The 53,979-nt window shown below is 40.2% G+C and carries 40 protein-coding genes and 3 pseudogenes; 34 read left to right on the forward strand and 9 right to left on the reverse strand.

The annotated features are described in order from the left end of the window. Nucleotides 1-116, reverse strand: a pseudogene (locus tag GWD08_RS03990) (IS30 family transposase); the annotation flags it as partial. Between the two features lie 373 nt (nucleotides 117-489). On the opposite strand from GWD08_RS03990, the gene GWD08_RS03995 reads away from it, so the two are divergent. The 5 genes and pseudogenes from GWD08_RS03995 (at nucleotide 490) to GWD08_RS04010 (ending at nucleotide 5,898) form a co-directional block, all read left to right on the forward strand. Further along, the gene (locus tag GWD08_RS03995) at nucleotides 490-744 is read left to right on the forward strand and encodes a DUF1912 family protein (protein ID WP_159543516.1); all 255 of its coding nucleotides are present in this window, start codon (nucleotides 490-492) and stop codon (nucleotides 742-744) included. A 457-nt stretch (nucleotides 745-1,201) separates the two neighbouring features. Next, nucleotides 1,202-1,759 carry a GNAT family N-acetyltransferase gene (locus tag GWD08_RS08755; RefSeq protein WP_244295478.1) on the forward strand — a complete coding sequence of 186 codons (558 nt, stop codon included), beginning with the start codon at nucleotides 1,202-1,204 and terminating at the stop codon, nucleotides 1,757-1,759. Next, nucleotides 1,756-2,318 (forward strand): annotated as a pseudogene (locus GWD08_RS08760) (ATP-binding protein). The gene GWD08_RS08755 and the pseudogene GWD08_RS08760 overlap by 4 nt, the downstream one beginning before the upstream one ends. 1 nt (nucleotide 2,319) lies before the next feature. After that, entirely contained in the window at nucleotides 2,320-3,228 is a 909-nt protein-coding gene (locus GWD08_RS04005) for a DUF5655 domain-containing protein (protein WP_159564357.1), read from the forward strand. An 18-nt stretch (nucleotides 3,229-3,246) separates the two neighbouring features. Beyond that, complete coding sequence (locus GWD08_RS04010; RefSeq protein ID WP_159564359.1) at nucleotides 3,247-5,898, forward strand: valine--tRNA ligase; 2,652 nt, start codon at nucleotides 3,247-3,249, stop codon at nucleotides 5,896-5,898. A 190-nt stretch (nucleotides 5,899-6,088) separates the two neighbouring features. On the opposite strand, the gene GWD08_RS04015 is transcribed toward GWD08_RS04010, so the two are convergent. From GWD08_RS04015 to GWD08_RS04030, 4 genes are read right to left on the reverse strand one after another with little or no spacing between them, the layout of a single operon-like run. Further along, nucleotides 6,089-6,724, reverse strand: coding sequence for a bifunctional 4-hydroxy-2-oxoglutarate aldolase/2-dehydro-3-deoxy-phosphogluconate aldolase (locus GWD08_RS04015; protein ID WP_159564362.1), 636 nt, complete (start codon nucleotides 6,722-6,724; stop codon nucleotides 6,089-6,091). Nucleotides 6,725-6,742: 18 nt separating this feature from the next. Continuing rightward, nucleotides 6,743-7,750 (reverse strand): sugar kinase, encoded by a 1,008-nt coding sequence (locus GWD08_RS04020; protein WP_159543527.1) that lies wholly within the window; start codon nucleotides 7,748-7,750, stop codon nucleotides 6,743-6,745. A 28-nt stretch (nucleotides 7,751-7,778) separates the two neighbouring features. Continuing rightward, complete coding sequence (locus tag GWD08_RS04025; RefSeq protein WP_159564364.1) at nucleotides 7,779-8,420, reverse strand: RpiB/LacA/LacB family sugar-phosphate isomerase; 642 nt, start codon at nucleotides 8,418-8,420, stop codon at nucleotides 7,779-7,781. Between the two features lie 16 nt (nucleotides 8,421-8,436). Then, nucleotides 8,437-9,249 carry a gluconate 5-dehydrogenase gene (locus GWD08_RS04030; protein ID WP_159564366.1) on the reverse strand — a complete coding sequence of 271 codons (813 nt, stop codon included), beginning with the start codon at nucleotides 9,247-9,249 and terminating at the stop codon, nucleotides 8,437-8,439. A gap of 357 nt (nucleotides 9,250-9,606) precedes the next feature. On the opposite strand from GWD08_RS04030, the gene GWD08_RS04035 reads away from it, so the two are divergent. The 7 genes from GWD08_RS04035 (at nucleotide 9,607) to GWD08_RS04065 (ending at nucleotide 16,635) form a co-directional block, all read left to right on the forward strand. Beyond that, a complete protein-coding gene (locus GWD08_RS04035; RefSeq protein ID WP_159548875.1) occupies nucleotides 9,607-10,041 on the forward strand; it encodes a PTS sugar transporter subunit IIA in 435 nt (144 codons plus the stop codon). Then, nucleotides 10,041-11,240 (forward strand): glycoside hydrolase family 88 protein, encoded by a 1,200-nt coding sequence (locus GWD08_RS04040; protein WP_159548872.1) that lies wholly within the window; start codon nucleotides 10,041-10,043, stop codon nucleotides 11,238-11,240. Before GWD08_RS04035 ends, GWD08_RS04040 begins: the two co-directional genes overlap by 1 nt. Before the next feature lie 104 nt (nucleotides 11,241-11,344). Next, nucleotides 11,345-11,839 (forward strand): PTS sugar transporter subunit IIB, encoded by a 495-nt coding sequence (locus GWD08_RS04045; protein ID WP_159543537.1) that lies wholly within the window; start codon nucleotides 11,345-11,347, stop codon nucleotides 11,837-11,839. 29 nt (nucleotides 11,840-11,868) lie between these two features. Continuing rightward, entirely contained in the window at nucleotides 11,869-12,735 is an 867-nt protein-coding gene (locus GWD08_RS04050) for a PTS mannose/fructose/sorbose/N-acetylgalactosamine transporter subunit IIC (protein ID WP_159548869.1), read from the forward strand. Beyond that, nucleotides 12,722-13,537: a PTS system mannose/fructose/sorbose family transporter subunit IID gene (locus GWD08_RS04055; RefSeq protein WP_159543541.1), complete on the forward strand. Its 816-nt coding sequence runs from the start codon at nucleotides 12,722-12,724 to the stop codon at nucleotides 13,535-13,537. The genes GWD08_RS04050 and GWD08_RS04055 overlap by 14 nt, the downstream gene beginning before the upstream one ends. A 64-nt stretch (nucleotides 13,538-13,601) precedes the next feature. Then, complete coding sequence (locus tag GWD08_RS04060) at nucleotides 13,602-15,518, forward strand: heparinase II/III family protein (protein ID WP_159564368.1); 1,917 nt, start codon at nucleotides 13,602-13,604, stop codon at nucleotides 15,516-15,518. A 115-nt stretch (nucleotides 15,519-15,633) separates the two neighbouring features. Continuing rightward, entirely contained in the window at nucleotides 15,634-16,635 is a 1,002-nt protein-coding gene (locus GWD08_RS04065) for a LacI family DNA-binding transcriptional regulator (protein ID WP_159564370.1), read from the forward strand. Between the two features lie 724 nt (nucleotides 16,636-17,359). Here the strand turns inward: GWD08_RS04065 and GWD08_RS04070 are convergent. Next, complete coding sequence (locus GWD08_RS04070; protein ID WP_159564372.1) at nucleotides 17,360-20,707, reverse strand: polysaccharide lyase 8 family protein; 3,348 nt, start codon at nucleotides 20,705-20,707, stop codon at nucleotides 17,360-17,362. A 273-nt stretch (nucleotides 20,708-20,980) separates the two neighbouring features. Between GWD08_RS04070 and GWD08_RS04075 the strand changes: the two are divergent. Beyond that, a pseudogene (locus GWD08_RS04075) lies at nucleotides 20,981-21,244 on the forward strand (PTS sugar transporter subunit IIC); the annotation flags it as partial. Nucleotides 21,245-21,441: 197 nt separating this feature from the next. Here GWD08_RS04075 and GWD08_RS04080 read toward each other — a convergent pair. Together GWD08_RS04080 and GWD08_RS04085 are read right to left on the reverse strand one after the other, a co-directional pair. Next, nucleotides 21,442-25,209 carry a pullulanase gene (locus GWD08_RS04080; RefSeq protein ID WP_159564374.1) on the reverse strand — a complete coding sequence of 1,256 codons (3,768 nt, stop codon included), beginning with the start codon at nucleotides 25,207-25,209 and terminating at the stop codon, nucleotides 21,442-21,444. Nucleotides 25,210-25,654: 445 nt separating this feature from the next. Continuing rightward, the gene (locus GWD08_RS04085; protein WP_159548857.1) at nucleotides 25,655-26,395 is read right to left on the reverse strand and encodes an IclR family transcriptional regulator; all 741 of its coding nucleotides are present in this window, start codon (nucleotides 26,393-26,395) and stop codon (nucleotides 25,655-25,657) included. Between the two features lie 835 nt (nucleotides 26,396-27,230). Here GWD08_RS04085 and GWD08_RS04090 point away from each other — a divergent pair. The 5 genes from GWD08_RS04090 (at nucleotide 27,231) to hupY (ending at nucleotide 35,210) form a co-directional block, all read left to right on the forward strand. Further along, a complete protein-coding gene (locus GWD08_RS04090; RefSeq protein ID WP_159548854.1) occupies nucleotides 27,231-28,208 on the forward strand; it encodes a C-terminal binding protein in 978 nt (325 codons plus the stop codon). A gap of 190 nt (nucleotides 28,209-28,398) precedes the next feature. Next, nucleotides 28,399-29,361, forward strand: a complete 963-nt coding sequence (locus tag GWD08_RS04095) for a Gfo/Idh/MocA family protein (RefSeq protein ID WP_159548851.1) — start codon at nucleotides 28,399-28,401, stop codon at nucleotides 29,359-29,361. 90 nt (nucleotides 29,362-29,451) lie between these two features. Further along, nucleotides 29,452-30,615, forward strand: a complete 1,164-nt coding sequence (locus GWD08_RS04100) for a permease (protein ID WP_159548848.1) — start codon at nucleotides 29,452-29,454, stop codon at nucleotides 30,613-30,615. Between the two features lie 101 nt (nucleotides 30,616-30,716). Next, nucleotides 30,717-31,634: a magnesium transporter CorA family protein gene (locus GWD08_RS04105; RefSeq protein ID WP_159548845.1), complete on the forward strand. Its 918-nt coding sequence runs from the start codon at nucleotides 30,717-30,719 to the stop codon at nucleotides 31,632-31,634. A 432-nt stretch (nucleotides 31,635-32,066) separates the two neighbouring features. After that, on the forward strand, nucleotides 32,067-35,210 hold the full coding sequence (gene hupY / locus GWD08_RS04110; protein ID WP_159548842.1) for a leucine-rich repeat adhesin HupY/LrrG: 3,144 nt from the start codon (nucleotides 32,067-32,069) through the stop codon (nucleotides 35,208-35,210). 168 nt (nucleotides 35,211-35,378) lie between these two features. Here the strand turns inward: hupY and GWD08_RS04115 are convergent, their stop codons facing one another. Next, complete coding sequence (locus GWD08_RS04115) at nucleotides 35,379-35,852, reverse strand: arginine repressor (RefSeq protein ID WP_159543563.1); 474 nt, start codon at nucleotides 35,850-35,852, stop codon at nucleotides 35,379-35,381. A gap of 144 nt (nucleotides 35,853-35,996) precedes the next feature. Here GWD08_RS04115 and GWD08_RS04120 point away from each other — a divergent pair, with 144 nt between their 5' ends. From GWD08_RS04120 to GWD08_RS04195, 16 genes are all read left to right on the forward strand, one after another. Next, nucleotides 35,997-36,680, forward strand: coding sequence for a Crp/Fnr family transcriptional regulator (locus GWD08_RS04120; protein WP_159543565.1), 684 nt, complete (start codon nucleotides 35,997-35,999; stop codon nucleotides 36,678-36,680). Between the two features lie 275 nt (nucleotides 36,681-36,955). Further along, nucleotides 36,956-38,191 (forward strand): arginine deiminase, encoded by a 1,236-nt coding sequence (gene arcA, locus GWD08_RS04125; RefSeq protein WP_159543567.1) that lies wholly within the window; start codon nucleotides 36,956-36,958, stop codon nucleotides 38,189-38,191. 530 nt (nucleotides 38,192-38,721) lie between these two features. Further along, nucleotides 38,722-39,735 (forward strand): ornithine carbamoyltransferase, encoded by a 1,014-nt coding sequence (argF, locus tag GWD08_RS04130; protein ID WP_159543569.1) that lies wholly within the window; start codon nucleotides 38,722-38,724, stop codon nucleotides 39,733-39,735. 107 nt (nucleotides 39,736-39,842) lie between these two features. Next, on the forward strand, nucleotides 39,843-41,339 hold the full coding sequence (locus GWD08_RS04135; protein ID WP_159543571.1) for a YfcC family protein: 1,497 nt from the start codon (nucleotides 39,843-39,845) through the stop codon (nucleotides 41,337-41,339). 41 nt (nucleotides 41,340-41,380) lie between these two features. Further along, entirely contained in the window at nucleotides 41,381-42,715 is a 1,335-nt protein-coding gene (locus tag GWD08_RS04140; protein ID WP_159564376.1) for a dipeptidase, read from the forward strand. Nucleotides 42,716-42,728: 13 nt separating this feature from the next. Then, nucleotides 42,729-43,679, forward strand: coding sequence for a carbamate kinase (arcC, locus tag GWD08_RS04145; RefSeq protein ID WP_159548833.1), 951 nt, complete (start codon nucleotides 42,729-42,731; stop codon nucleotides 43,677-43,679). 474 nt (nucleotides 43,680-44,153) lie between these two features. Next, on the forward strand, nucleotides 44,154-44,693 hold the full coding sequence (gene rsmD, locus GWD08_RS04150; protein ID WP_159543577.1) for a 16S rRNA (guanine(966)-N(2))-methyltransferase RsmD: 540 nt from the start codon (nucleotides 44,154-44,156) through the stop codon (nucleotides 44,691-44,693). Continuing rightward, the gene (gene coaD, locus GWD08_RS04155) at nucleotides 44,683-45,183 is read left to right on the forward strand and encodes a pantetheine-phosphate adenylyltransferase (protein WP_159548830.1); all 501 of its coding nucleotides are present in this window, start codon (nucleotides 44,683-44,685) and stop codon (nucleotides 45,181-45,183) included. The genes rsmD and coaD overlap by 11 nt, the downstream gene beginning before the upstream one ends. Then, entirely contained in the window at nucleotides 45,161-46,210 is a 1,050-nt protein-coding gene (locus tag GWD08_RS04160; protein WP_159543581.1) for a SepM family pheromone-processing serine protease, read from the forward strand. Before coaD ends, GWD08_RS04160 begins: the two co-directional genes overlap by 23 nt. Before the next feature lie 396 nt (nucleotides 46,211-46,606). Further along, nucleotides 46,607-47,602, forward strand: a complete 996-nt coding sequence (locus GWD08_RS04165) for a LacI family DNA-binding transcriptional regulator (protein WP_159543583.1) — start codon at nucleotides 46,607-46,609, stop codon at nucleotides 47,600-47,602. A 127-nt stretch (nucleotides 47,603-47,729) separates the two neighbouring features. After that, the gene (gene rbsK, locus GWD08_RS04170) at nucleotides 47,730-48,641 is read left to right on the forward strand and encodes a ribokinase (RefSeq protein WP_159548824.1); all 912 of its coding nucleotides are present in this window, start codon (nucleotides 47,730-47,732) and stop codon (nucleotides 48,639-48,641) included. Then, the gene (gene rbsD / locus GWD08_RS04175) at nucleotides 48,616-49,014 is read left to right on the forward strand and encodes a D-ribose pyranase (protein WP_159543587.1); all 399 of its coding nucleotides are present in this window, start codon (nucleotides 48,616-48,618) and stop codon (nucleotides 49,012-49,014) included. The genes rbsK and rbsD overlap by 26 nt, the downstream gene beginning before the upstream one ends. Before the next feature lie 18 nt (nucleotides 49,015-49,032). Then, entirely contained in the window at nucleotides 49,033-50,511 is a 1,479-nt protein-coding gene (locus GWD08_RS04180; RefSeq protein WP_159548821.1) for a sugar ABC transporter ATP-binding protein, read from the forward strand. Nucleotide 50,512: 1 nt separating this feature from the next. Next, complete coding sequence (locus tag GWD08_RS04185; protein ID WP_159548818.1) at nucleotides 50,513-51,454, forward strand: ABC transporter permease subunit; 942 nt, start codon at nucleotides 50,513-50,515, stop codon at nucleotides 51,452-51,454. Nucleotides 51,455-51,529: 75 nt separating this feature from the next. Beyond that, the gene (locus GWD08_RS04190; protein ID WP_159564378.1) at nucleotides 51,530-52,495 is read left to right on the forward strand and encodes a substrate-binding domain-containing protein; all 966 of its coding nucleotides are present in this window, start codon (nucleotides 51,530-51,532) and stop codon (nucleotides 52,493-52,495) included. 141 nt (nucleotides 52,496-52,636) lie between these two features. Next, nucleotides 52,637-53,788 carry a bifunctional metallophosphatase/5'-nucleotidase gene (locus GWD08_RS04195; RefSeq protein WP_159564380.1) on the forward strand — a complete coding sequence of 384 codons (1,152 nt, stop codon included), beginning with the start codon at nucleotides 52,637-52,639 and terminating at the stop codon, nucleotides 53,786-53,788. Nucleotides 53,789-53,979 lie beyond the last annotated feature (191 nt).

Below are 53,979 nucleotides of genomic sequence, written 5' to 3' on the forward strand. Positions count from 1 at the left end.
AGTCGAGCAATCTCAACGGGTTTCTTTCCCATTTTGAGATAAGCAGCAATTTCACCCCGTTCTGTGGCTGAAAGATGAGAATAGGATGATTTTCTGGTAGAATTAATGTTGGACATGTTCATCTGCTCTCCATACTGAATTGGGGAATTCTAGTATATCAGACGAACATGTCTTTTTTGTTGCACTTCATTTTACAACGCGGTTTTTTTTGTTTTGGGCTATTGCAAAAGCCCAGAGCTTGCTATTTCTAGCACCAGTTGCTTTCTTTTGCGTGTTTGCTGGGTGTGAAGCTGCGCTTTGCTGACGTGATCTGTCCAGAGAATGGAGCGGCTTAGCCTAAAATAGGCTTAAGTTTTGCGCGAGCGATTTGGCAAGGGCCTGAGCAAGGGCCTGAAAATGGGGAATAAGCCTAGGAAAGTGGTGACAGCTCAAGCGATCCTGTGCTATAATGGAGCAATGAAACTATCGGATCTGGGAGAGGAGTGTGTGATGTCTTACGAGGAAACTTTTTTGAAGGATTTTGGAGAATGGGTGGCCACACAGGTTAAGGTTAATGAAATGGCGCTTATGACCAGCCAGCAGATTGCCCAAGCAGATGGCGATGAGCGCGCAGAAGAAGCGGCCATTCGTTATGAAAGTAAGCTGGATGCTTATCGTTATTTATTAGGTAAGTTTGATAATTATAAGCAAGGTAAGGCCTTTCATGATGTGCCAGACGGTTCTTTTGGCATGCGTCACTTCTAAGATGCAGTCTGCAGCGGGATTTGCTGCTAGTCAGGGAAGCTCTGGTATTTTTATGAGTTAGCTGGGAAAATGACCTAGACTAGCCTAGCTTTTAAAAATAATGCCTAACAGCATTGCTTAAGGCGATTATTTTTGTTAGAATTAGGAGTAATCAGAAGGTGCATTGAGTTGGTCTGTTACAGAGAGCGGTGAGGTTGAGAAATCCGTACAGACGTCAAGGCTGGTAGCTGAGGTTTACAAGTGAAGAACTAAAGTCGCAGATGTTTTTAGTCATCTGAAACAGTGGTGGTACCGCGGAAATCCTAACACGATATTCGTCCCTGTCTAGTTAAGACTAGATGGGGATTTTTTATCTGGTTAAAGAAAGTGCGTCCAAGGGCGAAACCGCATTAAGAGCCGCTACTTGTGCTCTTACGTGATAAAAATGATATTATTTTGGCCCCTTGGAGGATAGCTTATGAATGAATTTGAAAAAATGACGACTGCCCGTTTAACCTTGCGTCCGGTCCGTATGTCAGATGCTGAGGCGATGTATGACTATGGTCATCGTCCAGAAGTGGCGCGCTTAGCTGGTTTTCCAGTTAATCAATCAATTGAGGAATGTCAGAATTTTATCCAGCTGGATTTGTCTAAAAAGGGACAGGCAGTTAGACAACGAATCTATGCTATTTGCCTCAAAGGGCAAGATCGTTTGATGGGGACGGTGAATTTTGCTAAGGCTATTAAGCATGATGTACTTGAAATCGGCTATGTCTTACACCCAGATTTGTGGGGTCAAGGCTTAATGCCAGAGGCTGTCTTGGCTTTGGTTGATTTTGGTTTTAAGAATTTGAAACTTCGTAAGATTGAGATTGCTGTATATGACTATAACTTCCAAAGTCAGCGTGTGGCAGAAAAACTTGGCTTTCAGCAAGAAGCAAGATTACGTCAGCGTCAAAAAATGGAGGATAGCTTATCAGATCAATTGATTTTTGGCTTGTTAAGGAGTGAGTGGGAGGAGCAAAGAAGGCAATGAATCTGATTATCATCGGGGCGCAGGCTTCTGGCAAAATGACCATTGGACAAGAAATTGCTAAGCAGACCGAGATGACCCTTTTCACAATCATGAAACCATTGATTTTGTTCTCAAATTTATGCCCTGGTCCAAAGCAGCCACGGACTTGATTACCAAGATTCGGCTGGACTTTTTTGAGACTTTTGCAAAAACAGGGCGGTCAATGATATTTACCATTGTCATCAATTTTGGCGATCCAAAGGAGGTGGCTTTTCTAGCTGCTCTTCAAAGCATTTTTGCAGCACATGACCAAGAAGTCCTCTTTGTAGAATTAGAGACTTCCTTGGAAGAACGGTTGCGTCGCAATCGTACGGAAAATCGTCTTAAGCACAAACCTTTTAAAAGAGATATTGCCTGGTCAGAGAATGATATTCTAAGCACCATGGACCATGCCACTTTTAACAGCCAGCAGGCACCAGAAAAGCTGCACCATTACCATAAAATCAATAATACCGACCTCACTGCTGCTGAAGCAGCGCAGCTGATTATCCAAAAAATGAAACCCAATAAGGAGGCCTAAGATGACCGTTTTTCAGATTAAGAATCAGCGATTAGAATATCTAGAAGAGCTTCCTCTTAAACTGGAACGCGAGCTTTCCGTTTTGTTTGAGAACAATTTGGAAAAGCTAACAGCTTTAGAGTTTATTTCATCTGAATTTGCAATCCAAAATCAGCGTATTGATACCTTAGCATTTGATTTGGAGAATCAAGCCTTTGTTATTATTGAATACAAACGTTCAACAAACTATAGTGTTTTAGATCAAGGGATTTCTTATCTTAATACCTTGTTAAAATACAAAGCTGACTTTGTTTTAGAATATCATGAAAAAACGGGGAAAATTCTATCTAAAAAACAAATTGATTGGTCACAAAGTAAGGTTGTCTTTGTTTCACCTCAATTTACTTCTTTTCAAAAGCAAGCTATTGATTTTAAAGATCTTCCGATTGAATTATGGGAAGTTAAGCGATTTAAAAATGATATTGTTGTTATTAATGACATTAAAAAATCAGTAAATGCACCTAGTATAAAAGCATCGGTTAGGGGAGATTCCTCAGAGCTTTCACTTGTTACTAAAGAGGTAAAAACTTATTCAGAAGAAGATTTATTGACTAATAAATCTGAAGAGATCCAAGAGTTATATGATTCCTATAAACAGGCTATTTTACAGTTGATAGTAGATTGTGACATTGTACCGAAAAAACATTATATTGCCTTTAAAAAAGATAATCATAATATTATTGATATTGAAGTTCAACATAAACAACTAAAGCTATTTATTAATGCTAAGATAGGTCAAATTGATGATGCTAAGGGGGTGACTAGAAATGTTTCGCAAATTGGTCATTATGGAAATGGTGACTATGAAATTAAGGTCACAGATACTAAAAATTTAGAATACATTATGAGTCTTATTAAGCAAATACTATAGAAGCTAGGAAGGACAATTATGTCAAAAGAACTATCACCAAAATACAATCCAGCCGCAGTTGAGGCTGGCCGCTATGCCAAATGGCTAGAACAAGATGTTTTCAAGCCGTCTGGCGACAAGAAAGCTAAGCCTTATTCTATCGTGATTCCACCGCCAAATGTAACGGGTAAACTGCATCTAGGCCACGCTTGGGACACCACTCTCCAAGATATTATTATTCGCCAGAAACGGATGCAGGGTTTTGATACCCTATGGTTACCTGGTATGGACCATGCGGGGATTGCAACGCAAGCAAAAGTGGAAGAGCGTCTACGTGAACAAGGGATCACCCGTTATGACCTTGGTCGCGAGAAATTCCTAGACAAGGTTTGGGAATGGAAAGACGAATATGCAACGACCATCAAAGAACAGTGGGGCAAAATGGGACTTTCTGTGGATTACAGTCGCGAGCGTTTCACTCTGGACGCGGGCCTCTCCAAAGCTGTCCGCAAGGTTTTTGTTGAGCTCTATAACAAAGGCTGGATTTACCGTGGGGAGTTCATCATCAACTGGGATCCAGTAGCGCGTACCGCTCTTTCTGACATTGAGGTTATCCATAAAGATGTGGAAGGTGCCTTTTACCATATGACTTATCTGTTGGAAGATGGCTCGCGCGCTTTAGAAGTAGCAACCACCCGGCCCGAAACCATGTTTGGTGATGTCGCTGTTGCCGTCAACCCAGAAGATCCTCGTTACAAAGACTTGATTGGTAAAAACGTTATTCTCCCAATCGTGAATAAACTTATTCCAATCGTAGGTGATGAGCATGCCGATCCTGAATTTGGAACAGGTGTTGTAAAAATCACACCTGCCCATGACCCGAACGACTTTGAGGTCGGTCAACGCCACAATCTACCACAAGTCAATGTCATGAACGATGATGGCACTATGAATGAACTGGCTGGTGAATTTGCAGGCATGGATCGCTTTGAAGCCCGAAAAGCCACTGTTGAAAAACTTAAAGCCATTGGTGCCCTTGTAAATATCGAAAAACGTGTGCATTCAGTTGGTCACTCAGAACGCTCTGGCGCTGTGGTTGAGCCACGTTTGTCAACGCAGTGGTTTGTTAAAATGGATCAGTTAGCCAAAAATGCCATGGCCAACCAAGATACAAAGGACAAAGTAGACTTCTATCCACCACGTTTCAACGATACCTTCCTTCAATGGATGGAAAATGTCCATGACTGGGTGATTTCACGCCAATTGTGGTGGGGTCATCAAATCCCTGCTTGGTACAATGAAGCAGGTGATATGTATGTTGGCGAAGAAGCTCCAGCGGGCGAGGGATGGACACAAGATCAAGATGTACTTGATACCTGGTTTAGTTCGGCCCTCTGGCCATTTTCAACCATGGGTTGGCCTGATACCGATTCAGCCGATTTCAAGCGTTATTTCCCAACGTCAACCTTGGTAACAGGTTATGATATCATCTTCTTTTGGGTGTCACGCATGATCTTCCAGTCCCTCGAGTTTACAGGGCACCAGCCATTCCAAAACGTGCTTATCCACGGTCTTATCCGTGATGAGGAAGGACGCAAGATGTCCAAATCACTGGGAAATGGAATTGACCCAATGGATGTGATTGAAAAATATGGTACAGATAGTCTTCGTTGGTTCTTATCAAACGGTTCTGCTCCGGGTCAAGATGTGCGATTCTCCTACGAGAAAATGGATGCTTCATGGAACTTCATTAACAAGATTTGGAACATTTCCCGTTACATCCTCATGAACAATGAAAGCTTGTCCCTCAAAGAAGCAAAAAGCAATGTGACTAAGGTGGTTACTGGTCAGGCTGGTAATGTGACGGATCGCTGGATCCTCCACAATCTTAACGAAACCATTGCCAAAGTCACTGAAAATTTTGATAAATTTGAGTTTGGTGTGGCGGGCCACCAATTGTACAATTTTATCTGGGAGGAATTTGCCAACTGGTATGTGGAATTGACCAAGGAAGTGCTCTATGCTGATAATGAGGCTGAAAAAGTCATTACCCGTTCGGTACTGCTTTATACCTTAGATAGTATTTTGCGCCTCTTACATCCGATTATGCCTTTTGTGACTGAAGAGATTTTCAGTCAGTATGCGCTAGGGTCCATTGTCACAGCTCCTTATCCAAGAGTAGATGAGCGCTTTGTCAATCCTACTGCCCATGCAGGCGTAGAAAGCTTGAAGGATTTGATTCGCGCGGTGCGCAATAGCCGAGCTGAGGTCAATGTCGCACCAAGTAAACCAATCACTTTACTGATTAAAACCAGTGACAAGGTTTTGGAAGACTTCTTCAATGCGAACGTTAATTACATCAATCGCTTTACCAATCCAGAAAAATTAGTCATCTCCACTGACTTGCAAGCCCCAGAGCTTGCCATGTCAAGCATCATCACAGGCGCTGAAATCTACCTGCCCCTAGCAGACCTCCTCAACGTAGAAGAGGAATTAGCCCGCCTGGACAAAGAACTGGCCAAATGGCAAAAAGAACTAGACATGGTCGGTAGAAAACTTGGCAACGAACGTTTCGTTAAAAACGCCAAACCAGAAGTGGTGCAAAAAGAACGCGACAAACAAAGCGACTACCAGGCCAAATTCAATGCGACTCAAGAGCGGATCGCAGAGATGAAAAAGTTGGTAAAGTAATCTAAACGTTCGAACCGTCCGACAAAACAAAGGCCAATTCAAAGCCAAAAAACGTTGACCAGACATAAAAATGAGCATTTAGCCCTAGAAGGTTAGATGCTCATTTGTGTTTTTGAGAAGTGAGTGGCGTTGATTATTAGGCGAGATTTGATTCAGAACGGTGTTGCTATTTTGTCTTATATTGAAGAATTTATAATTGAATCTGTTCTCGGTAGGCCTTAGCTTTTTTGGTAATCTCTTCAAAATTACCTTGGGCTGCTAGTTGGTTAAAATCACCACCAATACCGATAGCCGTAGCACCAGCAGTCAGCCAGTCATTAGCACTGTTGAGATTAATACCGCCAGTTACCATAATCTCTACTTGAGGCAGTGGGGCCTTTATAGAAGTGAGAAAATTTTTGCCAAGAGTTCCTCCAGGAAAGAGCTTCACAATCTCACAGCCATGTTCTAATGCGGTTGTAATTTCGGTTATTGTCATGCAGCCAGGTAGGTATGGGATAGTGTAACGGTTACACATTGTTGCTGTTTCTACATTGAACGCTGGTGAGACAATAAATTTTGCTCCAGCAAAAATAGCTGCGCGTGCTGTTTCACTATCTAGAACTGTACCGGCACCAATGAGAATGGTTGGTTGATTTGCATAATAAGCATTTAAGCGTTCGATTACTTGACTAGCTTTATTGTTTGTATAAGCCACTTCAATAGCTGTTATGCCCCCCTCAATACAAGCTTTAGAAGCCTTGAAAGCCTCTTCCTCAGAGTTGCCACGCACTACAACAACAATTTTTTGTTGCCGAAGTTGTAAGAGTGTTTCAGATTTGGTCATTGCTTGTTCCTTTCCTATCTATCGACAAATGTCACTAACGTGATGGAGTACTTTGTGGACATTTTCGACTGATTCGAACATATTATCTCCTTCAATCGTGCATTTTAAGGTCCCGCTGGCCACAGCAAAGTTAACAATTTCTTGTGCGTTAGCCTGGTGTAAGAGCTGATATAGTGCTCCTGCGACAAAAGCATCTCCGCTGCCCACCCGTTGGAGAACTTTAGTTTTTAATTCGGGCGAAAGGGTTAGCTGCTCATCACGCCTTAGAAGGAAGGCTTGATAAACATTTCGATCATATGAATCGGTGATGCGCTGGGTATGAAATATTGCTTGGAAATTAAAGGTGTCCATAAGAGCGGACATTCGTTTTTCGATGTCTTGTCTTGTAGCTGCTTGACGATTAAAAAAGAATGTGTCTTGTTGATTAAGCATCAAAGGTTCAATGCCAAAGCAGATATCAGCATAGGAGGCAAAATCAGAAAAGACGCGCTTGGCCTTTTCAGGTGCTAATAAAAGACTGCGAAAATTGAGGTCTAAGGAGATTGTTAGGCCTCGTTTTTGAGCCTCTTCTAATAGAGAACGACTAATATCGCGGATGTCTTGTCCTAAAGAGAGAGTGATACCACTAAAGTGGACATGTGTCACTCCTTCAAAAAGTTCATCATATGAAACGGCACTTATTTGAAAATTGTGTAGACTGCTACAATGACGATCATAGATTACCTGAGCCTGTCGACAGCCAAAGGAGTTTTCGAGAAAATAAAGCCCTATTCGCTGCCCGGTGCGTTGAATATGTTGAGTGTCAATTTGGTTAGCTTGTAGAAATTGCAAGAAACTATCACCAAGTTGGTTAGCAGGTAGGGCACATAACATTTTTGTCCTCTGACCGAAGCCCTCAAGTGCTCTAGCAATATTCACTTCTGAACCACCATAAAAGAGTTGTGTAGGGATGGCATTTTCAAAATGATTTAAGGTTTGTGGACTAATGCGAATTAATGGTTCTCCAAAAAACAGGATTTTTGTCATAGCAGCTAGCGATCCTTTCTAGATACAGCTATTTATTTAAAACATTTGTTATATAGTCAGCTATCGCTTGATCTTGACAGTGAGCAAAGAATAATTCTTGGAAATGTTTACCTGACACAGTTTCTTTTAAGAAATCTTGGTCTAGCTCTTTTAAAATTGTTAGGAAATCTTTATAAGTAGTAGCCTTAATGGTATTTAAAATACCAGCATTACGTTGCTCTGGTATGGCACGTTCTTTTGGATAACCCCCTCCTTTTTCATCTTCAAACAGACGTTCCAACATGTAATGAAGATTGAGTTCAGCACCCCATCCAAAACCTTTAGCAAAAGGTAATGATAGAGCATTGCCGCCATTAACTTGGGAAAAAAGGTAGGCATCTACAGGATCTGCAGCAAATCCACAAATAACACCAGGAAAACTGTTACAAGAAAGCATTGCGCCGATACCGGTACCACATCCAGTGATTACAAAGTCGGCAGCTTTGCTATTTAGTAAAATAGCTGTTAATAATCCGTTTTGAACATAGGTGAGTTGACTTTCACCTTCTTCACCATACATGCCATAATTGAAAGCTTGAAATCCTTTTTTATCAGCGACTGCTTGTATTTCTTTAAAAATAAGACTATTTTTACTAGCTTGGCTATTTTCATTAATTAATGCAATTTTCATCTCTATATATCTCCTCTTATTCTGGTTGTTGACCAATGTAGGCAAGAATGCCGCCATCAACATATAAAATGTGTCCATTGATAAAATTTGAAGCGTCACTGGCTAAGAAGACGGCCGGAGCCCCAAGATCCTTAGCCTCACCCCAACGCTGTGCTGGGGTTTTAGAAATAATAAATTGGTCAAAGGGATGGCGTGAACCATCAGCTTGTATTTCGCGTAGCGGGGCAGTTTGTGGAGTGGCGATATAACCAGGCCCAATACCGTTACATTGGATATTGGCTGAGCCATATTCAGAAGCAATATTTTTTGTTAGCATTTTAAGGCCGCCTTTAGCTGCGGCATAAGCAGCCACAGTTTCACGGCCTAACTCACTCATCATAGAGCATATATTAATGATTTTTCCGTGCCCTTTTTCAATCATACCAGGGAGAACTGCTTTTGAAACGATAAAGGGAGCATTTAAGTCAATGTCAATAACTTGTCGGAAGTCGGCAGCGCTCATTTCAAGCATCGGAGTACGTTTAATGATACCAGCATTATTGACCAAAATATCAATAACACCAACTTCGTCAGTGATTTGCTTAACCATAGCTTGAATACCATCTTCATCTGTCACATCACAGACATAACCATGTGCCACAATGTTAAGTTTTTTGTAAGCAGCAATTCCTTTATCCACAAGGTCTTGACGAATATCATTAAATACAATTGTTGCTCCAGCATAAGCAAAAGCTGTTGCAATGGAAAATCCGATACCATAGGATGCACCGGTGATTAAGGCAACTTTCCCTTTGAGGGAGAAGTTGTCGTTTAAAAAATGATCAGTCATTAAGCTGGCCTCCAGTTTATATTCCAGGTAGTAAACCCGTTCACATGGATAGTAACACAGTAAACCGGTTTTGTCAATGAGTGAATCATCCTTGTGTACATAGGATATTTTCAGCTTAGAAACTGGTAAAATAAGTCATACAGTTTAGATAACTAGAAAAGCGGTAAAAAGGGCTCTTTACAGCCCGTGAAGTTCTTACGATGGGATTTTTTTCTATTAAAATATGGACGTATTGAAAGTCCGATAAGTAAACAAAAAGAAAAAAGTTTAAAAAACAGTTGACACTCACTTCTGTAAGCGCTATAATCATCCTATAGAAAGTAAACCGGTAAACTCATTGTTTAAAAAGGAGAAAGCATGGTTAAAATTATTGTGATGGCTCATGGCCATTTTTCAAGTGGGATTCTAAGTTCTTTAGAGTTAATTGCAGGTCAGCAAGAAAATGTAGTGGGAATTGATTTTTTAGCAGGGATGTCATCGCACGAGGTGAAAACTGCTTTGGTGAATGAATTAAAGACTACACAGGAGGCCTTGATTCTAACGGACTTGTTGGGGGGGACACCGTTTAATGTTGCTTCAACATACTCAATGGAGCAAACAGATAAAACACTTAAGGTTCTTGCTGGTTTAAATTTAGCTATGTTGATGGAAGCAGTATTTTCTAGAGCGTTGGGGATGAATCTTGAAATGTTAAGTGAGAAAGTCATAGCTTCATCACATAATGGTATTATTGACTTTGTATCTTGTCTATCAGTTCAAAATCAAGAACTTGAATTTGAAGGAGGAATTTGATGTCTTCTAGGATTAGAAAAGTTGCGATTGAAAAGATTGAATGTCCCGAACGTTTTTTGAATAATGCTTTATTAACAAGGGAAGAAGTTGAGAAAGCTATTGAACGTGCACTAAAGCAACTTTATCTTAATATGGGCTATTTTGATAACCGATTTCCAACACCGGCAACTTTTGATAATCACTATAAGGTAATGGATAATACGGAATGGACCAATGGTTTTTGGACGGGTTGCTTATGGCTAGCTTACGAATATACAGGAAATGTAGCGATCAAAGCCATGGCGCACAAGCAAGTTCTTTCATTTTTAGAGCGTGTGAATCAAAAAATAGAATTAGATCATCATGATTTAGGATTTTTGTATAGTCCGTCGTGTATGGCTGAATATCGTATAAATGGTAATGAACAAGCTTTAGATGCTGCCTTAAAAGCGGCTGATAAATTAATGGAACGGTATCAAGTAAAAGGGAAGTTCATTCAAGCTTGGGGAGAATTGGGGCAAAAAGACCATTACCGCCTTATTATTGACTGTTTATTAAATATTCAATTATTATTTTTTGCATCTGAACAAACTGGCGAGGTGAGGTATAAAGAGGCTGCAAGCAAACATTTTTACACTTCAGCTAATACAGTAATTCGTGAGGATGTATCGGCTTATCATACTTACTATTTCGATCCAGAAACAGGAGCACCTTTAAAAGGTGTGACACGCCAAGGATATAGTGATGATTCAGCTTGGGCACGTGGCCAAGCCTGGGGAGTTTATGGCATCCCACTTAGTTATCGAAAAATGCGAGATGATGACCAAATTGCTCTGTTTAAAGGAATGACAAATTACTTTTTGAACCGCTTACCTGCTGATAATGTTTCCTATTGGGATTTAATTTTTAATGATGACTCTGCACAGTCCCGTGATTCTTCTGCAACGGCGATAGCAATTTGTGGGATGCATGAAATGTTGAAATATTTGCCAGAGGTTGATGCTGATAAGGAAACCTATAAATATGCAATGCATACAATGCTTCGTAGCTTAATAGATAAGTATGCTAATACGGAGTATCAAGCAGGCCGCCCTCTTTTATTGCACGGTGTTTATTCATGGCATTCGGGCAAAGGTGTAGATGAAGGTAATATCTGGGGCGATTACTATTATTTAGAAGCTTTAATGCGTTTTTATAAAGACTGGGACTTATACTGGTAGTTCTTTGTGATGAACTGATTTTCATCTCAAAAAGGCACGTAATGGCCTGAAGTCAGGGTTAGTAAATAGGGTTTAATAAAGGTAGAAAATGAAGGAGGTCAGTGATGGCAGCAGAACCACATATTGTGATGACACGGATTGATGAACGCTTAATTCATGGACAAGGGCAGCTTTGGGTGAAATTTCTAAGTTGTAATACTGTAATTGTTGCTAATGATGCCGTTTCGCAAGATAATATTCAACAAAGTCTGATGAAGACAGTTGTTCCTGAGTCAGTAGCTCTGCGTTTTTTTTCCATACAAAAGGTCATTGAGATTATCCACAAAGCCAATCCAGCACAAACTATCTTTATTATCGTTAAAGATTTAGCAGATGCTTATCGCCTCGTGGTGGGTGGTGTTCCTATTAAGGAAATCAACATTGGTAATATCCATAATGCTTATGGCAAGACACAAGTAACACGATCTATTTTTTTAGATCAAGCGGATAAGGATGTGATTCGTCGTCTCCATGAAAATTATGGCATTTACTTTAATACTAAAACAACACCAACGGGAAATGATGGTGCAGTAGAAGTTAATATTTTGGATTATATTTAATAAACTGGGGTAATTTAAAGGAGAGTGTTATGAGTATTACTATTATCCAAGCAGTACTTATTGGATTATGGACGGCCTTTTGTTTTAGCGGTATGCTGCTTGGTCTTTATACTAATAGGTGTATTGTTCTATCATTAGGCGTAGGGGTTATCTTGGGAGATATTCAGACAGCTTTAGCAGTTGGTGCTATCTCGGAATTGGCTTATATGGGATTTGGTGTAGGTGCTGGTGGTACGGTACCGCCCAATCCAATTGGACCTGGAATTTTTGGTACCTTGATGGCCATTACAACTGTTGCTAGTAAGGATAAGATTACACCAGAAGCAGCATTAGCCTTATCAACGCCAATTGCAGTGGGTATTCAGTTCTTACAAACAGCAACGTATACCGCATTTGCAGGAGCGCCTGAGGCCGCTAAAAAAGCGCTTAGAGTAGGGAATTTTCACAAATTTAGAATAGCAGCTAATGGGACGATTTGGGCATTTGCAGGACTTGGTTTCATTCTCGGGCTAATTGGTGCACTTTCAATGGAAACATTGACGAATTTATTTGCTTTAATTCCTCCGGTACTTTTGAACGGTTTAACGTTAGCAGGTAAGATGCTTCCGGCTATTGGTTTTGCAATGATTTTATCAGTTATGGCGAAAAAGGAACTTATTCCCTATATTTTGTTGGGTTATGTTTTAGCTGTTTACTTCGGTTTGCCGGTCTTAACACCAACATCAAATGGTGATGGCGTTTTAACCTCAGTTACAGCTAATAGTGTACTTGGCGTACCAACCATTGGTGTAGCTCTGATTGCTACCATCTTTGCTCTAATTGATATCTTTAGAAAACCAGCTGCCGCTGGAGCAAGACCACAACCTGAAGGAGACGAACAAGATGACTGGATCTAACAAACTTGTCAAAAGTGATTATACAAAGACAGCTTTACGTGCTTTTTTCTTGCAAAATGGCTTTAATTACAGTAACTATCAGGGCTTAGGCTATGCTAATGTTATTTTTCCTGCTTTGAAAAAGTATTATGGCGATGATAAAAAAGCTTTAGCTCAAGCAGTTGAAGATAATATTGAATTTTATAATACAAACCCTCATTTTCTCCCATTTATTACTAGCTTGCATTTGGCTATGATTGAAAACGAGCGGCCTGAAGAAGAGGTGCGGGGAATTAAGATGGCATTAATGGGACCATTGGCTGGAATTGGGGACTCTCTATCACAATTTTGTTTAGCGCCGCTTTTTTCCACAATTGCAGCATCCTTAGCTTCAGATGGTTTAGTTCTTGGGCCATTATTATTCTTTGTAGCGATGAATACTATATTAACAGCGATTAAACTAGTGACTGGTTATTATGGCTATAAATTGGGGACAAACTTTATTGAAAAGCTCAGTGAACAAATGACCATTATTTCACGTGCAGCTAATATTATTGGGGTAACTGTCATTTCAAGCTTAGCAGCAACTCAAGTGAAGCTTACTATTCCTTATACCTTTGCAGCAGGTAAAGTAACTAGTTCAGCTCAAAAGATTGTGACGGTTCAAGGTATGCTTGATAAAATTGCTCCTGCTTTATTGCCTGCACTTTATACCCTTTTAATGTTTTACCTCATTAAAAATAAAAAATGGACAACCTATAAATTAGTTATTCTTACGGTAATTATTGGAATTTTAGGCAGTTGGCTAGGTATATTAGCATAAAAAAAGGCGTCAAAGGGTTAGAGATTTTTCTAATCCTTTTTCGTTTAAATGGGAGAGAGTTATTATGAAGTCATCATTGTTAAGAAATCGACCACCATTCTTATTACAATTTGATCCCGATTATTGTAATAGTTATATTAAGAGACATCACAAAAGAGCTTATGAGCAACGTAAAAAAAGTGCCGATTTGCTGTTGAGTCATACGTTTATTTTTACTGATAACTGGGATATGGAACCTTGTAGTAAACCGATAAAATTAAAGTTTTTAGATTGGGAGCATTCCCCGACAACTGATCCTGAGTGGGCCTATATGCTTAATCGACAAACCTATCTTATGAATTTGCTCCTGGTAGGCATCGTTGAAAAGCAAACAAAATATCAAGAGCAAGCTCTCTTTTTTATCCGTGATTGGATTAATCAAGTTGAACGGTTAACTCCTAAAAGCCCAGCGACACGGACATTAGATACGGGTATTCGATGCTTGACATGGCTCAAATTTCTGCTTTATTTGGATCAATTTGCCAGCTTATCCTTAGCAGATGAGTCCTTAATTTTAAGTTCTGTACGCTCACAGCTGACCTACTTGCATGCTGCTTATCAGCCTAAATATAGTTTGAGTAATTGGGGTATTCCTCAGACAGTAGCCATATTGCTTTGGTCTCATTATTATGGCCAAGAGGTGGTTAGTCCTAGCTTGCGAGAATTTGCTGAAACAGAGTTGCAACAGCAGTTGAACTTACAAATTCTTGATGATGGCAGTCAATATGAGCAGTCAATAATGTATCATGTTGAAGTTTACAAAAATCTCCTGGAATTAGCCCATTTAATGCCTTCAAAGGCGGCTGAACTAACACCTGTTTTATTAAAAATGGCTAACTACATTGTTGCTATGACTGGTCCTGATCATCGACAAATTGCTCTTGGTGACAGTGATCGAACGGATACACGTGATATTCTAACCAGCTCAGCTATTTTTTTTGCATCCCCTTTCTTTAAAAGCAAGGCCTATGCACATGTGGACCTTGATTCTATTTTGTTGTTTGGTCGACCAGGAATAGAAAGATTTGAGACTTTAAAGGAGAAAGAATTAACCAATCAGCTGGCCTTTTTCCCATCTAGTGGACACGTTTGTTATAGGAATGCACGTTCTTACCTCTTTTTTAAAAGTGGGCCATTTGGTAGTTCACATAGTCATAGTGATCAAAATAGTTTTTGTCTGTATGACCAGGGACAAGCTCTCATTGTGGATCCTGGTCGTTACACGTATAAGGAAGAATCGCTGCGCTATCAGCTAAAAAGTCAAGAGTGTCATTCAACTTGCTTTTTAGTAGGAGAAGCAGCTAAGCACGTGCAAAGCTCCTGGACTTATAATTCCTATCCCAGAGCTCAACTCTTGCCACCAGTGTTAGAAGATAAGCTAGTCCTACTTGAGGGATATGTTATGGACAGCAATACGTGCAACCCTGTACTTCATCAGCGTCAAATTCTTTGCTTACCTGCAGGAAACACTGTTGTTTTTGATCGGGTTTATTGTCCTGGTAGGCACTGCTTGCAAACGCAATTTATTCTTGATAGCGAGGTTACATATCAGAAAGGGAAAATAAATAATTTACGTGTTTATAGTTTACAGCCCTTGCAGGTAGAAGAGATGCTTATTTCAAAGCGCTATAATCAACTGACACCTAGTAGTAAACTCGTTAAGCGTCAGCCATTTACTGATACCTTAACAGATGTCACGCTTTTTTTAGACCAAGATTGCCGTGTGAGAGAGCATCCCATTCTTCAAACCGGAAGTGAGTCACCACTAAAGAATGCATATGGTTTTGAACTTGAGGGCTCAAATTACCACTATTTTATAGCACTACTGGGAGCTGATATTATCCAGGGAGACAAACTCTATCATTTAGCGGCTTACAAATGTAAGGGACGAGTCGTTGTTTATGATAAAGTAAAGGGAATTTGTCATCGTTTAAAAAATTAATTGGACGGGTCTTTTTCCCCACCATCAAAGCATTCTATGGTATACTAAGAATAATCCTAACTATTTCTAAACCGATTAACTAAGAAGAAAATATACTGTAAGAAAGGAAAAGAGATTGTCCAAAAAAGTTACCATTTCTGACATTGCTCAATTATCACAGACTTCCAAGACCACGGTATCTTTTTATTTGAATCATAAATATGAGAAAATGTCAGAGGAGACACGTAGGCGCATTGAAAACGTTATCAAAGAAACAGGCTATAAACCAAGCACACTTGCTAGAAGTTTAAACTCCAAAAATACTCATTTGATCGGAGTACTAATCGGTGATATTACTAATACGTTTTCTAATCAAATCGTTAAAGGCATTGAAACGTTGACCAAAGAAAAAAATTACCAGGTCATTATTGGCAATAGTAATTATGATTCTAAAAATGAAGATCACTATATTGAAAATATGTTGAATCTTGGTGTAGATGGCTTTATTATCCAACCAACATCTAATTTTCGTAAATATTCGCGCATTATTGAAGAAAAGGAAAAGCACATGGTGTTCTTTGATAGTCAATTGTATGAGCACCGAACCAATTGGGTTAAAACAAATAATTATGATGCTGTTTATGATATGATTCAGTCTAGTATTGACAAAGGTTATACTGATTTTGTGATGATTACAGCGGATCCTAGCCTTTTGAGTACCCGTATAGAAAGGGCTTCTGGCTTTATAGATGCTCTGGAAGAGCAAAACTATACCTATGAAAAATTAATTATTGATCAAGAACAAACACAGATGGAAGAGATTGAGACTTTCTTAGATCAGCATATTAATCGTTCTCACAATACTCTAGTTTTTGTCCCCAATTGCTGGGCTTTACATATGGTATTTACAGCGATGAAAAAACTTCAATTAGCGATGCCTCAAACAGGGCTGGTTGGCTTTGACAATATTGAGTGGACTAATTTTTCTTCACCAACCGTCACCACTATTGTTCAGCCAGCTTACGAAGAAGGTAAAGAGGCGGCTGAGATTCTTATTAATGAAATTGAAGGGGCGCTCCACGAGGAAAAGCAGAAAATATTTGATTGTAAGATTGAATGGAAAGAATCAACACTATAAAAACAGTAAAGGCTCTCAATTTCCTGTAGAGGATGACTTATGTTTATAGCTTCCCCTATAGTTTATAGTTACTAAGAACTCAAGACTGCCAATAGCTGCTAGTGCTAGCAAAAATTTGCTAATGGTAAGCACTTTAATACCTTGAAGAGCCTGTCCTAGACTATTTGTGATTGTGTCTTAACTCTGAAATATTAGTTAGTCTAAAGACTAGACTTCCGTTATATTGATTTCTTTTAGTGTTTTTCATGCCTGGCTATTTCCCTTCAGCTGCTTAACTTTTTGACATAGTTGATGTTTAGCTAGAAAATTATAAGTGGTGCGTGTGATGTTAAATATGGCTATAAAGCACTTGCTTAATCGTAAGAGCTTATGATTTTCTTTTTTAAGCCATTTTTGAAAAAATGGAGCAGTTGACGCTGCACCTCAATAGTGAGACAGAAGAAAAACACTCTAAAAAACCAATTTCCTGAATTGAACAAGAGATTGGTTTTTTAAATGATATTGAATTCTAGTTTCATTATAAAATGTAATTGTTGCAATCTTTGTTATATTATTTTTGTGGTATTTTTTCTTTTGTGGGGGAAAGGTTTCAGTCTTTAGATGGAGTGAGATTCATTCGATACAGGCAATTTTGTTTCTAACGCATAAGCTTTTTGACCATAATAAAGCACTCCTGATTCTATTTTACTAGCATTTATCAGGAGTGCTTTTCTTCTGTCTCATTTTATGGATGTAACACCGTTTGCTCAGTTTTTTCTTTGGTTTGTGGTTGGTAAAAGACCAATTGATAATGATTTCCCTGACGCTGAATCTGGTACAGACCGGCTTTTTCTATCGTTAAGTTGTCTTCTACTGTTAAGGGAGCATGGTCATATTTGATGATACTCCAGAGTTTTTGCTCCTGGTCGTAGATGATTTGTTGTTGGGAGGTGTTGGTAATGATACGTATAGGCTGTTGTTTGATTGCTTCAAAAGCTGGTCGGCTTATATTGGGATAGAGTGTATAGGCATAGGTATCATCTGTCTTGGTATGCGTTTGGGTAATCGTAATATAAGTTTGCTTTTGTAGCTGCTGATTCGTATTAGTCTGATTAATTGTGGACCACTTACCGCTTTGTACAGCTTCTTGAATGGTTAGATTGGTTGGCTTATCAAATAAGTAGGCTAATTGACGTTTAGGATCGCTAGTTTCCAAAAAAATGGAGGAAACCTTATCTAGCTGATGTGGTGCTCCGTCAGATAGATTGATTACTTGACCATTAATGTAGACACGGTAAGGGCAGTTGGAATCAACTCTGCGTTGGTCAATTGTTGTCTGAGTCTGTAAATAATCTTGGTTTGTTTGAATGGCAGTGCCTAAAAAAACAATTTTATCATCTAATATAGCCCAGGCTTTTTTGGCGCTTAAACTTTGATTCCAGTTGGAGAATTGCATAGCAGCTAGGCCATTTTTAGTAGAAGAAGCAAGAGAACCAACAAAATCAGAAGGATTAACCACTTGTCCAGTTTCTTTTTGAGCATTCTGGTCCCTTTGGGTGAAACCTTTCATAATCTGAGTGGTAGCATCTTGCCGTGGTTGATTAGTTTCGGTTGTTCCGGGGAGTTTGTAGGGATTAACAGTTGGCCAAAAGTTGTCGCTATAGTGAGCGAGGTCATTATTATAGAGATAAAACATGCCATCACTGGTATACCAACCGCGAGTATTTTCGTTGTTCATAGCTTCATAATTTTGAGTTCGATCCGAGTAGAGAGATAGACCAAAACCAAAATCCTTTTCGGAGTTATAATAGACCAACTTGTCCATACTATTATAGGTTTTGAGATAGGTTTTTGACTTGACTTTGGGCAGGTTAGTATCGCCTTTTAGTTTCTCAACAGCTGCAATGTCTATGTAAGATTTAAGGTTCTTATTGGTATCGTAGTAAGTATCAGCTGCAATGATGTTTTTAATTTGGGCCTTTAGAACTTGATTACGCGTGCTTTGATCCATGTTAGCTATTCGTAATAAGGCTCTGAGAACTTCGACACTAGCAGCATGTGTTGAGCTAGCTTCACGGCTAATGGAGCGTCCTCTGGTCATATCCATTAACTGTCCTTTAATGATTATTGGCAAGAAAGACTGATCGATCCATTGGTAAATATGATTGATTTGATTGGGGGTGAAGGGGGTATCCGTTTTTTGAATGATAGGCAGTAATTGTGCTAAGCCATCAATTAAGACATTCCCATAGGCTCCAGTGTAAGCTATATGTGTATGGTCAATGTAAGAACCATCAGTATAAAAGCCATTGCCGTTAGTGACTGTTTGAAAGAGTTTTCCTAAAGATGCTGTGGTTTCTTTGACAATAGTGGCATCTTTACGAATCAAACCTGTCAATACCTTAACACGCCCCATATCCACTAGATTACCTCCTAAAGCTGGAAATGGGTTTACCAAAGTCATTCGAAAGTAGTTAGAATTAGGAACAAAGTGCTCAATAGTATCTGTTAGGGTCATCATTTCGGATTGTGAGAAATAAGAATTAAGAAGGGTTAGGCTGCCTAGCAGTGCACGTGGTACACCTATCTCATAATCCCACCAGTTAGCTCCGCCTTCAATATCTTGATTGCTATTGTAGACATTCAAATTCAACCAGGCTAGGCCTTCACGAACCACTCGAATAGCCTGTTCATTCTGGTAGTAAACAGAACCTGGCGTAGTAATCTGCTTAGCTATTTCTTCTAAACGACGGTAAGTAGCGGTTATCTGATCTGATTTAGTATAATCGCTTAAGTCTGACCACAAGGCTGTTCGCCCACTTGCTTGATTGAATGTGGTCATTGCTTTGGTTACATTAGTCTCCAATTGGTTAAACAAGCGGCGCATGTCGCGATTTTGATGATTATAGTAGTTATTGCCTAAGGTCATAGTATTCCAATCTTCAATGAGTTGTGAATACTTGTCAGAGGCGCTAGGGAGAATAGTAAGGGGAATAGTTGTTATTTGTTGTCTTTTTTGATCAGTGACAGTGACAGTTGCCTGGCCTTCTTTTAGGGGGTGAAGCATTCCTCCTTTTATTTGGGCAATACTGGTATCATCAATTTGATAATGATAGTCAGTGATAGGAAATACATACTGTTTATCTAAGGTTTCTTGCAGACTGGTTGGTAAGACAGGTGTCACTGGCTTGAAGTGTTCGAGATGTTTAGTGCCACAATCTGTCATAGAAATATTCTGGAAGATTGCTTTTCCGGTTCCTGATTCAAAGTAAAGTTCTAGGGTGACTTTCGAAACATTGTTTTTGGGTTTGTAGAGTTTGTGCAAAGAATGATGACTGCTGTTTCCCATTGTCATTGGAGAAAGCCAAATGCGTTTCTTTTTTGGGTCACTATTATTATCCTCAATGATACGAACAAAAGCCTGTCCGGTGCGATCCTTAGTGGTAATCTCAAAAGAGACATCATATTGGTGATTAGGGTTAATGTTGACTTGTTGTGTTACTGCCCCTCGTAAGCCCACGGAACTTTCAATAATCAATTCTCCATTAGCAGTTACCCTAAAAATAGGATGAGGGTCTTGACTCTGCTTGGAGTCTACATAGGCTGACCAAGCACTAGGAGCTTGTGGTTCAGACCAATGAGATTTAGGAGGTGATACATTTTTTTGAGAAAAATCTCCATTTATAAGCACATTAGAGTGTTCTGTAATTTCAGTATTATTTTTGTTATGCTCAGCTTCAAGAGTTAGAGAAATAGGAGCTTTCTCACTAAGATTCTGGTTAGTTGGTGAAGAAGGGCTCGACTTAGCTGTTTTTTCTTGATGCGACTCAGATAGCGTTTGAGGCGCTGGTATTGGCTCAGGCGTCAGGTTCACAGGAGAGGAGCTTATTTCCACTGTTAAATAATTCTTGGCCGTTGCCGCTGGAAGAGGAGACAATCTAAGCTGCTGTAAGGAGTTTTTGGCTTCTAACTGTTGTGATGCATCTGTCTCTAAGACGCTGGCATGACTCACTTGGGGTGCCCAAAGTACACTCACTACCAAAAGGAGTAAGATATACAAGAAATAAGATTTTTTTAAAGAATAAAATGACATGGCAATACCTCCATATGGTAAACCGGTTTAATAAAATTGTAGCACACCTAGACAATAATGTAAAGCGCTATCATCGTGTGCACCTTAGCTAGTTACTAACAAAGTTCTTTGAAAATTAGAAGAGCTAAATCTTAACACCAACTAGCTATCGCGAACAATTTTTTTGGCTTTGAGTTGAAAAAGTGATGAATGAAGTCACCATTAATGGGGGAGTCTGATATTGTCAAAGATCTTCACAACGACTATAGCAATATTGAATGGACCTTTACAGAAATGGTATTGAACCCCTTATTTGTGATTCCGTGGTTGATTATTCCTCCAATTTGTGCAACCATTGCTTATTTAGCAACGCAAGCTGGGATAATACCTCCTGTTTATCTGGCTGTTCCTTGGATCACACCTCCAGGACTCTATGCTTTTTTGGCAACGGGTAATAATCTAATGGCTGGCTTAGTAGCACTTTTGAATGTCTTTATTGCTTTTCTTATCTGGACACCATTTGTTATCTCAGCTAATCGGGCCACATTACTTGATTAGGTTGTACCAAAGACTAGATTTGGGGTTAAGCTAATTCTTCTCACAGCATCATAAAAACTGCAGGCATAGTCGATTAAAAAACGTGCTGTCCTGCAGTTTTGTAATTCTAGTTAGCTTTTGTAGGCTGCTAGTGAATGGTCTGAGTTATCGTCTATCAGTCAAGGCATAAGCTAAGCCTGTGCCTATTGACCTTGGGTTTATTTCTTTGGTTTATGCCACTTAGAGATCACTAGACCAGTCAAGCCTGTTAAGGCCAGTACTAGAGCTAAGAAGGTTTTGGACTTGGAGTCACCAGTTTTTGCTAGCATATTTTGCGATTCCCTACTTGTCCTTGCTTCAGGTAGGAAATGGGTTTGCGTGCCTCCTTGTTGATTGGTGCTGGTTTGAGGACTTGGTCCGTCTTCTTGCTTAGCTTTGTCTTGTTCTTGCGGCATTTGATAATCAGCTGCTGATGGTTGGTGTGCTTGAGCGAGCCTAATGACGACGGCTGTTAAGCCAGCTAGGGTTAAGCTATCTTTAGTGAAGGTTATGCCAATTGGCTGGCTGATTGGGCTTGTTCCGGCTTGTTCAGCATCCACAAGGACCTCTCCTTGTAAAAGCTGCTGATAAATTTGGGGAAGTATTAAACGTCGTGGTTCTTGGTCGGCATTGACAAAAACAGCATAGCAATCACCATTGGTCGCAATTGTTTGATAACCGATGACCAGATCTTCTTCTTTAATCCCATGGTGTCCAGCTTGGGTGATGAGGGTCACCTCTTGGTCTATCTGGCTTTTGCTTGCTTTACGAAAGGCATCGGTTGATCGCCGCAGAGCAATCAAACCGGCTGTGTAAGCCTGTGTTTTGGCGCTAATGGGATATTTGCTGGTATCTGTGGCCCTGGTCCAATCGAAATGATTGACCGCATCTGAGGAGTCGTAAGAATCATGAATGAAGTAAGGAAAGTCGCTAACAGCATCAATGACTGTTGATTTATTAGGAGCTTGTTCCTGGCTGACCCGCCCTTTGAAGTTAGGATTTAGGAGCTGTTTGGTTCGACCATATTCCTGTCCAGAATGCAAAAAGGCTGTTCCTTGTGCGGTTAGGATAAGGGTGTTACCAAGGCGAATTCGCTTATGGATTTCTTCATGGGCTAGTTGAGGGTCTTTATTGATAGATTTAGCAATAACATCGTGTAGCGTCAAGTTATCATGGGCGGCAATATATTGAACGACATCACCAGGGCTATCTGCCTTGAAGTTTGTTGGTTGGGCTTTAATATTGTTGAAAATAAGCTCTAAGTTCTTAGGACTACCTGTGATAAAGGCGGGAGTGCCTTCGTTGGGGTAGCCTGATTTTAAGGCATTGCGGATGTCGTCTGAGAAGACGCCAACTGTATCTGTTGCTGCCATCCAATCTTGATCAGCTGCTGTGACTTTTTTATTCTCATCGCCTTGGAAGGTGCGCCAGCCCTCACCAATCATGATAATATTGGGATTAAGTGTCTTGGCTGTTTGGAAAGCCTTTTCGATAGCGGCAGCATCATGGTCTCCCATCATGTCAAAGCGAAAGCCATCAACCTTAAATTCATTGATGAAATAGGTAATGGAATCCACCAAAACCCGACGACTCATGGCATGGGTTGTACCTAGCCGTCCTCCGCCAAAGCTTTCACGAGGGCTTCCGTCAGCGTTCATAAAGTGGTAGTAGTTTGGCTCAAGGTCTTCAAAAATATAGGTTCTGGCGGTGTGATTGTAAACGACATCAAGGATGACTCCCATGCCACGTTTATGGATCTCATTGACTAAGTTTTTAAATTCTGTAATCCGCAGGCTAGGATTAGTTGGATCGGTCGCGTACATCCCTGTTAAGGCAAAATAGCTTTGCGGGTCATAGCCCCAGTTGTAGTTATTGTCTGCTGAGCTGTAGTCGTTTGAGCGTGATTTATCATTTTCATTGACGAAGAAGTAGCTCATAATGGGCATTAACTGGATATGGGTGACTCCTAGATTTTTTAAGTAATCTAATTTTTCTGTGAAGGCCAAAAAGGTGCCAAATGGCTGCTTAAGCTGTCTTTCAAGGGCAAGATCTGAGGTGAAATCACGAATATTAGCTTCGTAGATAATGGCATCCTCGCGTTTTTCAAAGCCATCAATCTTTGCAAAATCAAGCTTTGGCCCTAATTGACTTGGATTAACAAAGGCGGCTTTAGCAACCTTATCTTGCTCAGTGATGTGGTTGCTATCCCAGGCCGCTAGGGATTTAGCATAAGGATCTAACACCAGTACTGTTTGATCACCGCGCGTGATGGCATAGTGGTAATAGTAGCCATCGTAGTTGCTAATAGGCAGACTTGTGTGGTCCAGGTGTGCTTGCCAGACACCTGCTTGGGCTTTGGTCATGGCCACCTGAGCTAGAACGAGGTCTTGGTTAGTCTTATCATAAACAACGACCTTCACCGCATCAGCACTTGGGGACCACAAACGCAAATCAACGGCCGTTCCTGTTTCATTAAGCTTGGCTCCAAGTTCGCCATCATAGGCATAGAGCTGATCTTTGAGTTCCCAAGCGAGATAGGTTGTGGCCTTACTTTTGCCATAGGACACTGTATAATTCGCAGACTCTGCCTTAAAATTACCAGAGAGGGTGAGGATAGCATGGAGAGGATCAAGCGAAAGCGCCGTCACTTCCACCGGTTGGCCGGCCTTATCTGTGACTTTGATTTCTTTGCGCAGCTGGATTTCATCAACCCCATCTAAGGTTGAAAAACGAGCTTTGATCGTTGTTAGACTGGTCTGCTCGGCATTTTTAACCACCACTTGATCAACATAATAAGGATTGTTATAAACTTTTGGATCGGTATCTTTAACAAAGACCTGATTATGATTGGCTAAATCTTTAAAAAGATAGTCGTTTGGTTGAATTTTCACATCATCTCCTTTTTTACTTTTATCGAGGATAAGAAAGCCGAGCTCTTTGGCATTTTCCCTGAGAGGAATATCAACGTATTTGCCATATGGGCCCTCTTTGACGAAATCGCAAGCCCCAGTTGGCCAATCTTGTGAGGGGTTGCTGACGTCTTTAAAGACCCAGGCAGCCAGATGGTCATAGTTGTCAGTAGAATGACGGTAATTAATCCGCACATATCCTTTTGGCACAGGTCGGTATGTAAAAATCTTATAGGCACTATCAACCCAGGCCTCATTCATCTGTGGATCAATGAGCGCAATGTGCCGATTCTGTGAGATATTGTCTCCCTGATGATTATTAATCAAAAAGGAGAGCTGCTGATGACTGGACTTGGACATTTTAATATCCAGATAGTAGCCAAAATCATCTTTTTGAGCCTGAGCTAAGGGCGTAGCTCCCAGTGGCCAGCCATCTGAAGCCCTCTCAACATCATCCCACAGCCATAAGCCCAAATTGTCCAGGGGCTGATCAGGCAAAGTCTGCAAATGTAAGCGAAAATACCCAGGCTCAATCTTAGGAGCTGTGACTATACCCTCAGCCGTAGCATTTGGTGCTGGCAGTGGGGCTTGCTCAGTCTCAGCTGGGACTTTGATGTTTACGTCTGGCTTATTGGGGAAATGGGCTGTGCTTTCTAGAGTGGTAGTGGTTTTAGCTTGAGCACGGTTATCAGTTATCTCCTTCTTTGCTTGCGCTTCATTAGGAGGGGTCAATGACGTGCTGGCTGGACTTGCACTAGAATCAGCAAGGGTCTGTTTGGCAGTTGCTGTGCCAACGCTTGCATAATCGCTTTGATTTGTAAAATGATCCTCAGTTAGTGCTTGGCTATTTGCTGTTAAGTCAAGTGCTACTGGCTGGTTGTCAGCCTTTGTTTCTTGTGCTAACACAGGCTTACTAATCCCAAGCCAAGCAGCTCCTATAGCGACAGAGGTAACACCAATACTTAACTTTTTAATGGCGTAACGGAAGTGCTCTTGCCGCAAGTGGCTTGCTTTACCAGGCCAAGAGTGTTTTGTCATAAAATCCTCCTAATGCTTGAAAGTTTTCAAAAATATCTTACCACATTACGCAACCGCTTGCAATTTGTAATTGATTTCTGAAAATCCCAGGAAGTTTACTACCAGTCTTTTGCTTTTTTATGCAATGCTGTGAAAGAGGTGACCTGTCAAGCAAAGAACAAAGGCTTAAGCGTTTGAAATTCAAGAGCAGCTAGATTGGAGGGGCTAAAACCTGTTACGTAGGTGCGTGTGCTCTTATTTTAGGAATCAACTTACAAAAAAGGCTGAGACAAACGTCTTCAGCCATGATTATTTCACTCTCCTAAGATTTTCATGGACCTGCCCTCTAGAGTTATTGGCTATTTTTGGTTATTGCCGGCGGATTTTTTAAATGCCTAAGTCGGCTTTATACCGATAACAAGTAACAGTCAGGTCAGTATCAGTTGGCTGCTTGCCTCTTATTTGCTTAATTTAATAACTCATTGATGCGCTGGGCAGTCTCTTTGAGCTGTTTTTCTAAAAAGTCGTACCCTTTAATCTTAAGCCGACTGGTCGGCCCTGAACATCCAATTGCAGCAATCAATTGTTTGTTTTGATAGAGTCCTGTTGCTAGGCAGGTTAAACCATATTCATATTCTTCTTGGTCATAAGCAATGCCAGTGGTAAGAATGGCTTTTTTGTCAATCTGGAAATGCGCGTAGTCTGTAATGGTGTTTAGCGTCCTAGCCTTTAAATCTTTTTTAAAATAGTCTTGGATTTCTGCGTCAGTCATGTGACTCAGAAAAATTTTCCCCATAGAGGAACAATACAGTTTGGCTGTTGGTGCAAGAGAAAACTGCAAGAGATAAGTTTCCCCTGCTTCAGTATGGATAAAGTAAACTTGCTTATCATGGTGAATGGCTAAGTTAATGGTTTCACCAGTCATTTGCGTAAAGGTTTGCATATGAGGTTTTGCCAATTTTATCAACGCTTGATTATGAACGTCAATGGGTTTGTACCGTAGCATCCCATAGCCTAAAGTATAAATGTTTTGATCAATTTGAATGACAAAGTGATGTATTTCTAAGGCTTTGAGGAGACGAAAGACGGTTGTCTTTGAAAGCTTGGTTTGTCTGGCAATCTCTGAAACACCTAAAGGACGATCATCAGCTAAACTATCCAGAATGAGCACGGCATTATCTAAGGTTTTGATATGGTAATCTGTCATATTTCCTCCTGTTATCTATCTATTATAACATGAAAAAACTTAGGCTATTAGTTAAGTAAGCACCTTAATCTTTGGGCCTTTGTGAGTCAAAAGAAGGGCTTGGTACCCTAAAAAAAGGGCTACCGCCAAAAAGTCAGATAATTATTGAAGTCAAACAGTACAAGTTTTGTTCTGATAAGCACCTGTAAATGGTCTACAAATACAAAATAGGTTTGCTTTTTGTAAAGATTACCTTGTTTAGATAAAGCTTGATTCAAACATAAACAAAGCAGATTTTAGTCATTAAGCTTGGCCATAAGGTCAAAGCAAGCCCCAAAGAAGAGTCTAGTGTGTTTTTTGAAAGCGTTTTACAAAATTCTTGACAATGGTATTACAAAGGACTATGATAAAACGGAACGCTGTTCCAAAATAAAGAAAAGAGATTTGATATGTCGCAGCTTTCGCTTCAAAATAGGCTTGCTGGCCTATTTAAGTTTGTCGTCTTGACGCTTTTTGGGATTTTCTTTATGCTAATACCCATTAGCTGTAATGGTAAAATTGATACGATACTTTCTGGATCGGACCTGGTAATGCTGCCATTATGGTCACAGAAGAATTATTCGAAAAAGGTTATTTCACTACAAAAGAAGTGGCAACGATTGGTTCATAATTTGCTACAGGTAGTGTGATGCACATTATCTATTGATCAGAGACGGCAGCATTATTAATGTCAACCAATAAAAAGATGACTTTTTTAGCTGTTGTGCCCATCTTTTTAGCAAGAACATTTCTATCCATTATCTTTATTATTTTAATCGCACAATGGTTTGTCAGCTAAAGTGAAAGGAGCGCTAAAATGAAAATTGTTAGGCTTTTTGAAGATCAGATGTTGCAGTATGAAGAAAAAGTAATTCAGGAATTAGGCTTAGATGTCTCTATTGATGTCAGAGTTTCCCAAACCGAAGCAGAGATTATTCAAAATGCACAAGACGCTGACGTGCTCATTACGGTTTATGAACCTCTAACCCAACATGTTTTGGAGAATCTTCCTAACCTAAAATTAGTCTTATACCGCTCAGTTGGTGTTAACAACATTGATTTAACGTTTGCAAATCAGCTTAAACTTCCGGTCTCTCATCTGGTACATTACTGTACTGATGAAGTTGCTAATTATGTTGTGGCGGCTATCTTGATGCACAATCGAAGAATTCATGATTTTAACCAAGTCGTTAAAGTGAGGAAGCAGTGGGATAGTGAGCACTTTCTTGATATGCATCGCCTCTTTGTCCAGACAGTTGGGTTGATTGGATTTGGTAATATTCCCAGGCTGGTGGCTAAACGGATGCAGGCCTTTGGTTGCCAAATCTTGGCCTATGATCCTTTTGTTGCTAAAGACGTTTTCAGCAAGGCTGGTGTGCAATCAGTTAGTCTTGAAGAGCTCTTTACAGACAGTGATTATATTTCCAGCCATCTTCCCCTTACTCCCCAGACTAAAGGAGTTTTAAATCAGAATCTTTTTGCTTCTACTAAAAAGGCGCCAGTTTTTATTAATGCTTCGCGTGGAGGTGTTGTTAATGAAAAAGATCTCGTTACAGCTTTGCACAATGGTCATATTTCTTATGCCATCCTAGATGTCCTAGCCAGTGAGGATCCTGACTTGGAGCAATTGCCATTTATACCTATGGAAAATGTCCTTTTGACTCCTCATATTGCGTTTTATTCACAAGAGGCTTTTTTGCAGGGCGTACGGGAAAATTTGGAAAACCTGCAGGCTTACTTACGTCAAGACTACCAACAGGCTGGCCTTGTTAATGCTAAAGAAATTGACTTATAAGGGCATCCCTAAACGGTGAGCTTCTTGTCTTTACTACCACCCCGGGCTTAGGTTGATATGTAGTCCCCCTTTTACTGGATTAATCTAGTCATAAGGACATATCCGTTTCTTTGCGGCGACCTAAGCATTAGTTTTATGCTATAATTGTAGAATAATGATCGTGAAACGATGGGGATGGGATGGCGTTTTTATGAATAAGATTAGATATGGAATTGTCTCAACAGCGCAAGTGGCACCACGGTTTATTGAAGGGGCTCGGTTAACACAAAATAGTGACGTTTTGGCTGTTTCTAGTCGCTCTTTAGAGAATGCGCAAGCTTTTGCAACCAAGTATCAGGTACCGCGAGCTTACGGTAGTCTAAAGCAAATGCTAGTTGATAAAGATATTGATGTTATTTATGTAGCAACTATTAATAAAGAGCATTATAATGTGGCCAAAGAAGCCCTATTAGCTGGAAAGCATGTTTTAGTTGAAAAACCCTTTTGCCTTGCCTATCATCAGGCGCGTGAGCTGTTTGATTTGGCTTTTCGTCAGAAGTGTTTTTTGATGGAAGCACAAAAAGCGGTGTTTATTCCGATGACTCAGAAAATAAAACAAGTACTTGCTTTAGGAGCTCTAGGGCAGATTGTTTCAGTATCTTCGACCACGGCTTATCCTCACATTGATCATGTTTCATGGTGGCGTGATCTGTCTGCTGGTGGGGGGGCCGTCTATTCGATGGCTCCTTATGCCTTGAGTTATGTTCAATATCTTTTTGATTCTCCCATTCAGCAAGCAGGCGGGATTGCTAATTTTCCCCAAGGTGAGAGTGATAGCCAATCGAAACTTATCTTGCAGCTGAGCAATGGCCTTTTGGTAGATGTCTTTCTAACGACAGAATTAAATCTTAAACATGAACTCATAATCCGAGGGACTAAGGGGACACTCCAAGTGCCACAATTTTGGAAAACAACGGTAGCAACGATAACCGATGCTGATGGTAATAAGCATCTCCTAGAAGCACCAATGGACAGTGATTTCACTGCAGAGATTGACCATGTCAGCAGTATGATTCAAGAGGGACAGTTACTCAGTCCAGTCATGACACCAGAATTGACTCTGCTAGGAGTTAAGGTTATGGAAGGCCTACACAAGTCTTGGGGAAAAGCATAATCTATCTAAAATGGAGTTGGGCTAAGGCGCAACTTCTTTTTGCACTGGAGGGACATTTACAAGCCTAGAAAAACAGCTTATAATGGGAACATGACAAAACGACAATCCTTACATTTCCCCTTACCACCAGAGACAATTGAGCACCTTCAACATATGGACCGCCTCCAGGTCACCGTTTCTTTGTCTCGGCAGGAACTCCAGATTATAGAGTCTCTTGATGAAGAAGCTTCAACCATTCCTCAAGGGATTATGATTCTCCTTAGTCTTTGTGCTAGTGGCCTGACTTATGGCTTGGCTCAATTTTGGCAAATGCAACTAGTGCCCTTGGTTGGAGATCTCTCGATTGCCAGTGCCCTGCTTGTCTTTGGTAGTCTTATTGCCACAGTGCTCTTTCATATAAATTTAATTCGAAAGCGCGAGCAATTTCTTGGCGGCTTTGACAATAAGGTCTTTTGGCGGATTCTTCCAGTTTTGGGGATTGCTTTGACCGTTGTGCAAGTTTTAATCCTCTTAGGTTTCACCTGGCTTTTAGAGCAGCTCTTTTTGGGAGCGAAATTCGATCAGCTGACCTCAAGTCTTTTAGTTGGAATTATGGTTTATATGATGGCTGTGCTTTGGGTGCAGCTGTCGGATCGGATCCGTGTCAGTTGGTTGCCAAGCCTCTTTCCTATTATTATGCTCAGCGGTTTTTTCTTGTCCATGGCGACTAACAGTACCCGACGCTGGTGGCAGTTTAACCTGAGCTTTTTAGGGACTAGTCAGGCGCGTGATAGCTGGCGCTTCAATGTGACACTTATTCTGTCAGCCTTTGTGCTTATGGCCTTAATTGACTATCTCTTCGTCGTTTTGACGCATGTGCTTGGCCATCAAAAGAAATTAATAGTGCTACGCTTGTTGTTGTCTCTAGCAGCGCTGAGTCTAGGAGCAATTGGTTATTTTCCTAATAATCAGGGCTCTCATCACATGCACATTAGAGTGGCCAATGCTCTTGTTTATTTGATGATTGTTCTTATTTTAGGAGTCAAGTGGTTGGTGCCAAAGGCTAGTCGTGATTTTCTGGTCACCTCCTATAGCATAGTAGGTGTTTTGATTGTCCTTGCGATTGGTTTTCAAGGCGTGCATTATTTGTCTTTAACAGCTTTTGAGCTAGCGGGATCCTTGTTAGCTATGACTTGGATGTTATTATTGGTTAATCACTTAGAGAGCCTTGCTCTTCCCAAACAAAAAGAGGTCATCTTGGCTATCAAACCTTAAACTTAGCTAAAGGAAATAGCAGCCTAATCGCTTGTTATTTCTTTTTGTTTACTCCATAATAGAAGGCAAGTATTTAGCTCGTGAAAGGAGCCTTATTGCTTATGTCTCGTAACCAAAATGCCCTACGCATCATTAATTTGGCAGAGCTCTCCCAAGATGAAAAAACCCAACTCATCTCAAAGCAATTGGTGACTAAAGAAATTTTGGCTTATGCCCAAGACCGCCATGAGGCTTCCTTTACTGAAAAAAATGAAGCCTTTTTGACAGTGGTTTACCAAGTCTTAGAGCAGGCTGCTGTTCCTTTTCATATTGGGGATATTCCTAAATTTCATCCCTTGACTTTTGTGCTTAATGCGGAGTGTCTCGTATTACTCACCACGCCTCTTACGCATTCTATGAGTGTATTAATGGCAGAGCAGATCGATCAGACTCAGTCGCCCAGGCACATGCTCTATCAGCTCTTAACCCTATTTACAAAGCAGTATTTTGCCTTAATGGATGATATTACACAGCATCGTGATCATCTCATTAAAGATTTACGAAAACGTCCCAATAAGCACAATCTGGCTGTACTTGCGAATTTGCAAAGCGGATCGGTCTACCTTTTAATGGGGTCGAAGCAAAATTCGGAAATGTTAAATGATTTGAAGGCGCTTAGCCAAGATGACGATGATTTGGAGGCAGAAAAAGAGCAATTAACCGATGCTCTTATTGAGGCGCGCCAGCTATCCAACATGTGTTCCTTACATACCCGGATCTTGGAGCAGCTGGCTTCATCTTATAATAATGTGCTGAGCAATCGGCTTAATGATAATGTAACGGTTTTGACCATCATATCTGTAGGGCTTGCCATTATTTCTGCTGTGACGAGTTTTTACGGCATGAATATCAAACTGCCTTTTGCCAAGATAGATGTCGTTTGGCTGCTCATTTTGCTCATTACCAGCTTATTTGCTCTCATAGCCATGGTGGCGATGCGACGTTTTGTCAATCATGACCATGATAGGTGGAATCGCTAGTGCTTTGACAGTTGATTGTCTTCATATCTGCTGAGCAGGCGTTTTTTGAGGTGGCTGACTCACAGCTTGCGCTGCATCAGTGGGCTAGCCTTGTGTAGGCAGGGATACCCTTTAGCATAAATGAACCCAAGGCAGAGCTTTCTGTCTTGTTTTTTAGAGCATTTTCTCAAGCTCAGCTGATTTTGCGTAAGCCATGTTTCAGCTGATCTCACAAGTGGTCATACCAGTTTTTTATGCTGGGCAAGCATCCTAGCGAGGTTAAAAATAGCAGAATAGTAAAATTTGATTCGCCAAAGTCAGCAAACTGTGCTATAATGCCCTTAAAAATATTCTAATAGTATAATTAGAGTAGGCTAATAAAATCAAACAATCTCACTTTTTAACTTTGGGACCTCATTGAGAAAGAGTTGATGATTGTTTAGAAAGGAAAAAATGAACAAGAAAACACCGCTCCAGGCACTGACCCTGAGTCTTATTGTGGCCACCTTGATTTGCCATGCTCAGGAAGTCCAGGGATTAGAAAACGCTCCAGCGAGCGACCAGGCCCAGCTTAATCAGAAAAAGGCTGAGACTGATGATTGGTTTGACGATGAGGATACTTCTTTAGACGTGCGGTCAAAAAGCAGTGGCTTAGACCAAGCAAGTGATCAGGACTTAGTAACTGATTTATTTAAAGAAGATGCTAAGCAAGCTTCAGCTCAGGTTGACGTTGCTGCTGACAGTAGGTCTTTAGACCAGGCAACTCCAAAACCAACTACTGACATCACTTCCACAGCGCCGCAATCACAGAAAGCTTCATCATCAGCACCCGCGCCGCAGTCACAGAAAGCCTCATCAGCATCCGCGCCTCATAGGACAGAAAACACATGGCAGGCTAGTGATTTTGTAACCAAGGATGATACTTTACTTGGTTTTTCCAAAGATGGGCTTCGCAAATTAGCTGAAACACCGGAAGTCATCTTGCCTCAAAGGGATGCTCATAACCGACCGCTGACTAAGATTGCCAGCTTTGCTTTTACCCCTTATAAATCTCAAGAAATCGCAGATTATACTGGTCGTGAAGGCGAAAATGGCGAAGTAAATCAGCTGGATGTGGATGGTCATCCCATCGCAATAGTTGGTGAAGATTTTGGACCATTTCTGATCCATAAAATAATGATTCCTGAAGGCTACCTTTATATTGGACAGGATGCGTTTAATAATAATAGTGGCATAGTTGAAGTAGACTTACCAGATAGCTTAACCACCATTTCTGATTATGCTTTTGCGCATATGGCTTTAAAAAAATTGCAGCTCCCACAGTCCATCCGTAAAATCGGTGATCAGGCCTTCTTTGACAATCAGATTACTGGCCCCTTGCACCTGCCTAAAACATTAAAAGACCTTGGAGAAAGAGCCTTTAAGTCAAATCGCCTGACCGATATTATTTTTGAAGGAGAAGAGCTGACAGAATTAAAAGAGGCAACTTTCCAAGATAATGACTTAAGACAAGTTAAACTGCCTCGCAGCATTCGGCATCTAGGACCAGACAGCTTTACAGGTAACCCAGGTGAGGCAGCATATGGCAATAGCGTGGTATTGTGGACCACAGATGGTCAAAATCCCCATCACTTACATACCGAAAACGTTCTTATTCATCCACAAGCTAGCGCTAACCAAGCGCAGGGTGAGCTTGATGCTAGTCAGTGGACCCAAGCAGATTTCACGTATCAAGGGCATATTTTGACCGGCTTTTCACAAACAGGTTTACAAAAAATCAGAAAAAACAAAGCCCTTGTCTTGCCAAGTGAGCATCAAGGTGTGAAGATTACGGAAATTGCTGATAGTGCTTTTAGAAATGTTAATTTTGCTGAGAAAACCCTGCAAAAATTTGACATTAAGAGTCTTGAACTTCCAGCAACCATCAAAAAAATAGGCGCCTTTGCTTTCCAATCCAATAATTTGGAAAGTTTTGAAGCAAGTGATGACCTAGAAGAAATTGGCCAAGGCGCTTTTATGAATAATGCTATCGAAAGCCTCACGCTAAATGAAAAACTAAAAGTAATTGGCGATGCAGCCTTTCACATCAATCGGATTTCAGCAATTGTCATTCCTGAAAATGTCGAAACAATAGGATTATCTGCATTTAGACAAAATGGTGCTAAACACCTGCTCTTTTTAGGCAATAAAATCAGTAAAATCGGCGAGATGGCTTTTCTAAGCAACGCTTTAGATGCATTAGATCTATCAGCACTGCTAGGCTTAGAAGAAATAGGTGTCCAGACCTTTGCGCATAATCACTTAAAAACCATTCAATTGCCCGCAGCACTGACAGCAATCCATGAAGAAGCTTTCAAAAATAATGCGATTGAAGAGGTTCATCTCCCTCATAAGGTTACAAAAATCGCCTTTAATGCTTTTGATGACAATAAGAGTAAAGCCGTCATCATTAGAACAGCTCATCAAAATCACTATCGATTGGCAGATGGAACCCACTTTGAAATTGACCCTGAGTTGATGACAAGTGATATGACAACAGTTGAGCAGGCATTACGCAGAATTGACCAAGTGGCCTTTGATAGCTTGCGAGCTGCGACTGCAGTACACTTTACTAACTTGAAACAAACTGGTCAGCAGCTTCTTTTAAATAAAACGGTACGCCTGGGTTACCAGTTGAAATACCTGTATGAAGTTGATTTTTTCCTATCTCGGGTAACCATTGATCAGTATCTCAAAAAAGCAGAGCAAGTCATTCAACAAACAGCTCAAACTGCTAATCTTAAGCTATTAGAGCAGCACTTGCCAAAATATCGACTTTCCTATAATAATAGTGCATTAAGCGCCACTCAGGTAAAACGCTTGGAAAACGAATTGCACCAGCTCCTCAACTTAGCACTGAATCAAGGAGAGATTTCCCAAGCAAGAATGACCCAGGGACTCTATTTGCTAAAAACTTCCTTACCGATTCCTGAGTATTACATCGGACTTAATCTTTATACTGATGAAAATGGCAAAATTCTTTTTGTCCTTGATATGAGTGATACAATAGGACAGGGCCAAAAAGATGATTATGGGAATACTATTTTAAATGTTGATGAAGATAATGAAGGTTACCATGCCCTTGCAATTGCAACCTTAGCTGACTATGAGGGACTTTTCATTGATGATATTTTGCATAAAGACCTTACCCAGCTTAACATTTCTGAAGTTAAAAAGGCCCCAGAGCACCGTCTAGGAATCTTTAAGGCCATCCAGGATGCTGCAAGAGATTACATGAAGCACAAGGCCAAACAAAGCCAACTTGCTGGTAAAAACGCTAAGCAAAGCCCTAGCCAGCACATTCCAGGAACTACTAACAATAAACTTAGCCAAGTTGTCATTGAAAATAGTCAAGAGAAAAAGGGAATGGGCAAAGCAGCAGACAGCCAACGTGTATTTGGCCAGCAAGCCTCATCAGTAAAAGCAGGCCATTCTGCTTCAGAGACTTCCTTACCACAAACAGCTGAACAACCAGCAGCTATGCCAATAAGGCTATTAGGACTCGCCCTGCTTGGTTTCTTTGGTTTCTTTAAATTACGATCATCTAAAAAAGAATAAGCATTTTAGCAAGAAAATGCTCTCTAGTAAATAAGTCAAGTAAGGAATGCAAAATTCACTTACAGCTAAAATAGCACTAAAAAATAATAAAAAACTGCATGAAATCAGCCTTTCTTAGCGAAGATTTCGTGCAGTTTTTACAAGGTAATAATTTTTTGTTCCCATACTTTATTTATTGCTAAAGAAAAAGGGCGGGGTGTAGTGGCTAAGTCGTTCAAAGCAAGCCTGAGCCTCCTGATTGGTTTCACAAATAATCAAGCAGGTATCATCGCCACACACAGTTGCCACAACTTCTGGGATTTGCATAGCATCTAAAATGGAGCCAAATGATTGGGCAAGTCCTGGTAAGGTCTTTAAGACGATTTGGTGTTGCACAACTTTTAGCATGACGAGAGCATCTTCCATATAAAAGCGCAAGCGATGTTCCCAACGCGTCTGTGAAATAGCTAAAGTTTCATAGTGGGTCTCTGTTCCATTGGACACTTTGACAAGATTTAATTCCTTCATATCTCGTGATAGGGTAGCCTGTGTGATATGAATCCCATTTTTTTCTAATTTTTTTTGGAGCTCTAGTTGGGTGTGAATGGTTGTCTCTGATATTAAAGAACGAATTAGTTGATGACGCGTTTCTTTTTTGTTCATGTATGAAAGACCCCTTTTTAAGCTTTGATTATTGTTTTGAGTATAGCAAAAAGGCCACTAGCTGTAAAGTTTTTTCTGAACCGCTTACATAAAGCTTTCTTTTGTGGTAGAATAAATAAGATGAGTGAAAATAGGAGGTAGGCCTTGCTTAAGAGGGAAGATTATCAATATCTAAGAAAATTAGATGATTTTAAGTATTTTTCTATTGAAGCTTTTGATAAGATTGCTGGTCAAATGGAGTACCGACGAGTGCCAAAAGGGCATGTTCTCTTTTTTGAAGGGGATGTTCGCGATAAACTATTTATTGTTGATAAAGGCTATTTCCGGGTGGAACAAAGCGATCAGTCAGGTTCCTTCCTCTACACAGACTTTATTCGGCATGGCACGATTTTTCCCTATGGCGGTATTTTTACAGATGCCAGGTACCATTTTTCTGTGGTGGCGATGACAGATGTTTCTTATTACTACATGCCAGCAGAGCTTTTTGAACGCTATTCCTTGACGAATCAGCAGCAAATCTTGCATCTTTTTGGAAAATTATCCAAATTATTGGAATTGCATGAGCTACGAGTACGTAACCTCATCACTTCAAGCGCTAGTTCTCGAGTTATTCAATCCCTTGCTATTTTATTAATCGAAATGGGAACAGAGACAACTAATACGCTTCCTTTTCAATTAACCTCAACTGAGATCGCTAATATGAGTGGAACGACGCGTGAGACTGTCAGCCATGTCATGAGTAGACTCAAGCGTGAGCGACGTATTGCTATTAAAGGCAAATACTTAACTTATCTGGATAAGGATTATTTTCTCCAATTTACACATTAAACAGTAAAATGTAGTATTTTTTACTGTTTTTATATTTTTTTCGAATTAATAAGTATAAACTTTTGTCGAATAATGTAAAAAACTTACAAGTAAACGCATTCAAATTAATAAGTATGCATTTCCGCGACGAAAAGTGTCAGAAATCATACAAAATAACGTGATGAATTTCCTGTTTTTGAACCGTTTACAAATTATACTAAAACTATGAGCAGGAGTAACATAATCTTGACCTGTGAATTCACAACGACTTATCTATTTAGAAAGAGGTAATTCAAATGACTGCTAAATCACCAATTCATGTTTATTCAGAAATTGGAAAACTAAAAAAAGTAATGCTTCACAGACCTGGTAAAGAAATTGAAAACTTAATGCCAGACTATCTTGAACGTTTACTTTTTGATGATATTCCTTACTTAGAAGCAGCACAAAAAGAGCACGATGCCTTTGCAGAAGCTCTTCGTAAAGAAGGTGTGGAAGTGCTTTATCTTGAAAAATTGGCTGCTGAATCTTTAATTAATGATGACATTCGTGAACAGTTTATTGATGAATACATTTCTGAAGCAAACATCAGAGGACGAGAAACGAAAAAAGCTATTCGCGAATTGCTTATGTCCATTAAAGACAATCAAGAATTGATTGATAAATCAATGGCTGGTATTCAAAAATCAGAACTTCCAGAAATCCCAGCTGACGCAAAAGGTCTAACCGATTTAGTTGAATCTGATTACCCATTTGCAATTGATCCAATGCCAAACCTCTACTTCACACGGGATCCGTTTGCAACCATTGGAGAAGGCGTTTCTCTTAACCACATGTTCTCAGAAACCCGTAACCGCGAAACGCTCTATGGTAAATATATCTTCACCTATCACCCAGTATATGGTAATGGTGCTGTGCCAATGGTCTATGACCGTAGTGAAAACACCCGGATAGAAGGTGGCGATGAGCTCATCCTTTCTAAAGACGTACTTGCTGTTGGTATTTCACAACGTACAGATGCTGCCTCAATTGAAAAATTATTGGTAAATATCTTTAAAGAAAATCTTGGTTTCAAGAAGGTTCTTGCCTTTGAATTTGCCAATAACCGTAAATTTATGCACTTAGACACTGTGTTTACAATGGTTGACTATGATAAATTTACCATTCACCCAGAAATTGAAGGCGACCTTCGCGTTTACTCAGTTACTTACGAAAATGAAAAACTCAAAATCGTTGAAGAAAAGGGCGACCTTGCTGAACTACTTGCCGCAAATCTCGGTGTTGAAAAAGTTGATTTGATTCGCTGTGGTGGTGACAATATTGTTGCTGCTGGTCGTGAACAATGGAATGACGGTTCTAACACCTTAACCATCGCACCTGGTGTTGTCGTGGTTTATAACCGTAATACCATTACCAATGCCATTCTTGAATCAAAAGGCCTTCGCTTAATTAAGGTTGAAGGAAGCGAATTAGTCCGCGGACGTGGTGGACCTCGTTGTATGTCCATGCCTTTTGAACGAGAAGATATTTAACTTTCCCTATCGAAATAAGAGCCGGTTTTGCAAAGCTATTTCACGGCATTGTCAAGCTTTATGGCTATTATCGCATTATTATTAGAAACAGTTATTGACAAAGCCACTGAATTTGATGATAATTATAGTAATAGTCTTGTATACACGCTGTCTTGTTTGCAACAACTAAAGATTTTCTCATGTGCGCTTTCAAACGAAAATCAATTGGCAATGTAGTCAAGCAGCTAACAAGTCTTGCTTTCTTGTAGAATCTAGGAGATAAATCTGCTGCATTATTGTATATTTATAATCATCCAGTAAAGCCTAGGCATGGCTTTGACCCGCTCTTATTTTATAGTGTTTTAACTGTTATCCCTTTTGATAAAGGGCCCAAGTATCCTTAGAAGGGCAAGTCACACCGTTTGATAGAGCCTGTTTTCCCCCTCTTGGTAAAAAGTTTGACGTTACTTTTAGCTGTTTAACTATTGGAGGGCGCAAAGTGATACTAACCATTAAATAAGTAATCCATTAATAACTCAAAGGAGATGTAGATGACTCAAGTATTTCAAGGACGTAGTTTCCTAGCAGAAAAAGATTTTACCCGCGCTGAATTTGAATATTTAATCGATTTAGCTGCCCATTTAAAAGACCTTAAAAAACGTGGTATTCCTCACCACTATTTAGAAGGTAAAAATATTGCCCTCTTGTTTGAAAAAACGTCTACACGGACGCGTGCAGCATTTACAACTGCGGCAATTGACTTAGGAGCACACCCTGAATATCTTGGTGCCAATGACATCCAACTTGGCAAAAAAGAATCAACAGAAGACACAGCAAAAGTTCTTGGGCGCATGTTTGATGGGATTGAATTCCGCGGCTTTAGCCAACGTATGGTTGAAGAACTTGCAGAATATTCAGGTGTTCCAGTATGGAATGGTCTAACAGACGAGTGGCATCCAACACAAATGCTTGCTGACTACTTAACAGTTAAAGAAAACTTTGGCAAACTTGAAGGTATCACGCTTGTTTACTGTGGTGATGGCCGTAACAATGTTGCTAACTCACTATTGGTAGCAGGTACATTAATGGGTGTTAATGTTCATATCTTCTCACCAAAAGAACTCTTCCCGTCAGAAGAAATTGTTAAACTTGCTGAAGGTTATGCAAAAGAGTCAGGAGCTCATGTACTTGTAACTGATAACGCAGACGAAGCTGTTAAGGGCGCAGATGTCTTCTATACAGATGTTTGGGTATCAATGGGAGAAGAAGATAAGTTTAAAGAACGTGTTGAATTGCTACAACCTTACCAAGTCAACATGGATCTCATTAAAAAAGCTAACAATGAAAACCTCATCTTTTTACACTGCCTACCAGCATTCCATGATACCAATACTGTGTACGGTAAAGACGTTGCTGAAAAATACGGTGTTAGTGAAATGGAAGTTACTGATGAAGTCTTCCGTAGCAAATATGCTCGTCACTTTGACCAAGCTGAAAACCGTATGCACACCATTAAGGCTGTTATGGCAGCCACTTTAGGAAATCTATTTATTCCAAAAGTCTAATTAAACTACGAAACTTTAACTACTATTAAAGATCGTTCTGGAACTGGCAACAATCACCAGAACCAGAGCGATTTTTTAATATTTTTTTATCATAGAGGTAAATGATAATGGAAGAACAAAAAAAACGGGGCTTCAAACTCCCTTCCTCCTATACAGTACTGTTTATCATTATAGCAATCATGGCTGTTTTGACTTGGTTCATTCCTGCCGGAGCTTATGAAACGGCTAAAGATGGGACGGTTATCTCAGGAACTTACCATGCTGTAAAAGCTAATCCTCAAGGGATTTATGATGTCTTCATGGCGCCTGTACGTGGTATGCTTGGAACAAAAACAACCGATGGCGCGATCCAAGTCTCCTTCTTTATTTTGATGGTTGGTGGCTTTTTAGGTGTTGTGAACAAAACGGGTGCCCTGGATCAGGGAATTGCTTCTGTTGTAAAGAAAAACAAAGGCAAGGAAAAAATGCTGATTGCTATTTTGATTCCTATCTTTGCACTTGGTGGAACAACTTATGGGATGGGTGAAGAAACAATGGCCTTTTACCCTCTCTTAATTCCAGTAATGATTGCGGTTGGGTTTGATACACTGGTCGCTGTTTCTGTCATTTTGATTGGTTCACAGATTGGCTGTTTGGCTTCAACGATTAACCCTTTTGCAACTGGTGTAGCAGCAGATGCGGCTCATATTAGCATTGCTGATGGTATTATCTGGCGGGTTATCCAATGGGTGATTTTAGTTGCCTTAGCAATTTGGTATGTTCATAGCTATGCTGTGAAGGTGGAAAAGGATCCAAGCAAATCACTAGTTGCTGATAAGATTGATGAACACCGGGAATTGTTTAAGCTTGAAAATCAAAACATGGAAATGGATAAACGTCAGGTTAAAGTCCTTTGGATTTTTATTATAACCTTTGCCATCATGATTTTAAGTTTGATTCCTTGGGAAAACTTTAATATTACCCTCTTTAATGACATCAACACCTGGTTTACGGGTCTTCCTGTTATTGGTACAATTTTTGGAAAAACAGCAGCAGCTTTTGGCACATGGTACTTCCCAGAAATCACCATGCTCTTTATCATGATGGGAATTTTGGTTGCGCTTGTGTACCGAATGTCTGAGGATGATTTTATTAGTTCATTTTTAGCAGGTGCTGCAGATCTTCTTGGGGTTGCTATGATTTGTGCAATTGCACGTGGTATCCAAGTTATTATGAATAGCGGGATGATTACGGCAACGATCTTGAACTGGGGTGAGCATGGTCTTTCTGGACTTTCCTCTCAAGTCTTTATTACCTTAACCTATTTATTCTATTTACCAATGTCCTTCCTTATTCCATCAACATCAGGATTAGCGGGAGCGACGATGGGAATCATGGCACCGCTTGGCCATTTCTCAAACGTTCCAGCCCATCTCGTTATAACAGCTTTCCAATCAGCATCTGGTGTTCTTAATATTATCTCACCAACCTCAGCGATTGTGATGGGGGCTTTAGCGCTTGGTAAGGTTGATCTTGCTACTTGGTGGAAATTTGTTGCTAAATTTATCATTATGGTAATGGTTATCAGTTTAGCACTCTTACTCATTGCTACTTTCTTCATTTAATAAAAGAGACACTCCATTCGCAGAAATAGAGGTGAACAAAAATGGAAAACTATATAACAAGCGAAATAAAAGAAGCTTGTGTTAAAGCCATTAAAACAATTGTATCTTACCCTTCAGTAGCTAATGAAGGCGAAAATGGAACACCCTTTGGTCAAGCTATCCAAGATGTGCTTGAAAAAACCTTAAGTATTTGTGAAGACTTAGGTTTTACCACTTATATTGACCCTAAAGGTTATTATGGTTATGCTGAGGTAGGCCAAGCTAAGGAGACCTTAGCTATCTTGTGTCACTTGGATGTCGTCCCAGAAGGTGATAGAAATCTGTGGAAGACTGACCCTTTTGATTGTGTGGAAAAAGATGGTCATTTGTATGGCCGTGGGACACAGGATGACAAAGGACCAACCATGATGGCTCTTTATGCCGTTAAGGCCTTAATGGATGCGGGTGTAACCTTTCATAAAAAGATTCGCTTTATTTTTGGTACGGATGAAGAAACCTTGTGGCGGTGTATGAACCGCTATAATGAAGTGGAAGAGACAGCGACCTATGGTTTTGCTCCAGATTCTAGTTTTCCGTTGATCTATGCTGAAAAAGGGCTCTTGCAAGCTAAATTAGTAGGTGAGGGTTCTGATAAGCTGCAACTTGAAGTGGGTAATGCCTACAATGTTGTCCCAGCACGCGCTACTTATCAGGGAGACTACTTAGCTGCTGTGCAAAAAGAATTAGATCAGAATCAATTTGAATATGTTTTAAAAGACGATGCACTCACTGTCTATGGTTTAGCTCAACATGCCAAAGATGCTCCTTATGGTATCAATGCTCTGATTCGCTTAGCTAAAGCCCTCAATAAGGTTGTTGAGAATTCAACGATTGACTTTTTAGCTAATGTGATAGATGAAGACGGCCGTGGTTTAGCCATTTTTGGTCCAGTTGAGGATGAACCATCTGGTATTTTGAGTTTTAACACTGCTGGTTTGACCCTAACACCACAAAGGAGCGAAATTCGTTTAGATATTCGTATTCCCGTGTTAGCTGATAAGGCTAAACTAGTGGAACAGCTCAGCCAAAAAGCCAGTGAATATGGATTAAGCTATGAAGAATTTGATTATTTAGCTCCCCTCTATGTACCACTTGAGAGTGAACTGGTGACAACTCTAATGGCGGTTTACCGTGAAAAAACAGGCGATCAAAGCCCAGCTATTTCTTCAGGAGGTGCAACCTTTGCAAGAACTATGCCAAACTGTGTAGCTTTTGGTGCGCTTTTCCCTGATTCTGTTCAAACCGAACATCAAGAAAATGAAAATATCGTTTTAGAAGATGCCTATAAAGCAATGGCTATCTACGCCGAAGCAATATATCGTCTTACGCGCTCATAAGGAGAATAAATACATGTCAAAACAAAAAATCGTTGTAGCTCTAGGTGGCAATGCCATTCTTTCAACAGACGCCTCAGCTAAGGCTCAACAAGAAGCCTTAATTTCAACCTCTAAATCACTTGTGAAATTAATTAAAGATGGTAATGAAGTTATTGTGACACACGGGAATGGCCCTCAAGTAGGAAACCTCCTCTTACAACAAGCTGCGGCTGACAGTGAGAAAAATCCAGCAATGCCACTTGATACTTGTGTAGCCATGACTGAAGGAAGTATCGGTTTTTGGCTTGTGAATGCTCTAGATAATGAGCTAAAAGCGCAAGGCATTGATAAAGATGTGGCTGCGGTAGTTACACAAGTTATTGTTGATAAAGATGACAAAGCCTTTACCAATCCGACAAAACCAATTGGACCGTTCTTGTCAGAAGAAGAAGCCAAAAAACAAGCTGAAGAAACAGGCGCTGCCTTTAAAGAGGATGCTGGTCGTGGTTGGCGTAAGGTCGTTCCATCGCCAAAACCAGTTGGTATAAAAGAAGCAAGTGTTATTAGAAGCCTAGTAGATTCAGGTGTGGTTGTCGTTTCTGCCGGTGGCGGTGGTGTGCCAGTGGTTGAAGATCCATCAAGCAAGGAACTTACTGGTGTGGAAGCTGTTATTGATAAAGATTTTGCTAGTCAAACCTTATCTGAACTTGTAGATGCCGATCTCTTTATCGTTTTGACAGGGGTTGACAATGTCTATGTTAACTATAATAAACCTGATCAAACAAAATTAGAAGAAGTGACTGTTTCTCAAATGAAAGCATACATTTCACAAGACCAGTTTGCGCCAGGTAGCATGTTGCCAAAAGTCGAAGCAGCGATTGCTTTTGTTGAGAATAAGCCAAATGCTAAAGCAATCATTACGTCACTTGAAAATATTGATAATGTTTTATCTGCTGGCGCAGGTACCACTATTATCGCTGGTTAATTGAGCTGACCAGCAAATCATATCTTTAGTGTAGCTTGAAGAAAAGAACTCTTTGACGTGATTTTCTTCAGGCTATTTTTTTATATTCAAGGCGGTAAGCCTGCCAGCCAAAGGTGTAGGTGAAAAGCTCCGCTGAAATGAACAGCAATTTGGTACATTCTTCGTCTAAATGATAAGAGTCACTACAGAAATGAAAAAGGCAAAAATACTGTGCTGTGGCAAGAGAATAAGAGCCAGCTGAACTCAGGTCAGGAAAGCTTTAAAAGAGCTAGTAATGGCAAAAAGCTTATGTGATTCAAAAGAACTGAGAGAAGGCTATGGCTTTTTGACTAGCTGCTAAAAGAAGCTAGTGCCAGCTAAATAAAATTGTACCTTGGGCCGTTCAAAAGCTAAAAAGCTCACAGACTAGCTTTTTGGAAGCCAATTAGAAAATTCAAGGCTTTGCATCAGGCAAATTTTTGTTATAATAGCTCTATGAGAATTGTAGCAGGAGAATTTGGCGGCAGGCCTTTACAGACTTTACCAGGTAAAACAACTCGTCCCACTTCTGATAAGGTTCGCGGGGCAATGTTTAATATGATTGGCCCTTTCTTTGAAGGAGGTCGTGTTTTAGATCTTTTTGCAGGTTCAGGTGCCTTAGCCATTGAAGCCATTTCGCGTGGGATGTCTCAAGCTATTCTGGTCGAACGCGATCGTAAAGCGCAGGCAATTGTGACAGCCAATATTGCCATGACAAAGGCCGATGAGCACTTTAAACTGCTGAAAATGGATGCCAATCAGGCTATCTCTCAGCTAACCGGCACCTTTGATCTTGTTTTTTTAGATCCTCCTTACGCACAAGAAACGATTGTGGCAACCATTGAAGCTCTGGAGCAGCGCCAGCTATTAGGCCCAGAAGTTGTGGTCGTGTGTGAAACTGATAAGGCAGTTGTTCTACCAGAAGCAGTGGCTAATTTGGGCATTTGGAAAGAAAAAACATACGGAATAAGTAAGGTGACGGTATATGTCAGGTAAAATTGGACTTTATACAGGCTCGTTTGATCCGGTGACAAATGGGCATATGGATATTATTGCACGTGCTAGTGGTCTATTTGAACACTTGTACATTGGTGTTTTTTATAATCCTGAGAAAAAGAGCTTTTTTGATATAGCAACGCGGGTTAAGGTCTTGAAAGAGACGCTAGCGCGGTTTGAAAATGTGACGGTGGTTTCTGCTCAAGACGTTTTAGCCGTTGATTTGGCCAAAGAGCTGGAAGCGACGCATTTGGTGCGGGGTTTACGCAATGTAACGGATGTCGAATACGAAGCGGGCCTTGAGTATTTTAATCAGCGACTGGCTCCTCAACTGGAAACAGTTTATTTTCTAGCCAGACGGGACTTACAGGCGATTAGCTCAAGTCGTGTTAAAGAATTAATTCATTTTCAGGCCCCCATAGCTGGTCTTGTTCCTAAGGCTGTTCAATTAGAAGTGGAGAAACGAAATGACTTTTATAAAACGCTTTAAATGGTGGTTGGCAACGCTTTTTGGCTTGATTGCCTTGCTCTTTTTTCTTTTTTTCCCTCTGCCTTACTATGTAGAGATGCCAGGGGGTGCCTATGATATAAAATCGGTGTTAACAGTTAACAATGAAAAAGATAAGGCTAAAGGAGCTTACCAATTTGTAGCTGTTGGCCTGAGTCGGGCGTCTGTGGCCCAGCTCTTGTATGCTTGGATGACCCCTTTTACCGAAATTTCGTCTGCTAAAGACACAACGGGCGGCTATAGTGATGAAGATTATCTGCGGATTAACCAATTTTTTATGGAAACTTCTCAAAATGAGGCTATTTATCAGGCCTTCAAATTGGCTAAAAAGCCGGTATCTCTAGATTACCTAGGCGTCTATGTTCTTGACATCAATAAAAAATCAACATTTAAGGGGATTTTAAATATTGCCGATACAGTGACTGGGGTCAATGGCCGCGCTTTTAAGAGTTCTAAAGAGTTAGTGGATTATGTTTCTCATTTACAGTTGGGTTCAAAGGTCAGCGTTCAGTTTGAATCAGCGGGGCAAAAAGAATCCAAAAAAGGAAAAATTATCAAACTTGAAAATGGAAAAAATGGTATTGGTATTGGCCTGACAGACCATACTAAAGTAAAAACAGCAACCAATGATCATGTTGACTTTAAGACCGAAGGAGTAGGAGGACCTAGTGCAGGCCTCATGTTTACCCTTGCTATCTTTGATCAGGTGAACCATGAGGATTTACGCAAAGGAAGAACAATTGCTGGCACAGGAACGATTCAGCCCGATGGTAAAGTCGGAGATATTGGTGGTGCTGGTTTGAAAGTAGTAGCAGCAGCTAAAGAAGGGGCAACCATTTTCTTTGTTCCGAATAATCCTGTTGATCCCCAGATTAAAAAGCAAGACCCTAAAGCAATAACCAATTACGAAGAAGCTAAACGAGCTGCTAAGCAATTAAAGACGGATATGAAAATTATTCCTGTTACAAGTGTGCAAGATGCGATAAGCTACCTTCGTAAGACCTCTTAAGCCTTAATTTCTGTTTGTGAATTGAGGAAAATGGTTAGTATAGTGCTTTAAGCTAAAGCATCTATAAACAATGTCAGCTTGGAGAAAGGTCTATTAGAAGGTCCTTTTCTTCAAGCTTTTTTTGTAAGGAAGTAGTAAGCCTTTGAGCATTTTTGAACTAAAGCTGTGAAGCAGGCAATACAAATGAGTAAGCAGCTGGGCAGAAGTTCTGCCGCCAAATAAGCGAAGTAGAGGCTCTAGTGGTTGTTGATAGCAGAGGATTAAGCATTAAATAGGGAGGGTTATTTCCTTGAAAGGGAACTTTTATAATTTTTTGGAAAATTGATTGACAAGCAAAAAGAAACCGGTTACAATATGGATTGTGAGAACGATTTCACAACGACAAGGAGGAGGCACTTGGTCACAATTAAACAAGTTGCACAAGAGGCTGGAGTATCTAAATCTACTGTCTCACGCTATGTTTCACAAAATGGTTATGTTTCAGCAGAAGCTGCAATTAAGATTAAACAAGCTATCGATAAATTGCATTATAGCCCTAATATATTAGCGCAGTCCCTAAAAACGAAAAAAAATCAATTAGTAGGTTTGTTATTACCTGATATTTCTAATCCTTTCTTTCCTCGTCTGGCACGAGGAGCAGAAGTTTTTCTAAAGGAAAAAGATTATCGAGTAATGTTGGGCAATATTGCTAGCAGCGAAAGCTTGGAAGAAGAATATATCAATGTTTTGTTGCAAAATAATGCCGCTGGTATTATCACCACGCATGATTTTACTAAAAAATTTCCCAACCTGCCGATTCCTGTGGTCGTGGTTGACCGCATTGAACAAGATACCACTTATGGTGTCTACTCAGACAATAAATATGGCGGTTGGTTGGCAGCTAAGACTGTAGCTGAAGCTGGGGCTAATCATGTTTTACTGATTCGAGGTCCGCTTGATTATGCAGAAAATATCAATGAACGCTTTGAATCCAGTTTAGCCTATTTGCAGCAAACTTCTGCTAAGGTCACTATTTATGACAGCCAGTCTTTTGAGTTTGAGTCCATTCAGGCAGAAGCTCAGGTGATTTTGACTAAGGAACAAGCTATTGATAGCATTATTGCTCCATCTGATATTCATGCGATTGCCTATATTCATGAGCTACATGCACTGGGTAAAAAAATTCCAGAGGAGGTTCAGGTTATGGGTTACGATGATATTATGATGAGCCAGTTTACCTATCCTTCTTTATCAACCATTCATCAATCTTCTTATTCTATGGGAAAATATGCAGCTGAGCTTATTTATAAAATTGCCAATCAAATTCCTGTGGAAGATAAGCGTATCAAATTACCTGTTCACTATGTGGAACGCGAGACCATAAGGAGGAAGTTTGAAAAAAATAAAAGTTAATTGATTTATTGTTTGTCCTAATTTTGGGTGCACTAAAAAGAGGTCTTGAAACCTGATTTTTGAAATTAATCTGCGTTGAATCTGTGGTGTTATGCCTTGAGTGAAACGAAAGGAATGATTTAAAAATATGAGTAATATTGCCATTGTAGGAAGCATTTCTATGGATTTAGTCATGCAAACAAGCCGGATACCTCAGGAAGGAGAAACTGTCGTTGGGGATAGTTTTTCAATGGTACCTGGTGGAAAGGGAGCTAATCAGGCGGTTGCAATTGGTCGCTTAAGCAATAAAAGCGACCAGATTACCATGCTTGGTGCAGTTGGGAAAGATTCATTTGGCCCTCTTTTACAAGCTAATCTGACAGCAAATCACATTTGTACGCAGCATGTGGGAACGTTACCAGCACCATCAGGTGTTGCCCAAATCACCTTGTATCAGTCAGATAATCGTATTATCTATTACCCGGGAGCTAATGGTCTTGTTGACCCTAATCAATGGCGGGATGAGTGGCAAGTGATTACTGCAGCTGAATTAGTGGTTTTACAAAATGAGATTCCACATCATGCTAATCTGCAGATTGCTCATTTTTGTCAGAAGCATCAGATTCCGGTCCTTTACAATCCAGCGCCGGCACGAGAAACAGATCTAGAAATGCTGGATTTGGTGACTTATTTTACCCCGAACCAACATGAGTGTCAGGAGCTTTTTCCTGATAAAAACTTGAGTGAGGCTTTGTTGACTTATCCAGAGAAATTGATTGTTACGCTAGGCTCAAAAGGGTTAACCTATGCCAGTAAAAATCAGGTACAACATATTCCTGCTATCAAAGCGCAAGCGATTGACACTACTGGAGCAGGAGATACATTTAATGGAGCATTAGGTTATGCCATTGCCCAAGGTTTAGAGCTTACTCAGGCGTTACGGTTTGCAACCTTGGCTGCGCATCTATCGGTGCAAAAATTTGGGGCGCAAGGAGGCATGCCCAGTTTAGAAGAAATGAAGGAGCATCCAGCTTATGAAAAAGCATGGCATTTTGAATAGTTCAGTCGCAAAATTAGCTGCTGATTTAGGACATACAGATCGTGTCTGTATTAGTGATTTAGGTTTGCCTGTGCCACAAGGAGTGGCAAAAATTGATTTGGCACTTAAGCTAGGACAGCCGAATTTTCAGGAAGTTCTTGATGTCTATCTTGACAATATTCTGGTTGAGAAAGTTATCTTAGCTGAGGAAATAAAAACGGCTAATCCGGAACAATTGGCTACTTTATTAGCAAAATTTAATGATCAGGTTGTTGTGGAGTATGTTTCGCATGAGGAGTTTAAGGGTTTAAATCAAGCTGTCAAAGCGGTGATTCGAACAGGTGAAAACACTCCTTATTCGAATATTATCTTACAATCTGGAGTTATCATTTAGAAAAGGTGGGTGCCCTCTTTGAAAATTGATATGCGCAACATTTCTAAATCATTTGGTAGCAATAAGGTGCTTGAAAGAATTGATTTAGAATTATATTCTGGACAGGTTCATGCTTTAATGGGTGAAAATGGAGCTGGAAAATCAACGCTCATGAATATCTTAACAGGATTATTTCCAGCTAGCTCTGGCACTATCTACATTGATGGCCAAGAGCGCGTATTTGCTAATCCTCAAGAAGCAGAGCAATTTGGCATTAGCTTTATCCACCAGGAAATGAATACTTGGCCAGAAATGACTGTACTGGAAAATCTTTTTTTAGGTCGAGAAATAAAGGGACCTTTGGGACTATTAAATCAAACATTAATGCGACAAAAGGCTGAGGAAGTTTTTGCACGCTTAAAAGTAACCATTCCTTTAGATCGACCGATTGGTGACTTATCTGTTGGTCAACAACAGATGATTGAAATTGCTAAAAGCTTACTTAATCCACTTTCTATTTTGATTATGGATGAGCCTACGGCTGCTTTAACGGACCGAGAAACTAACAATCTCTTTCGAGTAATTCGTGACCTAAAAGAGCAGGGGGTTGGCATTGTTTATATCTCCCATCGGATGGAAGAAATCTTTAAAATAACAGATTTTGTCACGGTTATGCGAGATGGTATTGTTGTTGATACAAAACAGACTCAAGCCACATCAGCTGCTGAATTGGTGCGTCAAATGGTTGGTCGTCAATTAGAAGATTATTATCCAACAAAAGATACAGAGATTGGAGAGATTGCTTTTGAAGTAGATAGTCTTAGTGGGGAGACTTTTGAGGACATTTCCTTTCATGTACGTCAAGGTGAGATCCTGGGTTTTTCTGGACTAATGGGGTCTGGTCGTACAGAGGTCATGCGGGCTATTTTTGGCATTGATAAGAAAAAATCAGGTAGTATTAAAATTGATGGTCGCCAAGTTCACATAGCAAACCCATCACAGGCTATTAATCAGGGGTTAGGGTTTTTGACTGAAAATCGTAAGGATGAAGGCTTAATTCTTGATTTTAGTATCAAAGATAATATGACTTTGCCTAGCACGAAAGATTTCAGTCAACATGGACTTTTTGATGAAAAGACTAGTCAAGTGTTTGTCCAACAATTAATTGATCGCTTGCGCATCAAATCAGGAAGGCCAGCTTTGCCAGTAGGAAAATTATCCGGTGGCAACCAACAAAAAGTTGTTTTAGCTAAGTGGATTGGTATCGCACCTAAAGTTTTAATACTAGATGAACCAACACGCGGTGTCGATGTAGGTGCCAAGCGTGAAATCTATCAGCTCATGAATGAGTTGGCCGATCGAGGTGTGCCGATTATCCTGGTTTCCTCTGATCTTCCAGAAGTGCTTGGCGTTAGCGATCGCATCATGGTGATGCATGAAGGAAAAATGATGGGTGAATTGAGTCGAGCACAGGCCACTCAAGAAAGAGTGATGCACTTGGCCACAGGAGGAAATTAAGGTGAAAAATGTTATAAAGTACATTTCGGAGTTAACCACTCTGATTGCATTGATTGTTTTAATGGTGGTAATCTCAGTCATTAATTCAAATTTTTTAACGACTAATAATTTGCTCAACTTACTGCTACAAGTAACTGCTAATGGTTTTATTGCTTTTGGGATGACCTTTGTTATTTTGACTGGCGGGATTGACCTATCTGTTGGCTCCATTTTAGCTCTCTCAAGTGCTTTAACAGCAGGTATGATTGGCAGTGGTGTTCCGGTGAGTCTTGCTATTTTACTTGCTTTGGGGTTGGGGGCTTTATTTGGCATGTTAAATGGCTTGTTCGTTTCTTATGGCAGGCTTGCTCCCTTTATTGTGACTTTGGCAACCATGACGATTTTTCGGGGGATAACCTTGGTTTATTCCAATGGTAATCCTATTACTAAGGGGTTATCAGATAACTTTTGGTTCCAATTCTTAGGTCAAGGTTATATTGTGGGAATTCCCTTTCCGGTCATTCTCATGTTTATTGTGTTTATTATTTTGTATATTTTGCTACATAAAACGGCATTTGGGAAATCTGTGTATGCGCTAGGAGGAAATGAAAAAGCAGCATATATCTCAGGTGTTAAGCTAAACAAGGTTAAGATTATTATCTACACTATTTCTGGGATGATGGCGGCAGTTTCTGGATTGATTATCACTTCTCGTTTAAGTTCAGCACAGCCAACAGCAGGAACCAGTTATGAAATGGATGCCATTGCTGCTGTAGTGCTTGGTGGTACCTCGCTTTCTGGTGGTAAAGGTCGGATTATTGGAACTTTGATTGGGGCACTGATTATTGGTGTTCTTAACAATGGCTTAAACATTATAGGTGTATCAGCCTTTTGGCAACAAGTGGTCAAAGGGATTGTTATCTTAATGGCTGTTTTGCTTGATCGTTTTAAAGTAGCAAAATAAAATGAGCTCAGACCAGGTACTCTGCTAAAAAAGCGAACAGGTCTTGTATATTATGTATTCGAAAAGGAGTAAGCAATGACATTTAGAAAAAAATTAGGTTTTATAGCGCTGCTATCAATGATTCTAGTTCTTGGTGCTTGTGGAAAGACTGGTCTTAGGAATTCATCAAGTCAAACCAGTAAAGTAGTGACAAAAAAAGCTGCTAAAGATTTGAAATTGGGTGTTTCGATTTCGACAACAAATAATCCTTATTTCGTAGCTATGAAAGATGGCATCGTCAAAAATGCGGATGACAAAAAGCTAAGTTTAAAAGTTGCTGATGCACAAGATGATGCTGCTCGTCAAGCAGATGACATTCAAAATTTTATCAGCCAAAATGTAGATGCTATCTTGATTAATCCTGTCGATTCCAAAGCAGTAGTCTCAGCCATTAAATCAGCAAACAATGCCAATATTCCTGTAATCTTGATTGACCGTGGAAGTGAAGGAGGACAGGTTTTAACGACTGTTGCTTCTGATAATGTGGCAGCGGGGAAAATGGCTGCCGCTTATATTGTTAAAACCCGGGGCCAACAAGCTAAAACTTTTGAATTATCAGGTGTCCCTGGGGCTTCAGCAACAGTTGACCGTGGTAAGGGATTTAAAACAGTCGCACAAACAAAACTGAGTGTTCTCTCCAGTCAATCAGCCAATTTTGACCGTGCCAAGGCTTTGAATACTGCTCAAAATATGATTCAAGGTAACAAAGCAGTTGCAGCAATCTTTGCTCAAAATGATGAAATGGCCTTAGGAGCAGCTCAAGCTGTTAAATCCGCTGGCTTGAAAGATGTTTTGATTGTTGGGATTGATGGGCAGCCTGATGCGCATGATGCCATTAAAAAAGGGGACCTATCTGCTACTATTGCCCAGCAACCTGCTAAAATGGGTGAAATTGCCATTCAAGCCGCCATTGATCACTACCAAGGCAAAAAAGTTGCAAAGAAAACCATTTCTCCAATTTATCTTGTTACTAAAGACAATGTTGATCAATACAATTGGTAATGCCTTAAATGCAGAGTTAGGAATCTTGAGTATTCCTAGCTTTTTATTGTTTATTCTTATTTTTAATGGCGGTTAGCTCTTTAGGAACATGGTATAATAGAACAAGCAAGCTTTGGCTTAGTGTGAAGGAAGGATGAGCAAATGCAAGAAGAGCTTCGCATTTTACATTTGAATGATTTACATTCACATTTTGAAGCCTATCCCAAATTAGAACGTTATTTTCAGAATTATCAAGATACTACTGCCGAGGTGATTCGTTGTGACTTAGGTGATAATGTTGATCGTAGTCATCCGCTGACAGAAGCGACTAGAGGGCGAGCTAATGTCGCTTTGATGAATCGTTTAGGCATTCAATTGGCAACTATCGGAAATAACGAAGGGGTGGGGCTGCCAAAAGAGGCCCTCAATCAGGTATATGAGGCAGCTGACTTTCATGTAGTGTTGGGTAATCTGCGAGATAAAGGACAGATGCCCAGCTGGGCTAAACCCTATTACATTTATGAGACTAAGAAAGGGACAAAAATTGCCTTTTTAGCCTATACCTTTCCCTACTATACAACCTATCAACCTAATGGTTGGGAAATTCTAGATCCGATTAGCTGTCTAAAGAGTGATTTACAAAACCCAGAAGTGGCTAGTGCCCATGTCCGCATTCTACTGAGTCATCTAGGCATTCGAATGGATGAAAAAATCACTGAAGAAGTAGATAAACTGGATCTCATCATTGGGTCTCATACCCATCATGTTTTTCCTGAGGGAGCTTTTTTAAATGGTGTTTACTTGGCTGCTGCAGGAAAATACGGACAGTATGCTGGTGAAATCAAGCTGCAATTGCAAAATCATCAACTGACCACTATTGACATTAAGGCACATGAGATGAGTCACATGTCCAGTCAACCCAAGGACCAAAAACAAATAGCCGACTTGTATCAAGCTGGTATAGCCCTGCTTAGTCAAGAAGTTGTTACTGATTTTACACATAATCTGAGTCAAGGTGAAAGTGAAAAACTGGTTATGGAGGCTATGCAAGCCTATGCTAAAGCCGATTGTTCTATTATTAATTCAGGTTTAATTGTGACACCATTTTCACAACATCTCACCATGGCCCAGCTACATCAAGCCTTACCTCACCAGATGCGGCTTGTTGTGTTTGAGTTGAATCAGGCTGAGTTGCAAGATGTTTGTAGTGATATTATGGAGCAGGCACGCTTATTAGAGCATCAAGACATTCATGGTATGGGTTTTCGCGGGAAGCAATTTGGTCAGCTGCGCTTTAATGAATCATTCCCGTAGTTAGTTATTCCATAGCCATCATAGCTTTTCAAACCCTCAAAAAGAAAAATCGCCACGTTAAGTAGCGATTTTTCCCTTTTGTGAGCCTCAATGAAACGTCAAAGCGTTATAATAGTTTTAAGCAAAAATCTCTATTAACGAGGTCTCACTATGAAAATTATAACACAGCTTAACCTTTTTGAAGATCAGGA

It is taken from the genome of Streptococcus halichoeri (genome assembly GCF_009870755.1).
Classification (GTDB): domain Bacteria; phylum Bacillota; class Bacilli; order Lactobacillales; family Streptococcaceae; genus Streptococcus; species Streptococcus halichoeri.

Excerpts from the sequence above, each read along its gene's own strand:
- GWD08_RS04045 (WP_159543537.1), top strand. The coding sequence starts at position 11,345 with ATGGCAGCAGAACCACATATTGTGATGACACGGATTGATGAACGCTTA.
- GWD08_RS08755 (WP_244295478.1), top strand. The coding sequence starts at position 1,202 with ATGAATGAATTTGAAAAAATGACGACTGCCCGTTTAACCTTGCGTCCG.
- GWD08_RS04115 (WP_159543563.1), bottom strand. The coding sequence starts at position 35,852 with ATGAACAAAAAAGAAACGCGTCATCAACTAATTCGTTCTTTAATATCA.
- GWD08_RS04010 (WP_159564359.1), top strand. The coding sequence starts at position 3,247 with ATGTCAAAAGAACTATCACCAAAATACAATCCAGCCGCAGTTGAGGCT.
- arcC (WP_159548833.1), top strand. The coding sequence starts at position 42,729 with ATGTCAAAACAAAAAATCGTTGTAGCTCTAGGTGGCAATGCCATTCTT.
- GWD08_RS04085 (WP_159548857.1), bottom strand. The coding sequence starts at position 26,395 with ATGACAGATTACCATATCAAAACCTTAGATAATGCCGTGCTCATTCTG.
- GWD08_RS04080 (WP_159564374.1), bottom strand. The coding sequence starts at position 25,209 with ATGACAAAACACTCTTGGCCTGGTAAAGCAAGCCACTTGCGGCAAGAG.
- GWD08_RS04005 (WP_159564357.1), top strand. The coding sequence starts at position 2,320 with ATGACCGTTTTTCAGATTAAGAATCAGCGATTAGAATATCTAGAAGAG.
- GWD08_RS04070 (WP_159564372.1), bottom strand. The coding sequence starts at position 20,707 with ATGTCATTTTATTCTTTAAAAAAATCTTATTTCTTGTATATCTTACTC.
- rbsK (WP_159548824.1), top strand. The coding sequence starts at position 47,730 with ATGAGTAATATTGCCATTGTAGGAAGCATTTCTATGGATTTAGTCATG.
- GWD08_RS04140 (WP_159564376.1), top strand. The coding sequence starts at position 41,381 with ATGGAAAACTATATAACAAGCGAAATAAAAGAAGCTTGTGTTAAAGCC.
- GWD08_RS04195 (WP_159564380.1), top strand. The coding sequence starts at position 52,637 with ATGCAAGAAGAGCTTCGCATTTTACATTTGAATGATTTACATTCACAT.
- GWD08_RS03995 (WP_159543516.1), top strand. The coding sequence starts at position 490 with ATGTCTTACGAGGAAACTTTTTTGAAGGATTTTGGAGAATGGGTGGCC.
- arcA (WP_159543567.1), top strand. The coding sequence starts at position 36,956 with ATGACTGCTAAATCACCAATTCATGTTTATTCAGAAATTGGAAAACTA.
- coaD (WP_159548830.1), top strand. The coding sequence starts at position 44,683 with ATGTCAGGTAAAATTGGACTTTATACAGGCTCGTTTGATCCGGTGACA.
- GWD08_RS04190 (WP_159564378.1), top strand. The coding sequence starts at position 51,530 with ATGACATTTAGAAAAAAATTAGGTTTTATAGCGCTGCTATCAATGATT.
- argF (WP_159543569.1), top strand. The coding sequence starts at position 38,722 with ATGACTCAAGTATTTCAAGGACGTAGTTTCCTAGCAGAAAAAGATTTT.
- GWD08_RS04040 (WP_159548872.1), top strand. The coding sequence starts at position 10,041 with ATGTCTTCTAGGATTAGAAAAGTTGCGATTGAAAAGATTGAATGTCCC.
- rbsD (WP_159543587.1), top strand. The coding sequence starts at position 48,616 with ATGAAAAAGCATGGCATTTTGAATAGTTCAGTCGCAAAATTAGCTGCT.
- GWD08_RS04015 (WP_159564362.1), bottom strand. The coding sequence starts at position 6,724 with ATGACCAAATCTGAAACACTCTTACAACTTCGGCAACAAAAAATTGTT.
- GWD08_RS04095 (WP_159548851.1), top strand. The coding sequence starts at position 28,399 with ATGAATAAGATTAGATATGGAATTGTCTCAACAGCGCAAGTGGCACCA.
- GWD08_RS04090 (WP_159548854.1), top strand. The coding sequence starts at position 27,231 with ATGAAAATTGTTAGGCTTTTTGAAGATCAGATGTTGCAGTATGAAGAA.
- GWD08_RS04050 (WP_159548869.1), top strand. The coding sequence starts at position 11,869 with ATGAGTATTACTATTATCCAAGCAGTACTTATTGGATTATGGACGGCC.
- GWD08_RS04055 (WP_159543541.1), top strand. The coding sequence starts at position 12,722 with ATGACTGGATCTAACAAACTTGTCAAAAGTGATTATACAAAGACAGCT.
- GWD08_RS04025 (WP_159564364.1), bottom strand. The coding sequence starts at position 8,420 with ATGAAAATTGCATTAATTAATGAAAATAGCCAAGCTAGTAAAAATAGT.
- GWD08_RS04035 (WP_159548875.1), top strand. The coding sequence starts at position 9,607 with ATGGTTAAAATTATTGTGATGGCTCATGGCCATTTTTCAAGTGGGATT.
- GWD08_RS04030 (WP_159564366.1), bottom strand. The coding sequence starts at position 9,249 with ATGACTGATCATTTTTTAAACGACAACTTCTCCCTCAAAGGGAAAGTT.
- GWD08_RS04100 (WP_159548848.1), top strand. The coding sequence starts at position 29,452 with ATGACAAAACGACAATCCTTACATTTCCCCTTACCACCAGAGACAATT.
- GWD08_RS04160 (WP_159543581.1), top strand. The coding sequence starts at position 45,161 with ATGACTTTTATAAAACGCTTTAAATGGTGGTTGGCAACGCTTTTTGGC.
- GWD08_RS04060 (WP_159564368.1), top strand. The coding sequence starts at position 13,602 with ATGAAGTCATCATTGTTAAGAAATCGACCACCATTCTTATTACAATTT.
- GWD08_RS04135 (WP_159543571.1), top strand. The coding sequence starts at position 39,843 with ATGGAAGAACAAAAAAAACGGGGCTTCAAACTCCCTTCCTCCTATACA.
- hupY (WP_159548842.1), top strand. The coding sequence starts at position 32,067 with ATGAACAAGAAAACACCGCTCCAGGCACTGACCCTGAGTCTTATTGTG.
- GWD08_RS04105 (WP_159548845.1), top strand. The coding sequence starts at position 30,717 with ATGTCTCGTAACCAAAATGCCCTACGCATCATTAATTTGGCAGAGCTC.
- GWD08_RS04020 (WP_159543527.1), bottom strand. The coding sequence starts at position 7,750 with ATGACAAAAATCCTGTTTTTTGGAGAACCATTAATTCGCATTAGTCCA.
- rsmD (WP_159543577.1), top strand. The coding sequence starts at position 44,154 with ATGAGAATTGTAGCAGGAGAATTTGGCGGCAGGCCTTTACAGACTTTA.